The organism is Pseudoalteromonas sp. SG41-1, assembly GCF_014164575.1.
GTDB classification, from domain to species: domain Bacteria; phylum Pseudomonadota; class Gammaproteobacteria; order Enterobacterales; family Alteromonadaceae; genus Pseudoalteromonas; species Pseudoalteromonas rhizosphaerae.
Map to the genome: position 1 here is coordinate 1 of NZ_JACJFL010000036.1, position 47,261 is coordinate 47,261.

42 protein-coding genes are annotated in these 47,261 nt (G+C 40.5%); 18 read left to right on the forward strand and 24 right to left on the reverse strand.

The window, feature by feature from the left end; all coding sequences use genetic code 11:
* Positions 1 to 199: 199 nt before the first annotated feature.
* From H5203_RS16595 to H5203_RS16605, 3 genes are all read right to left on the reverse strand, one after another.
* Positions 200 to 1,411: a TonB family protein gene (locus H5203_RS16595; RefSeq protein WP_149982190.1), complete on the reverse strand. Its 1,212-nt coding sequence runs from the start codon at positions 1,409 to 1,411 to the stop codon at positions 200 to 202.
* Between the two features lie 9 nt (positions 1,412 to 1,420).
* A complete protein-coding gene (locus H5203_RS16600) occupies positions 1,421 to 1,795 on the reverse strand; it encodes a BlaI/MecI/CopY family transcriptional regulator (protein WP_145239968.1) in 375 nt (124 codons plus the stop codon).
* A gap of 79 nt (positions 1,796 to 1,874) precedes the next feature.
* Entirely contained in the window at positions 1,875 to 2,567 is a 693-nt protein-coding gene (locus H5203_RS16605) for a pseudouridine synthase (RefSeq protein WP_145239966.1), read from the reverse strand.
* Between the two features lie 85 nt (positions 2,568 to 2,652).
* Here H5203_RS16605 and H5203_RS16610 point away from each other — a divergent pair, with 85 nt between their 5' ends.
* Together H5203_RS16610 and H5203_RS16615 are read left to right on the forward strand one after the other, a co-directional pair.
* On the forward strand, positions 2,653 to 2,958 hold the full coding sequence (locus tag H5203_RS16610) for a DUF6482 family protein (RefSeq protein WP_182732290.1): 306 nt from the start codon (positions 2,653 to 2,655) through the stop codon (positions 2,956 to 2,958).
* Positions 2,959 to 3,004: 46 nt separating this feature from the next.
* Positions 3,005 to 3,415: an N-acetyltransferase gene (locus H5203_RS16615; protein WP_182820006.1), complete on the forward strand. Its 411-nt coding sequence runs from the start codon at positions 3,005 to 3,007 to the stop codon at positions 3,413 to 3,415.
* Here the strand turns inward: H5203_RS16615 and H5203_RS16620 are convergent.
* The 8 genes from H5203_RS16620 to H5203_RS16655 all read right to left on the reverse strand — a co-directional run bounded on the left by H5203_RS16620 (position 3,408) and on the right by H5203_RS16655 (position 9,560).
* Positions 3,408 to 3,764 carry a HopJ type III effector protein gene (locus tag H5203_RS16620; RefSeq protein ID WP_145239960.1) on the reverse strand — a complete coding sequence of 119 codons (357 nt, stop codon included), beginning with the start codon at positions 3,762 to 3,764 and terminating at the stop codon, positions 3,408 to 3,410. The genes H5203_RS16615 and H5203_RS16620 overlap by 8 nt on opposite strands.
* An 8-nt stretch (positions 3,765 to 3,772) precedes the next feature.
* A complete protein-coding gene (locus tag H5203_RS16625; RefSeq protein WP_182820007.1) occupies positions 3,773 to 4,885 on the reverse strand; it encodes a retroviral-like aspartic protease family protein in 1,113 nt (370 codons plus the stop codon).
* A 17-nt stretch (positions 4,886 to 4,902) separates the two neighbouring features.
* The gene (locus H5203_RS16630) at positions 4,903 to 5,616 is read right to left on the reverse strand and encodes an HAD-IA family hydrolase (protein ID WP_145239956.1); all 714 of its coding nucleotides are present in this window, start codon (positions 5,614 to 5,616) and stop codon (positions 4,903 to 4,905) included.
* A 12-nt stretch (positions 5,617 to 5,628) separates the two neighbouring features.
* The gene (locus H5203_RS16635) at positions 5,629 to 6,594 is read right to left on the reverse strand and encodes a tyrosine recombinase XerC (protein ID WP_182717476.1); all 966 of its coding nucleotides are present in this window, start codon (positions 6,592 to 6,594) and stop codon (positions 5,629 to 5,631) included.
* Positions 6,591 to 7,223 carry a DUF484 family protein gene (locus H5203_RS16640; RefSeq protein ID WP_182779224.1) on the reverse strand — a complete coding sequence of 211 codons (633 nt, stop codon included), beginning with the start codon at positions 7,221 to 7,223 and terminating at the stop codon, positions 6,591 to 6,593. Before H5203_RS16640 ends, H5203_RS16635 begins: the two co-directional genes overlap by 4 nt.
* Positions 7,220 to 8,050, reverse strand: coding sequence for a diaminopimelate epimerase (gene dapF, locus H5203_RS16645; protein ID WP_145239950.1), 831 nt, complete (start codon positions 8,048 to 8,050; stop codon positions 7,220 to 7,222). Before dapF ends, H5203_RS16640 begins: the two co-directional genes overlap by 4 nt.
* A gap of 62 nt (positions 8,051 to 8,112) precedes the next feature.
* Entirely contained in the window at positions 8,113 to 9,366 is a 1,254-nt protein-coding gene (lysA, locus tag H5203_RS16650) for a diaminopimelate decarboxylase (RefSeq protein WP_149982184.1), read from the reverse strand.
* Complete coding sequence (locus H5203_RS16655) at positions 9,366 to 9,560, reverse strand: LPS translocon maturation chaperone LptM (protein WP_145239946.1); 195 nt, start codon at positions 9,558 to 9,560, stop codon at positions 9,366 to 9,368. The genes lysA and H5203_RS16655 overlap by 1 nt, the downstream gene beginning before the upstream one ends.
* Positions 9,561 to 9,708: 148 nt before the next feature.
* Here H5203_RS16655 and cyaY point away from each other — a divergent pair, with 148 nt between their 5' ends.
* From cyaY to H5203_RS16700, 9 genes are all read left to right on the forward strand, one after another.
* Positions 9,709 to 10,032: an iron donor protein CyaY gene (cyaY, locus tag H5203_RS16660; protein ID WP_145239944.1), complete on the forward strand. Its 324-nt coding sequence runs from the start codon at positions 9,709 to 9,711 to the stop codon at positions 10,030 to 10,032.
* Positions 10,029 to 10,685 carry an alpha/beta hydrolase gene (locus H5203_RS16665; RefSeq protein ID WP_149982182.1) on the forward strand — a complete coding sequence of 219 codons (657 nt, stop codon included), beginning with the start codon at positions 10,029 to 10,031 and terminating at the stop codon, positions 10,683 to 10,685. Before cyaY ends, H5203_RS16665 begins: the two co-directional genes overlap by 4 nt.
* 25 nt (positions 10,686 to 10,710) lie before the next feature.
* Complete coding sequence (locus tag H5203_RS16670; RefSeq protein WP_145239940.1) at positions 10,711 to 11,613, forward strand: DUF2914 domain-containing protein; 903 nt, start codon at positions 10,711 to 10,713, stop codon at positions 11,611 to 11,613.
* Between the two features lie 62 nt (positions 11,614 to 11,675).
* On the forward strand, positions 11,676 to 12,614 hold the full coding sequence (hemC, locus tag H5203_RS16675) for a hydroxymethylbilane synthase (RefSeq protein ID WP_182820015.1): 939 nt from the start codon (positions 11,676 to 11,678) through the stop codon (positions 12,612 to 12,614).
* Positions 12,615 to 14,480, forward strand: a complete 1,866-nt coding sequence (locus tag H5203_RS16680; RefSeq protein ID WP_182732294.1) for a uroporphyrinogen-III C-methyltransferase — start codon at positions 12,615 to 12,617, stop codon at positions 14,478 to 14,480.
* Positions 14,477 to 15,586: a heme biosynthesis HemY N-terminal domain-containing protein gene (locus tag H5203_RS16685; protein WP_182820008.1), complete on the forward strand. Its 1,110-nt coding sequence runs from the start codon at positions 14,477 to 14,479 to the stop codon at positions 15,584 to 15,586. Before H5203_RS16680 ends, H5203_RS16685 begins: the two co-directional genes overlap by 4 nt.
* Positions 15,587 to 15,624: 38 nt before the next feature.
* Positions 15,625 to 18,318 carry a CHASE domain-containing protein gene (locus H5203_RS16690; RefSeq protein WP_182735755.1) on the forward strand — a complete coding sequence of 898 codons (2,694 nt, stop codon included), beginning with the start codon at positions 15,625 to 15,627 and terminating at the stop codon, positions 18,316 to 18,318.
* Between the two features lie 125 nt (positions 18,319 to 18,443).
* Positions 18,444 to 19,451: an adenosine deaminase gene (add, locus tag H5203_RS16695; RefSeq protein WP_145239932.1), complete on the forward strand. Its 1,008-nt coding sequence runs from the start codon at positions 18,444 to 18,446 to the stop codon at positions 19,449 to 19,451.
* 133 nt (positions 19,452 to 19,584) lie between these two features.
* Positions 19,585 to 20,595 carry an energy transducer TonB gene (locus H5203_RS16700; protein WP_182820009.1) on the forward strand — a complete coding sequence of 337 codons (1,011 nt, stop codon included), beginning with the start codon at positions 19,585 to 19,587 and terminating at the stop codon, positions 20,593 to 20,595.
* A 71-nt stretch (positions 20,596 to 20,666) separates the two neighbouring features.
* Here H5203_RS16700 and H5203_RS16705 read toward each other — a convergent pair whose 3' ends face one another.
* From H5203_RS16705 to ubiD, 5 genes are all read right to left on the reverse strand, one after another.
* A complete protein-coding gene (locus H5203_RS16705; RefSeq protein ID WP_145239928.1) occupies positions 20,667 to 21,074 on the reverse strand; it encodes a CBS domain-containing protein in 408 nt (135 codons plus the stop codon).
* A 108-nt stretch (positions 21,075 to 21,182) separates the two neighbouring features.
* A complete protein-coding gene (locus H5203_RS16710) occupies positions 21,183 to 21,896 on the reverse strand; it encodes a YafY family protein (RefSeq protein WP_182820010.1) in 714 nt (237 codons plus the stop codon).
* 29 nt (positions 21,897 to 21,925) lie between these two features.
* Positions 21,926 to 22,249, reverse strand: coding sequence for a hypothetical protein (locus H5203_RS16715; RefSeq protein ID WP_259401966.1), 324 nt, complete (start codon positions 22,247 to 22,249; stop codon positions 21,926 to 21,928).
* A gap of 102 nt (positions 22,250 to 22,351) precedes the next feature.
* A complete protein-coding gene (gene fre / locus H5203_RS16720; protein ID WP_149982174.1) occupies positions 22,352 to 23,065 on the reverse strand; it encodes an NAD(P)H-flavin reductase in 714 nt (237 codons plus the stop codon).
* Positions 23,066 to 23,151: 86 nt separating this feature from the next.
* Entirely contained in the window at positions 23,152 to 24,618 is a 1,467-nt protein-coding gene (gene ubiD, locus H5203_RS16725) for a 4-hydroxy-3-polyprenylbenzoate decarboxylase (protein WP_145239922.1), read from the reverse strand.
* A 166-nt stretch (positions 24,619 to 24,784) separates the two neighbouring features.
* On the opposite strand from ubiD, the gene H5203_RS16730 reads away from it, so the two are divergent.
* Positions 24,785 to 27,418 (forward strand): EAL domain-containing protein, encoded by a 2,634-nt coding sequence (locus H5203_RS16730; protein ID WP_149982172.1) that lies wholly within the window; start codon positions 24,785 to 24,787, stop codon positions 27,416 to 27,418.
* 84 nt (positions 27,419 to 27,502) lie between these two features.
* Here H5203_RS16730 and H5203_RS16735 read toward each other — a convergent pair whose 3' ends face one another.
* A complete protein-coding gene (locus H5203_RS16735; protein ID WP_182820011.1) occupies positions 27,503 to 29,524 on the reverse strand; it encodes a methyl-accepting chemotaxis protein in 2,022 nt (673 codons plus the stop codon).
* A 76-nt stretch (positions 29,525 to 29,600) separates the two neighbouring features.
* Positions 29,601 to 29,885: an MliC family protein gene (locus H5203_RS16740; RefSeq protein WP_182735747.1), complete on the reverse strand. Its 285-nt coding sequence runs from the start codon at positions 29,883 to 29,885 to the stop codon at positions 29,601 to 29,603.
* Positions 29,886 to 30,008: 123 nt separating this feature from the next.
* On the opposite strand from H5203_RS16740, the gene H5203_RS16745 reads away from it, so the two are divergent.
* Positions 30,009 to 30,929, forward strand: a complete 921-nt coding sequence (locus H5203_RS16745; protein WP_145239915.1) for a DUF808 domain-containing protein — start codon at positions 30,009 to 30,011, stop codon at positions 30,927 to 30,929.
* Positions 30,930 to 30,985: 56 nt separating this feature from the next.
* Here H5203_RS16745 and H5203_RS16750 read toward each other — a convergent pair whose 3' ends face one another.
* A complete protein-coding gene (locus H5203_RS16750; protein ID WP_182820012.1) occupies positions 30,986 to 32,275 on the reverse strand; it encodes a hypothetical protein in 1,290 nt (429 codons plus the stop codon).
* A 161-nt stretch (positions 32,276 to 32,436) separates the two neighbouring features.
* Here H5203_RS16750 and H5203_RS16755 point away from each other — a divergent pair, with 161 nt between their 5' ends.
* A complete protein-coding gene (locus tag H5203_RS16755; protein WP_259401967.1) occupies positions 32,437 to 34,398 on the forward strand; it encodes a S9 family peptidase in 1,962 nt (653 codons plus the stop codon).
* Positions 34,399 to 34,476: 78 nt separating this feature from the next.
* Here the strand turns inward: H5203_RS16755 and H5203_RS16760 are convergent, their stop codons facing one another.
* Positions 34,477 to 35,415, reverse strand: a complete 939-nt coding sequence (locus tag H5203_RS16760; RefSeq protein WP_145239911.1) for a tetratricopeptide repeat protein — start codon at positions 35,413 to 35,415, stop codon at positions 34,477 to 34,479.
* A 94-nt stretch (positions 35,416 to 35,509) separates the two neighbouring features.
* On the reverse strand, positions 35,510 to 36,913 hold the full coding sequence (locus H5203_RS16765; protein WP_145239909.1) for a M20/M25/M40 family metallo-hydrolase: 1,404 nt from the start codon (positions 36,911 to 36,913) through the stop codon (positions 35,510 to 35,512).
* A 224-nt stretch (positions 36,914 to 37,137) separates the two neighbouring features.
* On the opposite strand from H5203_RS16765, the gene dbpA reads away from it, so the two are divergent.
* Positions 37,138 to 38,526: an ATP-dependent RNA helicase DbpA gene (gene dbpA, locus H5203_RS16770; protein WP_145239907.1), complete on the forward strand. Its 1,389-nt coding sequence runs from the start codon at positions 37,138 to 37,140 to the stop codon at positions 38,524 to 38,526.
* Between the two features lie 7 nt (positions 38,527 to 38,533).
* Here dbpA and H5203_RS16775 read toward each other — a convergent pair whose 3' ends face one another.
* Complete coding sequence (locus H5203_RS16775) at positions 38,534 to 39,118, reverse strand: DNA-J related domain-containing protein (protein WP_145239905.1); 585 nt, start codon at positions 39,116 to 39,118, stop codon at positions 38,534 to 38,536.
* Between the two features lie 79 nt (positions 39,119 to 39,197).
* Here H5203_RS16775 and H5203_RS16780 point away from each other — a divergent pair, with 79 nt between their 5' ends.
* Positions 39,198 to 42,014 (forward strand): ATP-binding protein, encoded by a 2,817-nt coding sequence (locus tag H5203_RS16780; protein WP_182820013.1) that lies wholly within the window; start codon positions 39,198 to 39,200, stop codon positions 42,012 to 42,014.
* 278 nt (positions 42,015 to 42,292) lie between these two features.
* On the opposite strand, the gene rho is transcribed toward H5203_RS16780, so the two are convergent.
* Together rho and trxA are read right to left on the reverse strand one after the other, a co-directional pair.
* Positions 42,293 to 43,552: a transcription termination factor Rho gene (gene rho, locus H5203_RS16785; RefSeq protein WP_064666866.1), complete on the reverse strand. Its 1,260-nt coding sequence runs from the start codon at positions 43,550 to 43,552 to the stop codon at positions 42,293 to 42,295.
* A 182-nt stretch (positions 43,553 to 43,734) separates the two neighbouring features.
* Positions 43,735 to 44,061: a thioredoxin TrxA gene (gene trxA / locus H5203_RS16790; RefSeq protein WP_145239901.1), complete on the reverse strand. Its 327-nt coding sequence runs from the start codon at positions 44,059 to 44,061 to the stop codon at positions 43,735 to 43,737.
* Between the two features lie 90 nt (positions 44,062 to 44,151).
* Here trxA and rhlB point away from each other — a divergent pair, with 90 nt between their 5' ends.
* Both rhlB and gppA read left to right on the forward strand, forming a co-directional pair.
* Positions 44,152 to 45,429, forward strand: coding sequence for an ATP-dependent RNA helicase RhlB (gene rhlB / locus H5203_RS16795; protein WP_145239899.1), 1,278 nt, complete (start codon positions 44,152 to 44,154; stop codon positions 45,427 to 45,429).
* Between the two features lie 47 nt (positions 45,430 to 45,476).
* Positions 45,477 to 46,970 carry a guanosine-5'-triphosphate,3'-diphosphate diphosphatase gene (gppA, locus tag H5203_RS16800; protein ID WP_182820014.1) on the forward strand — a complete coding sequence of 498 codons (1,494 nt, stop codon included), beginning with the start codon at positions 45,477 to 45,479 and terminating at the stop codon, positions 46,968 to 46,970.
* Positions 46,971 to 47,261: the final 291 nt, after the last annotated feature.

The window sequence follows — 47,261 nt, forward strand, 5'->3', positions numbered from 1 at the left end:
CAGATAAATACAGTGATAACAAGGCGTAAATTTTGACATGTAGTTGTTCTACTTGAAAAAATTATAACGCAGTTAGCGCTTTATTTAGCTCGCTAGAATGGTTAAATATTTAAGTCGATTGGTATAAGCTTTGTTTTTTAAAACGCTAAAGCAAGCGGCTTCAATAAGGCGCTTGCTTTAGGGTCTTGGTTGTTAAAATTTACTTAGCCGCAACAGTCACCTTTTCAATCAGTTCTTCTGATTTGTAATTACTGTCAATTGCAAAGTCTAACTGTACCAATACATCTTTAAAGCCTGAATTTGAAGGCTTATATTGCCATTGCATTAGCGCTTTTTTTGCCTCTTTATCGAATACTCTTTCAGGTTTGGCATTCACAACCGACACATTTTGTGTCTTTCCGGCTGGGCTAATATCGTATTTTAATACTACTGAACCGCTGATACCTTGTTCAGCTGCCTGTATCGGGTAAAGAGGCTCAATACGCATGATGGGTGAAATAGCTTGCACCTTACTTATTGCTTCTGGTTGTTTTGCGATAGCAAAGCTGCTGATCATACCCGCTGCAAAAATAAGTAAAGCGCCTTTGGCAATCATTGAGCTATTGCCGGTGTGTTTGATTTGATTGAGTCGTTGTAACATCGTGTTTTTATCTCCATAGTGTGAGTAAGCTATTAACCCTGCACGGCTATTTGCTGCACAGTTGATCAGAGCTTTACTGTATAAAATGCGTTGTTGAGTAGTTTTATTGGTCAGTACTTTTTCGTCGCACGACAGCTCTTGCAAGCGTCTAAAGTTCATGTAGCCAAGCCAAGCCAGTGGATTAAACCAAATCAGCAATGTGGCCATTAATGCCAGCGCATTAAATAAATTATCGGCGCGTTTTATATGTACTTTTTCATGTTCAATGATCAGCGTTAACGCAGTGCTATCAATGTGTTGTGTATAGGCGGTTGGTAGGACTAGCTGATTACTGAATAGCCCTATAACCATTGGTGTACTAACGGCGCTACTTTGTAATAGTTGCATGTCGGGATGTGCGTCAATCAGCACTTTATCATCAAGATTGGTTAATCGTAATTGGTTGATAAACCGCAGGTGTACCACGATGGCAGTTAACGCCAGTATGCTAAATATAGCGCTATAAACTAGTACCCAACTAATACTAATCGTTGTTGAAAAACCTTGCTTGGGGCTGATCAGCATAGTGCTAATGACGTTGTTTGGCAGCGGCTTAAAATGCTCTGGCATATTTGCTAGCAGTAATGTGATTGGTAACATTAGCCATAACTTATAGACAAAGTTAGCATTGAGCCATTTTAGTGAATAGCGTTCTAAAACCAGCAAACTGAGTATCAGTAAGCTGATTAATAGTTGCTGCTCAAGAAGCCAGTTAAAGGTGTTTTCTAACATATTAAACCCTTACTTTTGCTGTTTTTCCCAGTCATCAATCACCTTTTTAAGTTCGTTGATGTCTTGTTGAGAAAGTTGCTCAGATTTAGCAAAACCGCTGACTAACGGCGCGATACGGCCACTAAAAAAACGCTCAATAAAATTTTGACTTTCTTTTAGCGTGTATTCAGCGCGTTCCATGCAAGGAGTGTAAATATACTGGCGGCCATCTTTTTCAAAGCTGAGTGCGCCTTTTTTTACTAACCGACCGAGTAAGGTTTTAATGGTTTTTTCGTGCCATTGTTTATCATCGCTTAAACGCTCGATAATTTGGCTTGCTGTAGCAGGGTAGTTCAGCCAAAGTGCATCGAGCACTTCAAATTCTGCTTTTGATAATTCAATCATATATATTGCCTACAGGTGTAATCTTTAACTTAAGATTACACCTGTAATCAAACTTTGCAACTATTTTATATAAAAATAATTAGTTTTTTAAAATGTCAGATTTATTTATTTTACGATAGGTATTTTCTGGCAGGCTTAGGGTGGCCAAATTAAGCTCGGCAATTTGTTCTCGGTAAAGATCAATCACTTTATAGCCACAGTAATGGGCCATTTTTCGGATTTGGCGATTCAGCCCTTGCTTTAAAATAATACTAAATTGGCAGTCGGCTACTTTCTCCACGGTGCATGGCAGTGTGATATGTTTATCAACAGGCACACCATTTGCCATTTTTTGGCTAAAGCCATCATTAAGCGGTTTATCAACAGTGACTAAATAACGTTTTGGCTGGTGGAAGTCAGGATGGATCAGCTGATTACAAAATTCACCATCATTAGTCAGTATTAACAGACCACGAGAATCTTTATCTAGCCTGCCAATGGGGTATACGCGGGTGTCTGTTGGTAGATGGTGAATTAAGCTGCTAGGGTCATGTTGATTGAGTTTACAATCAATTCCTACCGGTTTGTGATAGGCATAATAAACGCGCGTTGCTTTACCTTGTACGCGCGTGTTATTGACGCGTATATCGTCGTTATCATCAACGTGATCAATATGATTGGCTGGGCGGTTATTTACGCTCACCACACCTTCATCAATCAGCCGCGAGGCTTGTTTACGAGAACAAACGCCAGCATGGGCAAGGTATTTAGCTAGACGAGTTTTCTCGCTCATAAATTAAGTCGCTTCGGTTTAAATTGATCAAAGTATATCAAAGCAACGTACAGATAACTTAATCCACTGTAAAAAGGGTTTCACCATGGCGATAAAATTATCAGAACTTAAAAACCATCAGCCTTTGCAAAAAGTTATTGTTCACTCATTGGAAATGGCTTTATACCAAGTGTCGGTGATGATCAACAATGTTGAGTATTATGTAACGGATGAGCAGGGGGAGTTTATTCGTGGCTTAAGCCCATTGCATATTCAAAAACGACTCGACCACCTTAGTTATGCGCAAATGGTATTGCGTCATACCAGCGCATACGATGAAATGTGTGGCCAGCCTGAAAAAGTGGGCAGTAATATGCTCGAGGTGCCTTACGGTAAAAATCATTTATATTAACTTGTTAGTCATTTAAACTGACCTTTTAACTTGGTAAAAAGCGACCATGTATCAGTTTGAAAATGATGATTCACAGGTATTAGAACAGTTATTGCGTGAGCAAATAGTTGCTTATAATCAAGCTCACTTTGATGCACAAAGACTGCCATTGGGGTGTAAATTTGTTGATGAAAATCAGCAAGTGGTGGCGGCTGTAGCTGCTCAATTATTTGGTAACTGGTTACAAATAAATTGGCTTTGGTGTGATGAAAAAGCACGCGGTCAAGGCCTAGCTAGTAAGTTACTTAGCGCGATCGAATTAAAGGGTAAGCAGTTAGGTGCGCTGCAAGTTCAGCTTGATACTTTAGATTTTCAAGCTAAACCATTTTATGAACATCGTGGTTATGAAGTTAAATATCAAATCGATAATTATCCTCGCTCTGGCACCCGCTACTTTATGGAAAAATCACTTAGTTAGCTGTTAATGGTTCGCCATCAAAAGTAATGCCCAAGAAGGGGGTTACTTCTGGTGCTAACATAAATGTGCGAATGTTCATGTGATCGTGCTCATTAGGATTGCCAAGTACATCATCACGATAAAACGCGCCAAAGCAATCTAGAGTATTTTGTTTACTTAGTTGGTTTAGTTTAGCAAAAGCAAAAATTTTACATGAGCCATTATTTTCACCAACGGCACTTTTTAAGCCGTGGTTATTGAATGCGCAGGCTGTAAAAGTATAGTTTGCTTCAATCACTGCCATCGTATCGGCAAATGCAATGGTGTGTGGCTCATTAGCCAGACGGCTTAAAAAATCGTTGAGTGTCATAGTCATCCTTATTTAGCTAACTCTAGCTGATTAGTTTGTTGATTAATATTAAATTTAAACAACTGTAAAAAATTCATGCCGAGTAATCCATACCCACTATGGTTATCAATTACTAACACTTCAAAGTTTTCAATATATTGCTGGCCAATTAAAATTGAATCAAGTTGGTAACGTTTTGCGATTACTTGGCCGTTGGCGGTATTGATGCTTAAGCTATCAATATAGTCGGGTATTGGCCGTAATGCTTGAAATACGTTATTTGGTAATACGGTAAAGCTTGCCCCGGTATCTATCATTAGTTGGGTGTTGAGCGCATCGTTGATTTGCATATCTAATAAATAGTGTGCGCCGTATGGACGTAATGGCACCAGATCAATACCGCTTTGCGCTTGTGCTATGCGTGTTTGTAATTCAGCAACTTTCGCTTGTAATGGATGCTCCAAAGGAAAGCGATCTAATGTTGCTTGCGCGCTTAGCAGGTCACCGAGATGGTAATACGCATCAGCGAGTGCGAATAAGTAATTAGGATTTTCGTTATCATAATCAAGCCACACTAAGGTTTGATTAATGGTTTTTTGCCACGCGTGCTGCTCTGTAAGCGTTTTTATTTGTGCCATGGTCAATTGTATTAAACGCATATTAATGGCTGCTTGCTGGCTTTCATTGGCAAGTGATTGCAATGATAATAACGCAACAATAGCTTGGTGTAGCTGCTGGTTTTTCACTAAACGTTCGGCATCAAGCTGTAACATATTTATATCGTATGGATAGCTATTTAAAAATAATTGCAAAAAAGTCTCAGCAACTGTGAGCTCATTATTTTTTAACCAGTTATCGAGTTTATCTAACCATAAAAAGTAAAGTTGTTCAGCTTGTAATGGCTGGCTTGTAGTTAATGCTTGGTAGCTGGCTAAGGCAGCCGTAAACTGTCGCTGATTAAATTGCTGTAGAGCTTGCTGATAGAGTGATTGCTGATTGTTTTCAACGATAACTGATGGCGACAATTTAACGGCTGCTTGTGGGGCTGTTGCTTGCTGTTGTGGCCACAATAAATAGCCATTAAGTGCCACTGATAGCAGTAGCAGCAGCGTGATAAATTTAGTAACAGCAGTCCCTTTCATTGCTCGCTCCTAGAATATTATGGCTGGCTTAAAAAGTGTTTAAGCGCTTGAATATCAGTTATTTCAATATCGGCTAAGCCTTTGTAGGCATATTTAGCTGGTTGGTCATTTAACCAAAGTGACTGACAACCCGCATTATGCGCACCTTGTACATCGGTGTCTAAACTATCACCAACGTGCAAAATGTGCTGGGTTGGGACGCCAAGCGCGGCGGCGGCCTGTTCAAACATCGTGGTATGAGGTTTAGCTTTACCGTGAATACCTGCTTGTAAAACCAGTTCAAATACACCATTTAAGTTAAAACGTTCAATTTCTACATTACCATTGGTAATAGCAATTAAGCGATAGCGTTTACTCAGTTGTGAAAGTAAATCGAGCACTTTATCATCCACTACAATTTGGCTGCGGGCATCAGCAAATGCTTGATAAGCATTATTAGCATGGTGTTCGAGCTCTGCGTTTTGATAACCGAGCTTTGCCAGTGCTGTACGCAGAGTGCTTTTGCGCCACTGCGTAACATTGTCGACTAACTCGGGGTTATCAAGTAGCGCCTGCTCACGGCACTGTTGCCAATAGTCTTTACCTTGTGCTTGCCAGTTTGGCAATGCATTTAGATAATTTATCTGTGCTTGAACGGCTGCTGTAATTATCGGATGGTTATTGTATAAGGTGTCGTCTAAGTCAAAACTCAATACGGTAAAAGGTGAAATGGCACGATTAAAGCGGATCATATAAGCTCCTTGCTAGTCGGTATTTGAACGTTTTTTAGCGCGAGGGTGCGTGTTGTCATACACTTTAGCTAAATGCTGAAAATCTAAATGGGTATACACTTGGGTGGCCGATAAACTGCTGTGACCCAATAACTCTTGTACTGCTCGCAAGTCACCCGATGATTCTAAAATATGTGATGCAAATGAATGGCGTAATTTATGTGGGTGTACTTGGCTGCTAATACCTTGTTTTATTCCCCACTCTTGCATGCGAAGCCGAACGTGACGTGCTGAAATACGGCACTTTTTGCTACTGACAAATACTGCAATTTCTTCTGGATGAGCAAATTGAGGGCGTAGTTTAAGCCATTTATTTAATGATTCTAGCGCCTTGCCTCCCACTGGTAACAGGCGTTCTTTGTTGCCCTTACCGCGGACTAATATTTCCCCCGCACTGCGATTTATATCTTGTATATTGGCACCAACTAACTCACTAATGCGTAAGCCAGATGAATACATCAGCTCCATCATCGCCTGATCGCGAACTGCAAGAGGATCATCATCGTGAATATCAAGTAACCGTGCCATTTGGTCTACATCAAGGTTTTTAGGCAGGGGTTTGGCAAACTTGGGGCCTTTGATTGCTTCTGCCGGATTATGATAATGGTTTTGTTGACTGATATCTTTGGTTTTTAAAAACTTATACAAACTGCGAATGCAGCTGAGCTTTAAACTAATCGTACGGCCACTTAGTTGCTTGCTTCTAAGTTGCATGCTGTAACGGCGTATATGCTCACCCTGTACGCTTGACCAATCATTACACAGTTTGCTGAAATACAATGCAGCGAAGTTAAGTTGGCTGGTGTACTGGCTGATAGTGTGTGGTGAGTATTGTCTTTCGAAGCGCAGATAATCACTAAATAATAGGATTGGCGTGCGCCACTTATCGCTTAGTTTGTCACATAATTGCTCAACATTTGGCGGCTGCTGCTCGCTCATGCCTGCTCTAGTTCCAATTCCAACAGTCTAAGTTGCAGTGAGCGAACAAACTCAAGTACAAATAAACTATCTTTTGCCGGTTCGAAGTGGTTTGCATCATCACTGCCAAAGGCCAAAATAGCGATAGGGTGCTGACTGTTACCAATTAAATAGAGCGCAGTTGATTGTGTAGCAGGGCTGAACAGTAAATCTCGCTCTTGCTGATTTACGCGACCCAGATAAACGCCATTATGCTCTAAGCGGTGTTCAATTAGTTGCGCAAACTTTTTATCATACTTAAGCAAGTGGCATTCATTAATCGCCGGATTAGTACAAATAATATTGCGTAAGTTTATTGCTAAAGTTTTAAAGTCGTAGTTAGTCCAAAGCTGGCGATGACACTCGCTGAACAAGCTATAAATTAGCTCATTTTCTTTTGCGTGCTTAATTAAGCTGTCAATTTTGCTTTTCAACATGGTGTTGTGTTCACGCAATTGACGCTGTTGAATGTGCACTAATGAGGTTGCGCCTTGCGCTTGCTGCAGCTCAAGTTGGGCTAATAGTGCTGGATTTTGAGCTAAAAACAATGGGTTTTGTTGTAAAAACTCACTCACTTGCTCACTAGTTACTTTGTCGTTTGAGTTACTCATAAAGCGACCTGCCCATCAAATACATGCTCTGCAGGGCCGGTCATTCGCACTGGATGGCCTTCACCTTGCCAGCGAATTTGCAAACTACCGCCCGGTAAATCGACCTGTACTGTAGTGGATAATTTACTTTGAATTTGGCCAATTACCATTGCTGCACATGCGCCTGTACCGCAGGCGAGCGTTTCGTTAACGCCACGTTCCCAAACTCGCAATTTAATATGCTCAGAATTAATCACTTGCATAAAGCCCACGTTAACGCGCTGTGGAAAACGTTCATGATTTTCAAGTAGCGGGCCTAAAGTGCTGACGTCAGCTGTCTCTATATCATCAACTTCAAGTACACAATGTGGGTTACCCATTGATACTGCACCACTAAATACGGTGTGTTCTTCTGCTCGAATAATATAAGTCAGTTCACGCTTAGTCGCTTTGAGTGGAATTTTGCTCGGTTCGAAATTAGGGTGACCCATGTTGACGGTGACTTGGCCATCTTTTTCTATGTATAAGGTTAAATTACCTGATTTGGTAGATACGGTGACTTTATGTTTATTAGTAAGGCCTTTCATCCGTACAAAACGGGCAAAACACCGAGCACCATTGCCGCATTGTTCTACTTCGTTACCGTCAGCATTAAAAATACGATAATGGAAATCAAGATCGGGAGAATAAGGCGCTTCAACCATTAATAGTTGGTCAAAGCCGATGCCGAAATGGCGATCTGCCAGTTTTTTTATTTGGTCTCGTGACAAGAAAACGTTTTGTGTAATGTTATCAATTACAACAAAATCGTTGCCTAGGCCGTGCATTTTGGAAAAATTAACTAACATAGCGCTCTAATTCGGGTTGCTCTGCGCTAATCATGCCACAGAGCAGCCTCGTTACAAAAAGTTTATGGTAAAATTTTCTCGCCTTGCCATAGACTTTCCAGAGTTTCACGCGCGCGGATCAAATGACTCTGCTCGCCATCGACCATGATCTCTGCCACACGTGGCCGTGAGTTATAATTTGAGCTCATGGTAAAGCCGTAGGCACCAGCGCTGCGCTGGGCAAGTAAATCACCTTGTTGTAAGGCTAACAGGCGATCTTTACCTAAAAAGTCACCGGTTTCACACACCGGACCGACAATATCAAAGTTGTATGTGGGTGTGTCGTCATTACGAGGCGTTACCGGCACAATTTTTTGCCATGCTTGATATAAAGCAGGGCGCAACATATCGTTCATACCGGCATCAACGATTGCAAAAAACTTATCTTGGTTTTGTTTTATAAACTCAACTTTTGTAACCAAAATACCCGCATTGGCAGCAATCGCACGGCCCGGTTCAAAAATAAGCTCTAAGTGTTGATAATCAGTTAAACGATCGGTGATATGTGCCACATATTCACTTGGATGCGGTGGCGCTTCGCCATTGTATGGTACGCCTAAACCGCCGCCAATATCTAAATGGCTGAGTTCAATACCGTTGGCTTTTAAATCGTCAATTAGAGCCAGTACTTTGTCTAGTGCTTCGAGAAATGGTTTGATTTCAGTCAGCTGTGAGCCAATGTGACAATCAACCCCGGTGATTTTTAGGCCAGGCAATGACGCAGCATACTGATAAACACTTGTTGCAGTAAGAATATCTATACCGAATTTATTTTCTTTTAAACCCGTTGAAATATACGGATGGGTTTTCGCATCGATATCAGGGTTTACACGAATTGAAATTGGCGCGACTAAATTAAGTTCACTGGCAACGTGGGAAATACGATCTAGCTCTGAGACAGACTCAACATTAAAACATTTAATCCCGAGCTTGAGTGCGTAGGCAATCTCGTCTGCTGTTTTGGCAACCCCTGAAAAAACCACTTTACTAGCGTCGCCTCCGGCCGCAATGACGCGGGCAAGCTCACCTTTAGAAACAATATCAAAACCTGAGCCCAAGCGTGCCAGCACATTTAAAACAGCAATGTTTGAATTGGCTTTTACAGCATAGCAAACTAAGTTTTTATGATTGGTCGCGGCCTGTGCAAAGGCAAGGTAATGACGCTCAAAGGTTTTGCGAGAATATATATAACAAGGCGTACCGTATTGTGCGGCGAGCTCCTTGACAGCGATGTCTTCAGCATGCAGCTGATTATTTTTATAGTCAAAAAAGTCCATTATTGGTCCTGTTTCGATTCAATTGTTGATGACTGTGTTTGCGTAACTGGAGTTGTTACTTGTTGTGGTTTATTTGGCTCGGCTTTATCTTCTGGCAAATACAGTGGCCCGCTTTGTCCGCAGCCAGCTAAAGTGATGAGTAGTACACCAAGTGGGGAAAGTCGTTTTAATTGTTTAAGATGCATCTCTTTCATTAGATTAATCGTGTTGCTGGCTTTATAATCGCAGATTAACAGAATATCTAAAAAATGCAGCTATTCGCGGATGAATTTATTCCTGTTACACTAGCTGCATGCAATTCGTACCGAATATCTGGCTAAATGCCCGTAAAAGGAAACAATAATGACTGATCATGAATACCACCAATTAGCCGAAGCTCTTATGTTTACCATTGAAGAACAAGTGGATGACTGTGAAGCTGACTTAGACTATGAATCTGCACAAGGTATTTTGGAGATTATTTTTGCTGATCGCAGTAAAATTGTGATTAATAAGCAAGCTCCTTTGCATCAAGTATGGGTTGCGACTAAGTTTAATGGTCACCATTTTGAATTGCGTGGCGATAAGTGGATTGATAATCGCTCGGGCGCAGAATTTTGGCAGTTTATGAATGAAGCAACAACGCGTCAAGCTGGCCAAACGGTAGAATGGCAATCAGCACTATGAGTTTAGAGTTTGTAGAATACGCGGCAAAAGGCCAGCATCAAGCAACGATTATTTGGTTACATGGTTTAGGCGATTCAGGCGATGGATTTTTACCTGTCGCATCGCAACTTGCATTGCCTGATGAATTAGGTGTGCGGTTTGTGTTCCCGCATGCTCCGGTACAACCGGTCACCATAAATGGTGGTATGGCAATGCGTTCTTGGTATGATATTAAATCTATGGATCTAGACAAGCGCGCTGATGAAACTGGGGTACGCGAATCAGCGGCGAAGGTTGAGCAGTTGATTGAGCAAGAGCTTGGTAAAGGTATTCCTGCAGATAAAATAATATTGGCTGGTTTTTCTCAAGGTGGCGTTATTGCGCTACATTTAGCACCGCGTTTAACTCAGAAACTGGCAGGTGTAATGGCGCTTTCGACTTATATGTGCGTGCCAGATAAGTTAACGGCTGAAGCTAAACATACAGATTTGTCGGTATTTATGGCTCATGGTAGCCAAGATCAAGTAGTACCTTATGATGCAGGTCGTCATGCGTTTGACATACTTACAACGCATAACATGGATGTAAGTTGGCAAGATTACCCAATGGGCCATCAGCTCTGCGGGGAAGAACTAATGGCTATTCGCCACTGGTTGATCGCGCGCTTAAGTTAAATAGTGTTGAGTAGCCGAGGCTAAAATGAAACAAAAAATAGTGATCACTGCAAGTATGAGTCGAGAGGCTGCACCTATCGCGCCTGAGGTAACCTATCAATGGCATTGGCAGCGCATTGTTACCGTTACGCTACTGATGATATTTGCGTTAGTTATTTTTACTTATAGCCTGTTGAGCTCCGTAAATGCTGAGCAAAATGATCAACAACAACCCCTTGATAGCCCCGAGTCTGTTGCACAGACAAGCGAAGAAGACGCGCCTTTAGCATCTTCAACAACGGTAGCAGACAATACAGAGTTTGAGGTAGTCAGCGAAGCGTCGACACTCACTGATATTAATGCTGATGATGGTAATGATGCTAGTGTAGTGGATGATAAAAGTGAATCGCTAGAAATGGCGATGATAACTGATAGCCCAGAACAGCAAATTGTTGATAGTAATCAGCCCGAACAAAGCCAAGCACTTGCAGCTAATACTATTGTTGCTACAAATACCAATAATGAGCCAGTAGAAAGTGACGTTAGCGCGGAGCAACCAGATAGTTTTGCTACATCAGCACATATTGCCAGCGTTGCTCTTGGTGCAAAAATTGATACCGACAAAGTAAGCCGCGCAGTATTGACCCGTGAAGTGGTTGATCGTGAACCCGTTAATGTTTTTAAAGCGGATGTGCGTTTAAATGAATTTACTGAAACAATGGCATTTTTTAGTGAGCTTAAAAATATGCAAGGGCAGACGGTCAAGCATGTTTGGCGCTATGAAAATGAAGTGCTAGCTAGTATTGAGCTTGGTGTAACGTCTCCTCGGTATCGCACTTACTCTAATAAAACTATTTTACCTGAACAAGTTGGCAACTGGCGTGTTGATGTTGTTGACGAACAGGGCCATTTATTGGCACAAAAAGAATTTCGCATTTTAGCTGAGTAAGTGTTTATTCACCTTTAGGCTCAGCAAAGAAAATTAATTGGACTCCTTTTATGACTGAAAACGTGACAAAAAAACCTCAACTTATTCGTATCGCTACGCGTAAAAGTGCATTAGCACTGTGGCAGGCTGAATTTGTAAAGGCACAGCTAGAGCATTTCCATGCCGGCATTACTGTTGAGCTAGTACCAATGTCGACACAAGGAGATATTATTCTTGATACACCACTTGCAAAAATCGGTGGCAAAGGACTATTTGTTAAAGAGCTTGAGCAGGCCATGTTAGATGGCCGTGCAGATATCGCTGTGCATTCAATGAAAGATGTACCTGTTGATTTTCCTGAAGGGTTAGCACTGCATACAATTTGTGAACGTGAAGATCCACGCGATGCATTTGTGTCAAATACCTTTGCCAACATTGCACAGCTACCACAAGGTGCTATTGTTGGTACATCGAGTTTGCGTCGTCAGTGTCAAATTCGTGAACTGCGTCCTGATTTAGAAATTCGTGATTTACGCGGTAACGTCAATACTCGCCTAGCTAAGCTTGATGATGGCCAATATGATGCGATTATTTTAGCTGCTGCTGGATTAATTCGTTTACAGATGCATGACCGTATTAAAGCATTTATTGAACCAGAAGAATCGTTACCAGCGAATGGTCAGGGCGCTGTAGGTATTGAATGCCGTATTGATGACGAGGTTACCCAAGCGTTACTTGCACCACTTGAGCATAACGAGACACGTATTCGTGTTAATGCCGAACGTGCAATGAATCGCCGTTTAGAAGGTGGTTGCCAAGTGCCAATTGGCGCTTATGCTTTAGTTGATGGCGAGCAAGTACATTTACGTGGTTTAGTGGGCGCAATTGATGGCAGCGAAATTTTACGCGCTGAGATCAGTGGTAAAGCAATTGATGCTGAACAGCTTGGTGTGCAACTGGCTGAACAGTTACTTGTTTTAGGCGCAGATAAAATTTTAGCTGAAGTATATAGAGACGCATAAATGTCACAGATCCTGATAACTCGCCCACATGGAAAAGGCGCCGACCTTGCAGAGCAACTGTCGCAAGGGGGTTATCAGGCGACTTTATTTCCGGTTTTGAAAATTGATTACTTAACCCCAGATAATACTCAACTGACCCCTTTACTGAATGCAGATAAAATTATTTTTATCTCCCAAGATGCTGTCAAAGCATTGTTGGCACTTAAACCCGATATCAATACTAAAGCGCAATTTTATGCCGTAGGTGAACAAACGGCAGAAGCCATTTGGCAGGCATTTGGCGTACGAGCAGCCGTGCCTAAACTGCATGATTCTGAAGGATTACTGGCTTTAAAATCATTACAGCAAGTTGATGGTCTAAATATAGTGTTGGTCAAAGGTAAAGATGGCCGAGCAACGATTGCAAAAAACTTAAAGCAACGTGGGGCATTTTTAAATAATTTAGTGGTTTATCAACGAGGCCCTGTAGAAGGTAATGCAACTGACTGGCTAGACCACTGGCAAAGCCTTGATGTTAAAGGTATAGTCATAACAAGTAATGCGGCAGTTGATGCGATTTTTCGTGAACTGGGCGCAAAACAATTAGAGTGGATCAGACAGTGCCAGTTTTATGTTGCCAGTGCTCGCATTAGTGAATACCTTGCGGCGCAACAGATTGACTCGGCAAATATACACATTGCTGCAGGTGCAAGCGATAGCGCTATGTTTACTTGTATTAGCGAAGGTAACATTATGAGTGAAGATACAAAGCCAACATCACAGCTTGCTGACCCTAAAGCAACGCCAAGCAGTTCAACCAAGGCGAGTGCTAAGGTTGCAGACTCTGCTTCGGCAACAAAAAAAGACTTTGCTATGAAACAAGAAACGAACCAAAACAACAAACAAAAAATAAGTAAAACTGGCAGCTTAGCATTACTTATCTCGTTGATTGTGGCCTCTGGTGTTGGTTTTCAGTTTTACCAAAAACTTCATACACAACAGCAAGCAAATTTGTTAGTTAATCAGTTATCAGCTGACAACCAATTACTCAGTAAAGAGCTGCAAGCAGTGAAAGTTGCGCAGCAAACCTTGCAACAAGCGCTGTTTAATAGTGAGCAAAAAGTTGCTGCTAGCTTAGCTGAAAATGCAGATAACACGGCAAAACAATTAGCAGCCGCCTTGCAGCGTGCAGAGCAACAAACATATAGTCTTAATCCACAAGAGGTGACTAGTTTGCAGCGTATGGCTGAGTTTAAACTGTGGGCTGAGCATGATTATAATGGAGCGGCGGCAGTATTAACTCGATTAGATACGTTATTAGCAGAGCATCCAGGAACTGGCGCTATTCGCCAAGCAATATATCAAGATTTGCAAGCGCTTAGCACTGTTGAGCCGGTTGCAATAGAAGCAATTTATTTAAAGCTGCACGGTGTACTTGGGCAAGTAGATAAGCTCGTTTTCAATGCGGTGGCATTACCACAAGAAGTAGATCAAAAAGAGCAACATGTATTGAGCGAAAACGTTAGTGATTGGCAGCAAAATTTAGCTAATTCGTGGCAGCAATTTAAAGATAACTTTATTAAAATTCGCCAACGTGAAGATATCGCTATTGAACCTTTATTGACAGAGTACGAGCGTCATTTGATCCAACAGCGATTAAGTTTATATTTATCGCAAGCTCAAGATGCGCTTTTGACTAAACAAGCCAGTATTTATTTTACTGCTCTGAGTCAAGCCGAAGTATTAGTAAAAGATTATTTCCAACATGATGAAGCACTAACTAAAAGTACGCTTAAAGCGCTGCAGGAGTTGAGCAAAGAGCAGTTAAACTTTAGTCCAGCTATCACTTTGCAAAGTACTGAGCAGATCAAGGAGTGGGCAAAATGATCCGCTTAATATTGGTTATTATAGCAGTTGCTGTATTACTTGCTTTATCGCCTATGTTAATAGGTGAAGTGGGTTATGTATTAATTTCGTTTAATCAAACTACTATTGAAGGGTCTATCGTCGCTTTTTGCGCGACCATTTTGGTTATCGCGCTGGGTTTGTATTTAACTTATAAGCTTATTCGTTATATTTTGTCTTTATACAGCAATACTCGCCATCGTTTTTTTGCCCGCAGTGAAGAGCGTAAACAAGCGGCGATTGAGCAAGGTGTATGGAGCTTAATTAATGGTGATAGCGAGCAGCTAGAACTGGCATTGGGAAACAATAGCGTGGCTGATAATTGGCAAGATGTGCGCTATGCGTTACTAGCTAAAGCGGCTTTACAAAATAATGACACAAGCAAAGCGATTGGATTACTTGATAAAATATCGCCAGCAAACCAACTAAAAGCGGCTAAACTCTGGTTAGCCAGTGGTGATTGCAGCACAGTAAGCAGTGAATTAAAAGCGTTAGCGGAAGCTAAAAAAGCCACCGCGCTGGAGCTGAAATTGTATGCCGAAGTACTTGTGCAACAGCAAAAATGGACTGCGCTTGAGCAGTTTATGCCGCGTTTACTAAGTAAAAAAGCGTTAACAGATAGCCAATGGTCGATATTATTAACCACCTACTTTATGGCACAGCCAGAATCGCAATTAACCGATAAGTATCAGCAACTATCTAAAAACGTAAAAGTAAAAGCGCATAGCTGTTACTTAGCTGCGATGGCAAAAGCTGGGCGTTTAAATGAGATTGAATTAAGTTTACTTAAAATGCTGAAAAAACCAGAGCAGCATATTGAGCTTGCACATATATTAAAAGTGTCCGCCCCTGGAGACGCATTAAAGTTACAGGCGAGTTTACAAGATACTTTAAAAAAAGAGCCGGATAATCAAGCATTGTTACTGGCACTTGCATGCTTAGCTAATGCTCATGGTGAGTATGAGCTTGCTGCTCGGGTGTTCGATAAAGCGTTAAACACAGAGAACAGCAAAGAATATTTAGTACAAGCACAGCTTAGTTATAGTAAAAGCGCACAACCACAAAAAGCACTCGACCTTTATTTGTAATTACAGTTAGTTGAGGCCTGAATAGGAGCGCCAGAGCATTGCAAAATATATTTACTCTGACGTTTGGTTTAACTTTTGCTTATTTTATTACTGGGTTTTTCAGTAATTCGCTGCTCGCTATTGATGGTTATGCAGTGGCTTCGTGGCCACCATCAGGCATTGCCCTTGCAGGGTTTTTATTGTGCGGGCGACGCGCCTTAGTTGGGGTTTTGCTCGGTGCTTTACTCACCAATATGATTCATCTCGATCGTGTTGCTGATATTCTGCATTGGCAGGTTTTCTTACAAGCTTTAGCTGTCTCTTTTGCAGCCGTTTTGCAGGCCTGGGTAGGCTGCTATTGCATCGTTAAAATAATTAAAGCTCCGCTAGACTTATCCTCTTTAAAACACAGTGTACAAAGCTTGATCATTGCAGGGCCTGCTTGCTGTGTGATTGCTGCAGCGATAGGCACTAGCTTATTGGTGTCCAATAATATAATACCGGTACATACCGCTTTTGATAACTTTGTGGCGTGGTGGATTGGCGACAGTATTGGGGTGTTAATTTTTACACCGTTAATATTGGCGGCTTTTAATTACGAGCAGATGCGTCATCGCTTACAAGTAATTTTACCTTCAATCCTTATTTATGTCGTTATAAGTATTAGCTTTTATGCTGCGGCAAGTGTGAAAAAAGACAAAGATATTCAAAAGCAAGAAGCAAAAGTAGCTGAAGTGCGGTTGGAAATAAATCATAAATTAGATGAGGTATCGGCGCATTTAGCTCTGCTTTCTACTTTTTTTGCCAGTAGTGATGAAGTCAGTTACGCTGAATTTAAGCGTTTTACTACAACTCAACTTGATTATAGCAATGAAGTACTTGCCCTAGAATGGGTGCCAAATGTACCGTTATCAACGGTTGCTCAATACCAACAACAAATTCGTCTAGAAGGCTTTAATGAATTTTATATAAAAGAGCAATCACCCGAGCAACAATGGCAGAGTGTGACGAAACGGGACAGTTATTACCCTGTACAGTATGTACATCCGATGTTGGGTAATGAAGAGGTAGTAGGTTTTGATTTAGCCTCAAATGCGCAAATCCGTAATGTGATGATGATGTCAAAAGCATTGAATGAGTTGATTATTAGCGAACCGATGAAGCTTGTACAAAGCAACAATGATGATACTGGGGTATTGTTTTTCTTTCCGGTTTTTGGTGACTTAGATATTCAAGGTGATTTTAGGGGCTTTGTGGTTGGCGTTATTAACTTAGCGCGCTTGGCTGATACTTTGCAGTTTAATCATCGTAGTCAAGTAAGTATGCACTTCTACGATGTGACTGATGCGCAGCAGCGGCAACTAATCTACCGTGCATCTCGCACCGATAGCAAACTGCTGAGTGAATACCAGTTAGTTATTGGGCAGCGAGTTTGGCAAGTTCAGCTATTTGAGCCAACAACACAAACGTCATGGATAATGTACTGGTTTGCACAAATATTAGGGATGTTATTTGTTTGGTTACTGATCACTTTTTTAATCTCAGTGACCGGCACCAATATTCAGGTGCGCGAGCAAGTTGCTCAACAAACACGAGTGTTGCGTCAAGAAAAACAAAAAGCAGATGAAGCAAGTCAAATCAAAAGCCAGTTTTTAGCGAATATGAGTCACGAAGTACGTACTCCGATCAATGGCATTAAAGGTCTGCATTATTTAGCGTTGCAGCAGCAAGATTGGCAACAAGCCCGCCATTATATTGAACAAGCTGATGGTGCGCTGAGTGTGTTGCTGCGAGTATTAAATGATGTACTCGATTTCTCTAAAATGGAAGCTGGCAAACTCGATTTAATACAAGAGCCTATCGAGCTAAATCAGCTTATTGATGAATTAGTTAATTTGGTGCAATTCGACGTTGATATTAAGTCGCTGAAATTAATATTAGAACTAGATAACAGCGCAGATCTACAGCTAGATAGCGACCCAATACGTTTAAAGCAGGTCTTGCTAAATTTATTAAATAATGCGATTAAGTTTACCGCTACAGGCACAATCACACTCAAAGTATGGCAGCAGCAAGACGTCACTTACTTTAGTGTCAGTGATACTGGTATTGGTATTAGCCAAGTAGCTCAACAGCAACTTTTTCAACCATTTGCACAAGCCGATAGCTCTACCTCGCGACAGTTCGGCGGTACAGGTTTGGGGTTAAGTATTTGCAAAAAGTTGGTTGAATTGATGGGAGGAAATATTAGTTTAGTAAGTGAGGAAGGACAAGGTTCAACTTTCACTTTTACCTTACCACGTATCTCGCCTCTTACTAAAGCCGAGCAATTAGAGCCTCTCTTTGCTGAGATTGACACGAGTACTTTATCGCTTGCTGAATTTAAGATCCTATTGGTGGAAGATAATCCGCTAAACCAACATGTTGCTACCGCTATATTAAAAACCAAAGGGTGTATTGCTGATGTTGCCAGTGACGGTTTTGAAGCCATTGAGAAGGTCTCTGAAACCCGTTATGATTTAGTGCTTATGGATATTCAAATGCCTAATATGGATGGTTTGCAAGCCACTAAAGTGATTCGTGATGAGCTATTTATACATCAGCTTCCTATTATTGCTCTGTCAGCAAATGCTCATGATGATGATGTTAAAAAAGCTCTCGCAGCTGGTATGGATGGCTATTTAACAAAACCAATCGATGCCGAAAAGCTATTTAAAACCATATGGCATTACCTACAACAGAGTACTGATTAATTTTTAGTACTTTTATCGAGCGGGGCTGACAAATGACCTCAATAATACAAACAAAATCATCTAAACTTGAATTACCGATTTAAGTGCGTATGATCCGCGCAAATTAACTGAACTGAGTGCTAATTATGATCAATAAAAAACTCCCTTTGCTAGATATCCATCGCCATTTAGATGGCAATGTCCGCGCGCAAACTATTCTTGATTTAGGTCGTCAGTTCAATATTAAGCTGCCTGCTGATAATGTTGCAGACTTAATACCGCATGTGCAAGTTATCGATCCTGAGCCTAACTTAATGGCCTTTTTACAAAAGCTTGACTGGGGCGTCACGGTATTGGGTGATTACGATGCGTGTCGGCGTATTGCCATCGAAAATATTGAAGATGCGCAAGCACAAGGTCTTGATTATGTAGAGCTGCGTTTTAGCCCTTACTACATGGCACAAAGCCAAGGCTTACATCCACAAGGTGTGGTTGAAGCTGTAGTTGATGGTATTAAAAGTGCGACTCAAAGTAGCACGGTTAAAGCTAATCTGATTGGTATATTATCACGTACTTATGGCACTAAAGTTTGCCAGCAAGAGTTAGATGCCTTACTCGCGTTTAAAAATGATTTAGTTGCAGTGGACTTAGCTGGTGATGAAATTGGCTTTCCGGGTGAGTTATTTGTCGATCACTTTAAGCAAGTACGTGATGCTTACCTTAGCGCAACGATTCACGCCGGTGAAGCTCTGGGAGCTGCCAGTATTTGGCAAGCAATCAATGAGCTAGGTGCTGAGCGTATTGGCCATGGTGTCAAAGCTATTGAAGATGCCAAGCTAATGGACTACCTACGTGATAAACGCATAGGTATTGAATCGTGCCTAACTAGTAACGTGCAAACCAGCACAGTAGCCAGTTTAGATATGCATCCACTGAAGCGCTTTTTAGATCATGGTATTTTAGCGTGTATTAATACCGATGATCCCGCAGTGGAAGGCATCGAAATTGAACATGAATACATGGTTGCAGGACCTGCTGCAGGCCTTACTCAGGCTGATATGGAAAAAGCCCAAGCCAATGCACTTGATATTGCATACTTGAGTGATGCTGAAAAACAAGCCTTACGAGATCTAAAAGCCTCGTCTACTTATTAATTTAAGTTTTATGATTGAAATGCGCTATCTAGCGCATTTTTGCAATATCAACAGGAAAGAACAACATTTATTGCACTAGAAGAATGGCGCTTCTAAATAAAGTAAGGATGTAATTCCCTTAAAGGACCTGACTATGAAATTTTTCACGATATTTTTTACTCTTTCGATTTTAGCAAATAGTTATTTTGTAAAGGCTGAATCATTCATACCTGCGAAACTTATTAATAATCACAATACGCTAAATAAAACTCAAAGCGCCACTCGTTTAGAAGGCTGGGCTTACGTAAGTTATGTAATTGATATCGATGGTAAAGTGAGTGATATTGATATTATCGATATTTCTGATAAAGAATATTTTACTGCACGTACAAAAAAATACTTTGAAAAGCTCGAGTTTTCGCCAGCAACAGATGGGCAAGGCAGTATTGCGTCTGGGCAAACGCTGTTACTTCGCTTGACTAAGGAAGGGATTGGTATTGGTAGATACGCTGTTACGCCCGGTTTTTATACTCGTTACGAGCAAGCAAGTGAGCTGCTTTCTCAGCAGCGGTTCGCTGAAGTCGAAAAATTATTGACCGATATGTCATCAGATAATGCCAAAAACTTACAAGAGCAGGCTTTACTTTATTGGATTCAAGGTCGCTATTATTACGCGCAAAAAGAGTGGGATAACTACGGTCAAAGTATCGAAAGAGCAGGCTATCTTCATCCAGACTTACCACCATCACTTGCCTCTAAAACACTACAAAATTTATATCGTTGGCACTTATATAAAAATCAGTTTTTTAATGCTGGGCAAGCTATTAAGGCAATGACTCAATTAGAGAATGTTGAAATTAGCGAACAAAGCATGGGTTTTTTACAGCAGCCTATAAATGAGAGTCTATCAAGTGATAAAGAGTTTAAGTTACAACAAACAATGCTTAAAGGGCAAAGTTGGGTATATCAGCCTCTAAAACTCAATTTTACAATTTCAATGAATGCTGAGCAGATTGGTGAAATAGCGCTAAGATGCGCAAATAGAGTAAACGATTTGACGTTGAGTGACGTTGTTAAAGTGACGTTAGCACCATCAGATAAAAACTGCGCAGTATTAATAAAAGCCAAAGATGCGGCGGTTATAAATATTACGGAGCACCCCTAGCTTAATTAACGCACATTAAACAAATGGCAATGCCTTGTTCGCTTAGCGTCAGGCATTGCTTGAAAAACACATTATTGCTGGCAGCTCAGGTAGTTATCAAAAAGTGCTTTGAGTACATCACTGCGTCCAATCATGCCAATTACTTTGGTGCCTTCAACAACGGGGTAATTTTTAGGTTTACCGGTTTTCATTTGCTCGGCAAGTTCCATTATGTTGGTGTCGCCGTTGACGGTTACAACCTCGGTTTGCATCAGTTGTGAAACCTTAACCACACCGTCACAAAAATAACTATTTTGCATTAACGGTTTTAGCAGTTCTTGCTCAGAAATAAAGCCCACTAAACATTTATTATCATCAAACACTGGCGCTCCCAGTAGTTTGAATTTTTGTAGTTCTGCAATTGCTGTGGTCATCTCGGTTTCAGGGGTTATATGCGGTAACTTGCGCTGCATAAAATCTTTTACTTTGGTGTTTAACATTTGGGTCTCTCCCAATTAATGAGTTATTCAAAGTATGGTTAAGGATTGGCCGTTTGTGAAATTGTTTATGTTGATTGCGCTGATAGGTAACAACAATCACAGCTAAATTTAATTATGAACCAGACCATCAGAGTGAGTTTGGTATTTGGCTTTCACTAACTCCATATAATGCGCTAAGCTTTTTTGTGAATTAGTATCAAATGCCTTGGCGAGTGGAATAATGCTTTGAATACGATCTAAGCGAAACTCTCGGTAGTCACTGCGCAACTGACAATAAGCGATAAGAGTCCACTTTGCTCCCCAATATACCAGTCCTAAAGGGTCGACAATACGCTGAGTTGGTCGTTGGTTTACATCCAGATAATGAAATTCAATGCAGGTTTTATTAGTGATGGCTTTACGAAGTATCAAAGTGGTCGTTTGGTGGCTTTTATCGTGATGAAATGCAGAGACTAAATACGGCAGCTCTGCAACGCGTTGCTTTAACCTGCTAGGCAACACTGCATTAATTTTAGTCATTGCAGCTTGGGCATTCGCCGCTAACTGTGGATCAGTCCAAGCGCTCACCATTTTACTACCTAACAACAGTGCTTGTAGCTCCTCAAGAGTAAACATCATCGGTGGTAGATCGTAATCGGTAATTAAATAGCCAGTGCCTGCCTCACCTTCAACGGGCACGCCCGAGCTCTGTAAGTGCTGAATATCGCGATAAATTGTTCGCTGAGATACCTGTAATTTATTGGCAAGTTCGTTTGCAGTGATCGCAAAGCGGCGACTCTTAAGTATGTTTACTAATTGAAATAGCCGCTCTGATTTGTGCATTGGTTATCCTTGTTTTCAAAAATACAGTGTTAGCTTTGTTGGCAAGCTGTTTGGCTAAGCACTTCAAAACGATCCTGCTTTATCGATTCTTTTGCAATGAGAGAAGTGTACTGTTGGCAAATAGCATTATCAAAAAATGTATCACGCAGTTTTTGGACATCAGCAACCGTAGCAAAATAAATGATACTACTATATTGCTGGGTATCGGCTTGTTTAGCAAGGGAGCGGTAAAGTACGCCTGATTGGTTATCAATATAACGCTGAAAATCATTATTAGCGATATGGAACTGCGCTAAATTTGTATCAGTCTTTAGTTTGAAATTTACAACTTCGATTAAATTTGTGGTCATCATAGTTCTCCTTGTTTAAGAAGAGCTAAGTAAATCATAGCGGGCTGTCAGGGAGTGTCAGTAACCAGCTTACGGATAAAAATTAAGCTGGTTACTCTGGTTATACTATTTTATAAATGCAAATGCATCGGCGTACATGTTTTCGCGAATTGCACCATGTGCTAGGAAATCATCGCGCACAATACCTATCATGTCAAAACGCCCTGCCATGTAAATATCATATGGGGCAAGCGATACGATATCGTTCATCACCGCTTTATGTACGTAGCCTGTGTGGCCTGTCCAGCTAGCTGTTGGGTTTTCAACTACTGGTATAAAGGTAAAGTTTTCACGGCTATCGGCCCATGTTTGCATTTCAGTATGCGCATACAAGGCTGACTCTTCACGCACACCCCAATAGAACAATACCGGACGCTCACAACCGATTTCACTTAAATGATCAGCCATAGATTTTGCGTATGAAAACCCAGTGCCGCCAGCGAGTAAAATAATTGGGCGTTCGCATTGGAGACGCAACTGTGAAATGCCTAAGCCGGCTTCAATCAACACCTGAGTTTTCTCAGCATGGGCTTGGCGAAGATGCTCTAAAGTTTGCATTGCATATGAATCAACTGCAGATGCGCCAATATGGAGTTCTAGCTCATCAGACTGTGAAGGGCGGCTGGCAATTGAAAACGCGCGCTTGTCTTTTTCGCCAAGCACTACTTGCAAATATTGGCCAGCTTCAAAGGTGACGCTTTCAACAGGTTTTAAAATTACTTTGTGAACAAATTCAGTGAGTGGGCTGATAGCGACAACTTCAGCGTGTAATGTTTGCATGTTTTACCTTAAATTAGCGGATACGCACTTTATTTGAACAATAATAACATATCCGCATAGTGAGTTTATAGCCTCTAAAAGAGCTGTTAAAGAATATCTAAGCTTTGCCAGATTTCATCGACGCGATCTTTAGTCGCTTGATCCATCACAATGGGTTCGCCCCACTCACGAGTGGTTTCGCCGGGCCATTTATTAGTGGCATCCATACCCATTTTTGAACCAAGACCTGAAACCGGTGATGCAAAGTCTAAATAATCAATCGGTGTGTTTTCAATTAGAGTCGTGTCGCGGGCGGGATCCATACGTGTAGTAATCGCCCATATCACGTCATTCCAATCACGTGCGTTAACATCATCATCACAGACAATGACAAACTTTGTGTACATAAACTGACGCAAGAACGACCATACCCCCATCATCACGCGCTTGGCATGACCTGGGTATTGTTTTTTCATTGTCACTATCGCCATACGATATGAACAGCCTTCTGGCGGTAGATAAAAATCGACTATCTCAGGAAATTGCTTTTGTAAAATAGGTACGAAGACTTCATTGAGTGCGACCCCTAAAATTGCCGGCTCATCTGGTGGACGACCAGTAAAAGTGCTGTGATAAATAGGATCTTTACGATGTGTCATGTGGGTCACGGTCATAACAGGGAAGTTATCAACCTCATTGTAATAACCCGTGTGATCGCCATAAGGGCCTTCAGGTGCCATTTCGCCCGGCATTATATAGCCTTCAAGAACTATTTCAGCACTGGCAGGAACTTGTAAATCATTGGAGATCGACTTAACTACTTCTGTTTTGCTACCACGTAGCAAGCCGGCAAAGGCGTATTCACTCAAGGTATCTGGCACTGGCGTGACGGCACCTAGGATTGTCGCCGGATCAGCACCCAATGCTACCGATACCGGATAAGGTTGGCCTGGGTTTTCTTTACACCATTCTTGAAAATCGAGAGCACCGCCACGGTGTGATAACCAGCGCATAATGATTTTATTTTTACCGAGTAATTGTTGGCGGTAAATACCTAAGTTTTGGCGTTTTTTGAAAGGTCCTTTGGTGACGGTTAAACCCCAAGTGATTAATGGAGCCACATCACCAGGCCAGCAGTGTTGAATTGGCAGCTTAGTTAAATCAACATCATCGCCTTCTAGAATAACTTGCTGACAAGGCGCTTTTTTAACTTCTTTGGCAGGCATATTTAATACTTGCTTAAACACTGGAATTTGGCTAAATGCTTCTCTAATGCCTTTTGGTGGCTCTGGCTCTTTTAAAAATGCCAGCAACTTACCGACTTCCCGTAGTTCGCTAACGTGTTCTTTACCCATTCCCATGGCAACACGCTCTGGTGTACCAAATAAGTTAGCTAGTACGGGGATATCATAACCTTTAGGGTTTTCAAACAATAAAGCGGGTCCCTTAGCACGTAGTGTGCGGTCGGCAATTTCGGTCATTTCAAGATAAGGATCAACTTCTTGGTGAATACGCTTCAGTTCACCTTTTTTTTCTAATAAATCGATAAAATCACGTAGATCTTTGTATTTCATTGTGGGCCGCTTTAAAGCTTAAAAGACTGTTGGCATTATACTTAAATAAAGACGTTAAGCGAATTAATGAGGTGTTTTTAGAGCGCATTTAAGCGATCATTTTTGTTACATTATAAGGTGAGTAAGCTATAGTTTAGGACAAATGTTTGAAATGAGTTTTTGATTAATGGGTGGGCTTATCGTAAAAACATTTATCAAGGCTGTTCTTCTTTGCTGTGTAATTACCTTTGTAGATCAAGTAAGTGCTAAGCAATCATTAAATTCCGCGCTCAATGTGCCGCTTTTTAATGAGCACAGTGCCGTGATGTTAGTGGTAGAACCGCAAACGGGTGAAATTAAATTTGCTAATAAAGCAGCGGCAGCATTTTATGGTTACAGTATTGCGCAATTGCAAACAATGCGTATCCAGCAAATTAATATATTTACTGAGCAACAAGTTGCACAGGAACGCCAAGCTGCTCTGAGTAAAGGGCAAAACTATTTTGTTTTCAAACACCGATTAGCGAGCGGTGAAACACGTACCGTTAGCGTTTATTCAGCCCCATTTACAATTGAAAATAAAGATTTTTTATTTTCTGTCATACATGATATTTCATCTCAACGTAACCTTGAAAAAGCGCTTTGGCATTATCAAGAAAATCTTGAACAATTGGTTGCCATTCAAACTAATGAAATAGAACAAAAACGCACCGATCAATTGCTGTTAGCGCTAATATCTATTTCTGTACTACTAATACTGTTAGCGACTTTAACCATGTTAGCTTTGCGATTACGCCGAGCTAAAAAATCGGCGCAAAAAGACAGTGCGACGCTAAAAGCGATTTTCAATAGTATTGATGATCTGCTCGTTTACACGGATGTCGAACATAGGGTCATTACAGCTAATACTGCTGCTGTGCAAAAGTTGACGGCAGGCGAGCCACTGGAAGATAAAAATATTTACTCATTTACTGAGTGTTCGAAAGGAGTAGTTGGGGTTGATAGTGAGTGTCAATTTCACGGAGCTAAAGAGGTATTTTGGGGAGAGGCACGAGTAACCGCAGTTATCGACGAAAAAAATAGCAAAATTGGTGAAATACATTTAATTCGTGATATCACTTTAAAATTAAAAGCACTTCAACAACAACGACTCGCGAGCACGGTATTTTCAACAACTAATGAAGGTATTTTAGTTTCTAATCGTGATAATGAAATTCAAGCTGTAAATAAAGCCTTCACACAGATCACCGGTTATCAAGAACAAGATGTGCTTGGTAAATCACCTGCAATATTAAATTCGGGCCATCATAAACCATCGTTTTTTAAAGTGTTATATCGACGTTTAAATGAGGCAGGGCACTGGGAAGGTGAAATATGGAACCGCCGCAAAGATGGTAGTATTTACCCGAGCTGGGTCAATATTTCGGTAGTATTTGACGAGGAAAAAGACATTGAAGTTTATGTTGCCTTATTTAACGACATTTCTTTACGCAAAGAAAATGAACAGGAAATGTGGCTACAAACTAATTTTGATACCTTAACGGGTTTGGCAAATCGCTATCATTATAATAGCAAGCTAGATCAAGAAATGATCCGTGCGACAGCTGATAATAAGCGTTTGGCAATTTGTTTTATTGATTTAGATCGGTTTAAAAGCGTTAACGATACCTTAGGGCATAATAGTGGTGATTTACTATTACTTGAGGCTGCCAAAAGGCTTAAAGCATGTATGCGCAGCTCTGACGTAGTTGCCCGTTTAGGTGGCGATGAGTTTGCGCTATTACTGCCAGGGATCAATAAGTTAGCAGATATTGAGCGACTAGCTACAAAAGCTCTGCTGGCGCTTAGTTCTTCATTTAAAATTGGTGAGCAAGATGTATTTGTATCCGGCAGTATGGGGATCACTATTTTCCCCGACGATGGCAGCGATCGAAAAATATTACTACGTAATGCTGATAGCGCTATGTACAAAGCTAAAGCGCAAGGGCGAAACTGCTTTGAGTTCTTTACCAGTGGCTTGCATGAACAAGCGACTGCTCGCAGTAGGCTCGAAAATGCTCTTCATAAAGCGCTTAGTAATAACGAGTTTACCGTTTATTTTCAGCCAATTATTAGCCACGATAAAAAAACGGTCGGCTGTGAAGCATTATTGCGATGGCATAGTGCGGAGCTTGGCGATGTGTCTCCGGCACAATTCATTCCTGTATGTGAAGAGTTAGGATTAATCATTCCAATTGGTGAGTGGGTACTCAGAGAAGCATGCCGCGAAGCTGCTAAGTGGTGTGGTTGTTTCGGTGATCAGTTTTTTGTTACGGTAAATATGTCTAGCGTGCAATTTATTCGCCAAGATATTGAAGCGTTAGTTAAAAGTGTTCTACAGGAAACGCAGTTATCAGCTCAGTGTTTAACCCTTGAAATTACAGAAACGCTACTTGCTGATAATAGCTCAAATATTTTGCAGCAGTTGCAAGCATTACGGGCAACCGGCGTGGGTTTAGCAATTGATGACTTTGGCACCGGTTACTCATCGTTGAGTTATTTAAAGCGTTTTCCGCTGAGTAAGTTAAAAATAGATCGGGAGTTTATAAAAGACTTACCGGATGATCTTGAAGATTGTGCGATGGTTAGTGCAATAATTTCAATGGCTAGTAACCTACAGCTCAAAGTTGTTGCCGAAGGAGTTGAAACCTTTGCACAGCTGGCTTTTTTAAACGCTCTAAATTGTGATTATATTCAAGGTTTTTTATACAGCAAACCACTGCCTGCGGCACTATTTGATAAATACATTAGGGAGTTTATCGCGGAGCAAAATAATAAATAAGTTGCTACACGCCACTGCAACGTTATTTCTGTGGCGTGTATTTATCATTATCACAATAGCTGCAGATGGGTTTTATATTCAGAGTTAGAACTTAAATCTTTCTACTGCGCTGGTTAATGAGTGAGCGAGTTGGTTAACGTCTTCACTTTGATTGGCGAGTGACTTTGCATGTTCGGCATTCGTTTGTGCTTGCACCGTTACTTGCGCCATAATCTGTTTTATCTCATTGCTGTTATCAAGCTGGTGATGTGATGAACTAGCAATTTGCATACTCATTTGGTTAATTGTCACTAAAGTACTTTTTATTTTATCCACCGCTTGGTTTAATTCACTACTATTTGCTACACATTCTTTTGCTTGTTGTTGCCCATCGTTAATTTCATGATGAGCAGTATTGGCCTGATGTTGCAGTGTTTGGATCATTGTATGTATTTCGCTAGTCGAGTTTTGCGTTCGTGCAGCTAAAGAGCGAACTTCATCTGCCACAACAGCAAAGCCTCGGCCATTTTCTCCTGCACGGGCAGCTTCAATAGCAGCATTGAGCGCAAGTAAATTAGTTTGTTCAGCAATACTGCTAATTGTATCCACGATTGCGCCAATTAATTGTGTGTGTTGGGTTAGCTCATTAGTACTTTGTACAGCTTGATCAAGCCGAGTCAGTAACGCTGCAATACGCTGGCTGTTACGATCAGCAATCTGATTTACATCATTGGCAAACTGCGAAGCGTTAGCAACTTCATTAGAGGTGTTATCAGCTCGTTCACAGACCGCTTGGGAATTACTATGCATGCTATGCGCCACCGAGTCGGCCTCTGCAATACGATCTAATTGCTGCTGTGCTGCTTCGGTCATATGTTGGCCTTGTGCACTGGTTTGAATTGCTGATTGATCTAAGGTGTGGGCGTTATCACTTATCGCACTTAGTAATGTACTTAGATCATCGCTTAATTGATTGATATTGTTTAAAAGTACACCAAATTCATCATCATTATGGGGCTTTGTACGTTTAGATAAATCCCCGGAAGCGATACGTGATAGTGCTTTATTTACGGCATTGAGTGGTTTTAACATTGCTTTGGTGGTTAAAAAGCAGATCAAGGCTGCAAACGAAATAAGCACTAAACTTATAATAATCGCGAGTCGCGAACCTGTAGTGATCACCGACTGAGCATCCGCCTGCAAGGTATCAAAGCGTTTATCGGCTAAATGATTTAACTCAATAATGAGCTGCTCGGTAAGTTGAAACTGTTGCTGGAATACAGCAAAGGCTTGCTCGGTCGCAACTTTACTGGTCAAAAGAGTACTTTGTTGCTGGTACAGTGTTGCCAACTGTTGATTAATTAAGCTGAGAAGGTCTTTTAGGTTGCTGAAATTTGTTTGATTTTTTAACTCACTCGCTTGCTGTTGTAGGTATGTAAAATTAGATTGGATATTGTCTAATAAAAAAGCGGTATCTTGTTGGTGCTCTGTGAGTGTTTGTAGGGAGCTAATGTGGTTGATGCTCTTAACATTATTGCCTAAAGTGAATAGCAAGTCGTCAATGCGGGTCGCGGTACCAACAATAGCGGCTAATAACGACTGTTGCGCCGGTGTTACTTCGATTAGTTCTAAATCAAGTAAGCCATTACTTAAATCAGCGAGATTATTAGCGTAATCATTTGCTAATAAGGTAACCTGAGTTGCTGCTGTTAGGCCTTGTTGTTTGGTGTTAAACATTGTTGCGCTAGTGTCACTAAACTTTTGATAACGTTGTGTTATTTGTGATAGTAATTGCAGCATTTGTGGTTGGTCGTGCAGCTGAGAGCTTAATTCTTCTAGCTTGGTTTTAAATAAAGTTTGTTCTTCATGAGTGCTCTGTTGCTGCTGTTGCAAACTGGCTTTACTTGTTTGGCTGTATGCAACAGCATTAAATTTGGTGATTGATAACAGCGATAACCGCAAGGCATGACTTTGCTGTTGTACAGGTACAGCTAAAGTTTCTATATCCGAAGTGGCGTGATTAATTTGTCCTAATGACCAGTAAAAAAAACTACTGCTGGCGAGCATTAAAAAACCAATTGTGGCAAAGGCAAAAATTAGTTTCGTTTTAATAGCAATAGCGCGCATAGTGAACCCGTAAATACTTAATTATTTATGAGTGTAGCAGTATTTTTATAAATTATAAGTTTGGCGAGCGATTGTATTACTCTAAATTACAATGATATTTGTTGCCATCAATTATCAACATTGCTTCATTCCCTTTGGTCCAAAACAGCACATCTTCATTGGTATATTTTGCGCCCGAGGCGCTGATTTGTTTGGTCAGCGAATGATCTACTTGATTGTAATTTAGCGTGGCACTTTCTTCATCATTACTGGTAATAACGGCGCTTAGTTGGCTATCGCAGGAGAAAGACTGACTATTTAATTGTTCTGTGCATGCACTGAGGCTAATAACACCGAGTGCAATTAATAGGATTTTATACATAAACAAGTATCTTGGCTAAGTGTGTTTAGCAACTAGCATAGCAAACGAAAATTAACCTTTGGTGAAAATACTTGTTTAGGCTATGTTGATTATTATAAATTTTTTAACTGCAAAGGAAATGAGATGGCAGGTACTAACCTATTGACATTATTGGACGATATCACCACTTTATTAGATGATATTGCCACTATGAGTAAAGTCGCCACGAAGAAAACTGCGGGTGTGTTAGGGGATGATTTAGCCTTAAACGCGCAACAAGTGACAGGAGTCACTGCCGATCGTGAGCTACCAGTCGTGTGGGCGGTAGCGAAAGGCTCCTTTTTAAATAAAGCAATTTTAGTTCCTGCAGCGTTATTAATAAGTGTTTGGCTACCTTGGCTTATTACACCTTTATTAATGGTTGGTGGATTATTTTTGTGTTTTGAAGGTGCTGAAAAGTTAGTCGAAAAGTTATTACCAGCTACGAAAAATGATGATGTAGATGCTATCGAAAATTTAGATTTAGTTGAGTACGAAAAACAAAAAGTAAAAGGGGCTATTCGAACCGACTTTATTTTATCGGCAGAAATAATAGTTATCACACTAGGCACCGTGGCGGGTGCAAGTTTACTAAATCAAGCGCTAGTCTTAAGTGTTATTGCGGTGATCATGACCATAGGCGTTTATGGGTTAGTGGCAGGGATTGTAAAACTCGATGATGCTGGTTTGTATTTGCTTAACCAAGCACAGCAAACAGGAAACCGTTTTAAAGCATTATTAGGTAAAGGTTTATTAGCCGCAGCACCACGTTTAATGGCGTTTTTAGCATTTGCAGGTACGGTAGCGATGTTTTTAGTGGGTGGAGGAATTTTAGTGCATGGTATTAGTGTGTTGCATCATTGGCAAATCGCTGTTGCTGAGTTTGCACTAGCAAATTTAGGTACGCTGGGAGAGATTATTGCGCCTTTACTGTTCGATGGTTTATTCGGTGTATTAGCCGGTGCGGTTGCTGTGTTGGTTCATCATGGAATTGCCAGCATGAAAGCAAAAAAGCCAGCAAAGTAAATTTGCTGGCAATGAATTAGCAAGGGAATGCTATGAAAGTTATTTGCTTGAATTAATTAGTGTTCATGTTTTGATTCAGTAGCTATACCTAACCAGGTAATTTGATTAGGGATAAAATCAAGGTTAAGAATAGTTTTAGTCGTTTGCTCATGGGTGTCGATACTTAATACTGTTTGGTTGTTTGCATCACTGATATATAAAGTATCGTCGGCCGCTGAGGCCGCGAGTGCATAGTTACCAGCTGGGTTTTCGAGTACTTTAAAGCGTGCGCTGACTTGCCAATCATCTTCAGCATGTAGCACTGACAAGAAACCATCACTTTCAAGTACATAAAACTCGCCGGTAATCCTATCCAGTGCACTTGCTAATACGGTATTTTCAGTATTTTGTTGCCATGCAAGCTGTGTCATTTCAGCTGATGCTGGGTCGATGGTGTAAAAAAGCTTACTTTGTGCAATACCTAAAAATAGTTCGCTGTGTTCACTCGCTTTAATTGTGCCAATACGCGTACCTTCAGCAAAGCTGTTGAGATTAGCTACTTTGGCTGCGTTAAACACACCACCTTTTTCAGTTATAACTAATACACCATCGCTACAGCCAAAAGCGATATGCTGGTGATTTTGCGCACTGCCATGTAGTGCAGGGCAATCCACTGCAAACCGCTGTTCTTGATGAAAGTGATCACCATGAATATGCAGTTGTTCAACATAATTTGGCAGCACGCTAGTTATATCTTCGCTGCGATAAGTTGTTATTACCGATTCACCGCGAATTTGCGCTGTACCATGCATGGCATTGTTAAAGCTATGTGCTGCAAGTATTTCGCCATCTTCAATTGATGTATCAGTTAAAATAGCAAAGCTTGCTGGGATCCCCGCATCTATATTGCCATCAAAAAACAGTGCCGCTTGCTGTTCGCTTATATCAAAATGAGTTGGCTTATCATTTGTTAATGTAAAACCTGAAAAGGAAGGTAGTTGTTCGTAATCATGCAGGTGATCATCATGATCTTCTTGGTATAAACCACCATCAATAAATTCTACATAGTTATCCGCGCGTTGTATAAGTACCGCAAAACGATTGTTAGGACTTGCATATAAGCCGCTAACAATATTTGCAGTATTAAACATTTCAAGTAGCGTGTCATTATCAGTATCGAAAATTGATACGTTTGCAGTATCAGCATGACTAATGGCTAAACGCCCTGTTGAGGTGATTCCGATATGATCATGGTTATCTGCCAGCCCAGCATTTTTATCTGCAAGATCATCAATTTCACTGTTACAAGCACACAGTACGGTGACCATAGATGCGATCAGGCTAGTTTTAAAGTTAGGTAAAATCATTAACATTCCGGTGTTTTGTTATAATGTATCGGCAATGTTATAATGTAACTTAATCAAAGTAAATAAGTACTCTTCGTTCTTTACTTAAGTATTTGGATGGATATCTATTTAAAATCTTACTGGGTACAATTGCAAAAAATATAAATATAAAAGGATGTTGTATGGGTAAAATAATGCAGTTTATTGTTGTTATTGCTTTGTGTGTTGTCAGCTTCATGAGTGATGCAAATCAATCAGCTCCAGCAGTCGATGACTTCAGCCGCAGCAGTGAATATAGCCAAGTTAAAATCTCTCCTAATGGGAGCTACCTTGCAGTAATTATGCAACCTGAAGGTAAAAAGGTGCTAGTTATTTTAGATGCTAAAAAATTTACAATTCACCACGCTATTAATTTTGAGAGCAATGCCCAAGTTGGTGCTTATCATTGGGTAAGAGATGATCGGGTTGTAGTTGCAAAAGAATACTTACGCGGCTGGCAAGATCACCCTGAATATTATGGGGAATTATATGGCGTGAATGCTGATGGCTCAAAAGCTAAGTACTTAGTTGGCTATCTTGGCGAAATGCAAACTGGCTCTCGTATCAAAAAGGCCACACCACTTTATGGCACCTCTTATTTGCTGGATCCTTTAATCCACGATGAAGATAAAATGCTTATAGTGACTTACCCGTGGACATCAAGTAGTGAACCGCACACGGTTGTTTATGAGGTTGATATCTTTTCAGGGAAGCGTCGTAAAGTTACGCGCTCCCCGTCACGTATGGCCAACTTTTTGACTGACCATGAAGGAAATGTCAGAGTGGCTGTTTCCAGTGATGATTACATTAAGCCTACAATACATATCCGTGAAAAGTCAGGTGGAGATTGGCAAGCGCTTAATTTAGCTGGTTTGACTTACAGTGATGTTGAGTTGCACGCTTTTGATAGTAGTGGTGATGCTGTCTATATCACAGCATCAATAAGTGGTGAAGCTCAAGGCTTATATAAATTGAATCTAAAAACCAGAGCAATTGATTTAATTCATAAGGAAGAGAAAGTCTCACCAAAGCAAATATGGGTCGATGAAGCATCAAAAGAGCTATTTGCGATTGAAACCGAACTAGGTTATCCAACTTATGCTTTTGTCGATGGGCAATCAGATAAAAGCATGCGTTTAAAATCATTAATCTCCGCTTTACCTGGTGAACAAGTGCAACTCGTTAGTAGTACTGAAGATGGCGACACTAATATTATTTATGCCTCTAATGATCGTAACCCTGGACAATATTATTTATTCGATGCCAAAAGTAATAACTTACGATTTTTGTTTGCATCCCGCAGTTGGATTGATGCAGAACAAATGGCGCAGACCAAGCCTGTAAGTTATACCAGTCGAGATGGTTTAACTATTTATGGCTACTTAACAGTACCGAATAACACCATAGAAAAAAACTTACCTTTAGTGGTTATGCCACATGGTGGTCCACATGGCCCGCGCGATTGGTGGGGATTCGACCCTGATGCACAGTTGCTTGCAAGCCGTGGTTTGGCCGTACTAAAAGTTAATTTTAGAGGTTCAGGTGGTTTTGGCCGTAACTTTGAGCATGCTGGGCATCGAAAATGGGGAGCTGAAATTCAATTTGATATTATAGATGGTGTGAAGTATTTAGTTGAGCAGGGTACAGTTAATAAAAACAATATCTGCATTATGGGCGCGAGCTTTGGTGGATACTCAGCGTTACAAAGTGCGATTTTAGAACCTGATATGTTTAAATGTGCGATTGGCGTTGTTGGCGTTTATGATTTGCCCTTAATGTTTAAAGAAGGGGATGTTGCGGAGCGCGATAGTGGCCAACGTTATTTACAGAATGTATTGGGTACAGATGAAGCGCAACTAAAGGCTTTTTCACCTAGCTATAATATTGATAAGTTAAAGGCTCCAGTGCTGATAGTGCATGGTGGTGAAGATCAGCGTGCACCGATTGAGCAAGCCGAATCACTGATTGCGGCACTTAAAAAAGCTAAACATCCTTATATATATGAACTGCTTGAAGATGAAGGGCATGGTTTTTATAAGCAAGAACATCGCACTCGTTATTATCAAAAAGTGCTGACCTTTTTAGACCAACACTTAACAATGTAACAGTCGTATTTACGTGTTAAATGGCAAGCTAAAAGCTTGCCATATTTATATCCACTTGTTGTGGGTAGTTTGGCTATATTAACAGGAATACTCAAGGCACAGCTCTTTGAGTTGTACTTTGGCTTTGTGGTTATTTTGCCTGGCAGCTTGTTGATACCAATAAATAGCTTGGCTGATATCTTTTTCTACCCCCTCACCATCACGATACATTTGCGCAGTATTAAGCTGACCCCATTGTGAGCCTTCTTTGCTGGCGAGTAAAAAGCTTTCGAACGCTTCAGGAAATAACCCATCTTTGTAATAGATGATGCCTTGCTGATTATTTTTATTAAGCTTCAACCCTTCATATAGCGGTTTAGGGCGTGGTGGGAACATCACAAAACCACCATATAAGCTATATGCATAAGGGCGTAGTACATCATAAATAGCACCATCATCATATAAACGCTGTACTTCGCTGCGCGGTAAAGTTATTGTTCTTGATGAGAAATAATCTTTTTGTATCAATAAGCTGGTACGCATAGCCATAGTAATGCCGCTGTCGCGTTTATAGCGATAATTGCTGATTTGAAAGGTGATATTTTGGTCATCAAACTCGAGTACTTGGGCTACTTTTAGGTTTTCAGGGCGCAATGGTTCGTTAGAAAACTTATCAGCATGTACCAAGTAAGTATCGAATGCTTGTGGCTGGCTGAGTATTGCTTGCTTGGCTTTTAGCTCATCAAGATGTTGTGTATAGAAGTAAATTGATAACCAGATAAGTAATATCGAGCCTATAAAATATTTGATCAAAGAAAGCTTTTCTAACCATGGCAGTTGCATAATTGAAAGCTGCACATTGTGCTGACAATGGCTACACTGGTATTGGTAATGCCATGCTAATGGCAGCATAGGGACAATTGAAAAACGCAAAAAGCGGCTGTGGTTTTGTAGTCGATAGTCATCGTGATGACAGTATGGGCAGGTTTTTGTTTGGCTGAAAAACGACAATGAATCGCTGGTATTGAATAGTAGCATATGGCCTTTTTTCCCCTTCCTTGTTTTACGTTAAATTAAAACAAGGAGGGTTAGATGCAAAGTAAAAAATTGTAATAAAGTATGTTTGGTTAGCTTATTTACTCGCTACAGGCTTTGCTTTAATTGTAGTTTTAGCATCAGCTGCCATAAACGCAAATACAGCATATGCTGCGGTATTTTGCTTAAGTTTAGCCGGATCGATCTTATCAAGCGTATCATCAGCAGTGTGATGGTAGTCAAAGTAATCAGTACCGTCTTGGTGCAGCTCAAAAATTGGCGCGCTGGTGGCATTTTTAAATGGAATTAAATCAGGCCCACCATTAGCGCTATTTTTACCTATGTATTCAACATTTAGCGGCGCAAGTTGCTTGGCTATTGCACGCACTACTGGCAACGAGGCTGCAGAGACATTCGATTCAAAGCCATACACTACATCAGCACCAAAGTCAGATTCAGCGGCGGCAACAATTTTATCAAGTTCATTTGCATGCTTTTTAAAATAAGCTTTAGCGCCCCATAATCCTAGCTCTTCAGCGGCAAATAACACTACACGAATACTGCGTTTAGGACGTTTTATTTCACTAATATGTTTGGCTGCAGCCATGGTTAACGCAACGCCTGCACCATCATCAAGTGCGCCAGTGCCTAAATCCCAAGAATCTAAATGACCGCCAATCAGTACGTACTGTTCAGGGTTTTGTGTGCCATTGAACTGACCAATCACGTTATAGCCATTACCTTGGCCGCGATCTTCAGTTTGCACATTGATATTTACGGTAACATTTTTACCTAGTGCAACTAAGCGAGCTAGCTGATCTGCATCAGGATTAGCAATGGTCACATTAGGGATTTTCGTAACACCTTCTTGATAGTGACTGCCACCGGTATGAGCAAAGCGGTGGTGTGCGGTGCTAACAGAACGCATCATATAACCAATCGCGCCTTTTTTTGCAGCCTCAACTGAACCTGTTGAACGAGCACGAACAGCAGGACCATAACCATTGCCATCAATATGACGGTTCATATGGTAATTTATATAAGCTATTTTACCTTTTAAGCTGTTTGCTGGTGCTGCGATAAGTTCATCAAGCGTTTCAAATAATACGACTTCAGCGGTAATGCCATCTTTCGGTGTGCTAACGCTGTGGCCTAATGCTGTTAGGTGCAAAGGTTGCTCGCTTGGCGTTAAAATTTTGCCACTTTCACTAAAACGGCGCCATTCAGGAAAGGTTGCTTCTTCTAGCCATACTTTATCAAAACCAAGCTCTTTAAATTTAGCTTGGGCCCACGCAACGGCTTTTTTATCGTTTTCTGTGCCAGGTAAGCGAGGTCCTATTTCAGTAGTAAGCGATTCAAGCAATTGATAGCTTAACTCGCTGTTACTGGCATTAGTTCTTAGTTCGGTGACTTGCTGAAGTTGCTTTGCGGTAAATTCAGGCTCGGCGGCATTGGCTAAAAAGCTGCCGGCGAGCAGTAATCCGGTGATGATTTTTTTCATTATTGACCTGGTTATATTTTCAAGTGAGAGTTATTAAAGCATTTAATACTGAGCAACAAAAGTAGATGAGATAAATGCCTATCGGTGGCGATGTTATGGTGAATGTTTATTGAGAATATGGTCAGCTTAATGGTAGCAATTTGTATATTCTGCTATTATGCAGCATAACTAAGTCGGGCATCTGCAGCGGCTTTTCATGTTTACTTATTGCACTGGAAATTACTTTGACCGCTACAGCTTTTTCATCACTCGCTTTACCATCAGGTTTGGTCGATAACTTATCGACTTTAGGTTACACCCAAATGACCGCTGTACAGGCGCAAAGCCTGCCGCCAGTGCTTGAAGGTAAAGACATCATTGCACAAGCTAAAACTGGCTCAGGTAAAACTGCCGCATTTAGTTTAGGTGTGTTGGCCAAGCTTAATGTTAAGCGTTTTCGTATACAGTCTTTAGTGCTTTGTCCAACCCGTGAGTTGGCTGAGCAAGTAGCTGTGGAAATGCGTAAATTAGCGCGTGGTATTCACAATATAAAAATATTAACTCTATGTGGTGGCGTGTCGATTGGTCCACAAATTGGTTCACTAGAGCATGGTGCACATATTATTGTTGGCACACCTGGGCGTGTAGATGATCATATTCGCAAAGGTACGCTACGTTTAGATGATGTAGACACGCTAGTACTTGATGAAGCCGATCAAATGCTTGATATGGGCTTTCAAGACACTTTGGATGCAATTATTGAGCGTATTCCAAAACAGCGTCAAACTTTATTATTTAGCGCCACTTTTCCGCGCGCAATAGAAGCGATTGCCAAGCGTGTATTAAGCAATCCTGTTATGGTGAAGGTTGAAGAAGAGCAAGAAAAAAGTACTATTAAACAGTACTTTTATAAAATGGATAATAACAAACAACGTTTTAATACATTAAAATTGTTGCTGCTGAAGTTTCAACCAGAAAGTTGTGTGGTGTTTTGTAATACCAAGGTCGAAACTCAACAGGTGTGTGATGATTTAGCTGATGAAGGCTTCAGTGCCGTGTCATTGCATGGTGATTTAGAGCAGCGAGATCGTGAGCGCACCTTGATCCACTTTGCTAATAAAAGCGCCTCGATTTTAGTGGCCACTGATGTAGCCGCTCGCGGTTTAGACATCGATGATATGGATATGGTGATTAACTACCACCTTGCCCATGACCCACAAACCCACGTACACCGTATTGGTCGAACTGGTCGTGCTGGTAAAAAAGGCATTGCATGCTCTATTTATGGCGATGCAGAACAATTCAAAGTGGCACAAATTGGTGACCATTATGAATGTGATTTTTTACCAGAACAATTACCGCCGTTTAGCCTACTTGAAAAGCCACCATACAAACCACAAATGGTGACACTAATGATCGATTCAGGTAAAAAGCAAAAGGTACGCGCAGGTGATATTTTAGGTGCATTAACCGGTAAAGATGGTGTTGCCGGACGTCAAGTCGGTAAAATTAATGTGCTTGATAATGTGGCTTTTGTGGCTGTCGAACGTAATAGCTCAAAGCCCGCGCTACGAAAATTAACGGAAGGTAATATTAAAGGGCGTAAAATTCGTGCCCGTCGTTTAACTCGTTAATTATTGCTTATGATGTTTTTGAGCAGCTTGCTCTAAGCTGCTCATATTCATTTTTTAACTGTTTAAACTGCTCTGCATTACCATGTTGTTTATCTGGATGATATTGTGTTGCCAACTGCCGCCAGCGCTTTTGCAATGCCTGCATAGAAAAATCGTCAGGTAATTCCCAGCGCTTTAATAATGTCTGGCGTTGTTGTTGATCAAGCGTATTTATTGTTGGTGATGCACGAAAAGTACGCCAAAAGTCATCTAACAGTGATTTAACTTCTGTTATCGAAGCATCGTAATTTTGCCAATCTAGATAGTACGTTTGTAATGAGTCATGCGCTGCAATAGTTATCTTATCTGGATTATCGGTGAGCTCTATATGTAAACTGGCTACCAATAAATATTGATTTGGCAACAGTTGTTGTTGCAGTTGATAAAGTGCATTCATAATTAAAAAGTTACGCTTAAACAGATCACGGTATGGATCTGTATCTAAGTTATTAACTACACCTCGCTTAGATAATTCCAACGCTAAAGTGTGAACCTTCCAAATGTGCTTCGTTAAAATTAACTCGAAAATCTCATCAATCAGTGGGTTAAGCATTGTTTACAGTCTAGTTATTGGTGTATCTTGACTAAACTATCATAGCTTCTACTGCTAACAAAATTCCAAGGAAAAAATTATGCTGGGTCAGTTTAAGCGCCTATTATTTATTTGCTCTATTAGTATGCTTGGCGTTTTTTCTCAATCAGGTAATGCTCAACAACAAGTAGCACTTTTTGAACAATTTAAAGTTACTGATGAATGGTCTGAAAAGCAGCTGTTAGCAACCCAGTTACTGTCTACACAATTATCAAATCAGCAACAAGTTGCTATTTATTCTGGTTTAGCTGAGCGTGCGTTTGAGTTGAGTAATTATCCCCAAGCATTGCATTATTATCAGTTGCTTGAGCAGCATAGTACATTTGAAAATCTGCCTGAGTTACATTTTCGAGCAATAAAAATGCAGGGCGTGGTGCAATATTTTCAAGGTTTATTACAACAAGCCATTATTGATTACAGCCGTGCGTTAAACTTAGCGGTACGTTTAAAGAGTCCATTAAAACAAGCCAACTTGCTAAGTAATATTGGCCTTGCATATTTTAATATGCACAACATGGAGCTTGCTTTAGATCATTACCAGCAGGCAAAAGCACTTTATGAAATAGATGGTAGCGCGCAAGACAAAGCTGATATTCTTCATAATATTGCGGGCATCTATATTCGTTTATCTAGCTATGATTCGGCACTCGAAATTTATCGCGAAGTGCTCGATGTATTTCAGCAATTGGGTGATGAAGAGGGGATTGCTCGTTCCTATGGCAATATGGGTGTTGCTTATACTGAGTCGGGTCAAAATCAATTAGCGTTGCACTATTACCAGCTCGCTTTACGCTATTATCAAAGTGTAAATGATGCCTATCAGTTATCTGTACAGCATACCAACTTAGCTAACATAAATTTAAAAATCGATGAGTTGGATGCTGCTTTGTATCACGCACAAGCAGCTCAAAAATACGCTCAGCAGATAGATAATCAATCCTTACGGTTAGCTTCTTTACATGTTTTAGCTAAAGTGCAATTAGTGATGGGGGATATTGATATTGCGGAGCAAAATTTACAACAATCAATATCACTAGCCAAAGAATATAAAGATGAATTGCGTATTAAAGACGGCTTAGGTATCGAGGCGTTATTAAGCGCTGGTGCCGGTGACTATAAGCGGGCTATTCATCTGCACCAACAGTTTGTTGATTATCAACGTAGCATAACCAGTGAAGAGGTCATGAAAGCGTTAAATGTATTTCAGTCTCAGTTTCAGTCGAACCAGTTAAACCAAGAAATTAAACAGCTTAAACAAGAGCGTAGCCTACAAGAATTAAAGATTGAAAAACGTTCACAGTTAACTATTTTACTGTCTATTGTGCTGATGTTGGTATTGATCTGTGCAGTTGTATTATATCGCCGTGCAATCGAAAAAAAGGCTAAAGCCCAATTAGAGCAAAAAGTTGAGCAACGTACTCAAGAATTACAATATGTGGCACAAGAGCTACGTGCCGCGAATCAAGTTAAGAGCCAGTTTTTGGCTAATATCAGCCATGAAATACGCACACCACTTACCGCTATTTTAGGGCAAACAGACGACTTATTGCATGGTTTATATCAGCCCCAGCAATTACAAACAGAATTGTTAGTTATTAAAAAACATAGCGATCATTTAAAAGATTTGATTAATGATGTGCTCGATATTAGTAAGATAGAAGCAAACCGTTTAGATTTACATGTTAGCGAGTTTGACCTCGTGGAGCTTGTTAATGATGTTTATGCTATGTCAAGTATGCAGGCTAAAAGTAAAGGTTTAACGCTGCTATTAGAAAATCACTTAGGCTCGAGTTATTGGACTAAGTTAGATATGATCCGCGTTAAGCAAATACTAATAAACCTACTGACTAATGCGATCAAATTTACCGAGCACGGCAGTGTTACTCTGGATATTAATCACACCGAACAAGGCGTATGCTTTAAAGTGATTGATACGGGGATTGGTATGAATACAGAGCAAATAAAAAACATTTTTGAATGTTTTCAACAAGGCGATAATACCATCACCCGCAGGTTCGGTGGTTCAGGACTTGGTTTGAGTCTTTCCCAGCAATTAGCAATTATGATGGGGGGTTATATTAGTGTTGAAAGTGAGCATGGTAAAGGCAGTGAGTTTATTTTTAATGTGCCATGTAAAGAGTATGCGCCAACCCTTATTGCTACCGACAACTCAAAACCAGCTGCAACTAAAGGTCTAGTTGGGCGAGTATTATTAGCAGAAGATCATCCCGACAATCGTAGACTAATAACGCGCTTTTTAAAGTCGATTGGCCTTGAAGTGATCTCAGTAAGTAATGGTGAGCAAGCAGTTGAACAGTGCCTCAGTGAATTTCCAGATGTTGTTTTATTAGATATACAGATGCCAGTAATGGATGGCCTTAGTGCATTTGAACTGTTACATAAGTGTGGTTTTAATAAACCTATTTTTGCGTTAACAGCTAATGCAATGAGTCATGAAATAGATAATTACTTAGCGATGGGATTTACTGGCTATTTAAGTAAGCCAATAGAAAAAGAAGCGTTTTATCAGGCACTCGCAGCGCATTTAAGTAGTACCAGCACGCTACCTTTAGCTAATCCTGATATTAGCGATTTAGTGACGAGTTTTATTGCCAGCTTTGATGATGAAATAGCGTCACTTACACAGCACCTTGCAGCAAAGGACTATATTGCATTACAGCAAGATAGCCATCGTATCCTTGGTGCCGCACAGATATTTTCATTAACTGATGTAGCTAATGCAGCGATGTGCTTAGATAAATCACTCTTATCACAAAAACATAACCCCAGTAGTGATGCAGACGTAAAAGAATTAGTAGATGATTTGATTAAGCAGCTATCACAACAGCTGACTTAAAAGAGCGATATATAAGCTTAATGGGTCGTTACATTAAGGCTATAAGTTACTACTAACCAATAAGGCGAGTTGAGCGTTTTATTGAGTGGCATTACTGCGTGCTAGATTTAAATAATCGCAGTTTTAATATTTACTCAATACTGCGCAGTCTGATGATTTTCGTCTATAGGAAACAGAGCAAAGAGATTAATAAAACAAATTTATAATAGGAGTGAGATTTAGGGATAGGCAAAAAAAATGCCTGTATTAACAGGCATTTTAGAATCTAGTAAAGAGAATTATTGACGCTTCATCGAATCAAAAAATTCATCATTCGTTTTGCTCATAGAGAGTTTATCAATTAAAAACTCCATGGCATCAATTTCAGACATTTCATGAACTATTTTGCGTAAAATCCACATTTTTTGTAGTTCATCAGGTTTAGTCAGTAGCTCTTCGCGACGGGTACCTGAGCGGTTAAAGTCGATTGCAGGGAATACACGTTTTTCAGCAATCTTACGATTTAAGTGTAATTCCATATTACCAGTACCTTTAAACTCTTCGTAGATAACTTCATCCATCTTAGAGCCGGTATCGATAAGCGCAGTTGCGATAATAGTTAAACTACCGCCTTCTTCAACGTTACGCGCAGCACCAAAGAAACGCTTTGGTTTATGCAGGGCGTTAGCATCAACACCACCAGTAAGTACTTTACCTGATGAAGGAATTACCGTGTTATAAGCACGTGCTAAACGTGTGATTGAATCCAGTAAGATGATTACATCTTTTTTGTGCTCAACTAAACGTTTTGCTTTTTCAATTACCATTTCAGCAACTTGTACGTGACGGCTTGCTGGTTCATCAAACGTTGATGCAATAACTTCACCTTTTACTAGGCGTTGCATCTCAGTAACTTCTTCTGGACGCTCATCGATAAGTAGTACCATCAATGTCGCATCTGGGTGGTTATGGGTAATCGATTGCGCAATATTTTGTAGTAGCATTGTTTTACCCGCTTTAGGCGGTGCTACTAATAAACCACGTTGACCACGGCCAATTGGTGAGGCTAAATCAAGTACTCGAGCAGTAATATCTTCGGTGCTACCATTACCGCGTTCCATACGTAAACGTTCGTTTGCATGTAGCGGGGTAAGGTTTTCAAAAAGAATTTTCGTGCGAGAGTTTTCAGGTTTATCAAAATTTACTTCGTTTACTTTTAGTAATGCAAAGTAACGTTCACCGTCTTTAGGTGGACGTATGAGACCCATTATAGAATCACCAGTACGCATACTAAAACGACGAATTTGGCTAGGTGATATATAAATGTCATCAGGACCAGCAAGGTAAGAGGCTTCTGATGATCTTAAGAAACCAAAACCATCCTGTAAGATTTCTAATACACCACCGCCAAAAATGTTCTCTCCACTTTTGGCGTGGGCTTTAAGGATAGCAAAGATAATATCTTGCTTTCTTAAGCGGGCTACGTTTTCGAGCCCCATGGACTCAGCTAAGTCTACAAGTTCTTTGATCGACTTGTCTTTTAATTCGCGTAAATGCATATTGGTGGGTTCTTTATTACAGTTATCATGCTCATATAATCGATATTGATTAGTGAGAGAGGTTTGTTGGTAAACTAAGGATTAGTTGGCTTTATAAACTAGCAGGTCATTCGCTAGGCGTCCAGTCTTTATACAAAAAAAAATTAAAAAAAAGGGCAGTTGCCCTTTTTTTAGGCATATTTTTAGATGTTGTTTTCTAAAAACTCAACAAGTTGAGTTTTAGAAAGTGCACCCACTTTAGTTGCCGCAACTTGGCCTTCTTTGAAAAGAAGTAACGTAGGGATACCACGAATACCAAATTTAGGTGGTGTGCCCGCATTTTGGTCAATGTTTAATTTACCAATTACAACACGGCCATCAAACTCTTCTGCCACTTCATTAAGAATTGGCGCGATCATTTTACACGGTCCACACCATTCTGCCCAAAAATCAACTAATACAGGCTTGTCTGATTGTAAAACGTCAGCTTCAAAGCCATCGTCAGTTAATTGAATAATTTTCTCGCTCATTGCGCTCTCCGATAAGTTAGGCGAATTATTTAATGCGTATTTAAACACTCTTGTTTCTTATTGCAAGTTTAAACGTTATGCTTAAACGCTATGACTAAGACACATTTGACCGATAAAAAGTTTTCAGACTTTGCTATTGCACCGGAAGTGGTTGCCGGGTTAACCGAAAGTGGGTTTGAATATTGCACACCCATACAAGCTAAATGCCTACCTTTTATTTGTGATGGCCGCGACATTGCGGGTCAAGCACAAACAGGTACAGGCAAAACGTTGGCGTTTTTAACTGCCACGTGCCATCGGTTATTACAATCTAGCAAAGCACCTAGTAAACATCCAAGAGCCCTGATCATGGCCCCTACTCGGGAGCTTGCGATTCAGATCCACAAAGATGCAAAAATTTTAGCGCCACACTGTAATCTTAACTTAGGTTTAGTATATGGTGGCGAAGATTACGAAAAACAACGTGCACAATTAGAAAAAGGCGTTGATATTTTAATTGGCACCACAGGGCGCTTAATCGATTTATATAAACAAGGGTGTTACACCCTCAATGAAATCGAAGTAGTGGTACTTGATGAAGCCGATCGTATGTTTGATTTGGGTTTCATAAAAGACATTCGCTATATGTTCCGCCGTATGCCGGATACATCACAACGCCTTAATTTATTATTTTCAGCAACGTTATCGTATCGCGTTCAAGAACTGGCGTTTGAGCACATGACAAACCCAGAGCATGTACAAATTGAACCTGATGTGAAAACTGGCAAGCGCATTGTTGAAGAGTTATTTCATCCTTCTCAAGAAGATAAAGTTAAGCTGTTATTAACTTTGATTGAAGAAGAATGGCCTGAGAAAGCCATTGTGTTTGCAAATACTAAACATAGCTGTGAAACGGTTTATGCATGGTTAAAGTCTGATGGACACCGGGTGGGAATGCTCACTGGTGACGTAAATCAGAAAAAACGCCAATCAATTTTAGCGCAATTCTCTAAAGGTGATTTAGACTTCCTTGTGGCAACAGATGTTGCTGCTCGTGGCTTACATATCCCTGAAGTGAGTCATGTATTTAACTTCGACTTACCAGATGATTGTGAAGATTATGTTCATCGTATTGGCCGTACAGCACGCGCTGGGGCATCAGGTAAGGCAATTAGTTTTGCATGTGAGCAGTACGCATATAATCTTCATGAAATTGAAGAATACATAGAGCACAGCATTCCTTTATCACATTATGATAAAAGTGCATTGCTTGATGATTTAACTAAGCCTACTATTCAAAGAAAGCGTAATTATTCAACAGGCCCACGTAGTCGTAGTAACAACAGCGGACGTAGACCAAACAATAGTTACCAAAAAGCACGGTCGTAATTGCGACCGTCGTTATAGTCGTAGTAGTAACTAGAGGTTTTTGAACGGTGGGGCAACTTAAACCGCAAAAAAATGTTTATGCAGTAATTGATTTAGGATCTAACAGTTTTCACATGTTGATCGCTAAGTCAATTGCTGGCGGCTTACAAACAATAGGCCGAGTTAAACGCAAAGTCAGATTAGCCGCAGGGCTAAATGATGATAATTTACTGAGCACAGAAGCAATGCAACGAGGCTGGGAATGTCTCGCACTATTTGCAGAGCGTCTTCAAGATATCCCTAAAAACAACATTACTATTGTTGCCACCGCTACTTTGCGCTTAGCAACGAATGCTGATGAATTTAAAATCAAAGCCGAGCAAATCCTTGCGCATAAAATTAATGTCATTAGTGGTGAGCTAGAAGCGCGCACTATTTATAAAGGCGTTGCGCATACATCTTCATGTAGTGGTCGCCAACTAGTAATAGATATTGGCGGTGCCAGTACTGAGGTAGTTATAGGTAAGGGATTCGACGCACTACATTATAAAAGCCTAAACATGGGCTGTGTTACCTACCTAGAACGTTACTTTAAAGACTGTAAACTCAATGACGCTAATTTCAATGCTGCTATTAAAGCCGCACGAGTAGTTATTGATGATATAGCGCCAAGTTATAAAGTGGCGGGTTGGGAGATTGCATCAGGTGCATCGGGTACTGTACAAGCTATCCAAGAAATTATGGTGGCACAATCACTCGATGAAACACTGAGTTTAGATAAACTCAATAAAATTAAAAAGCAATCGATCGCCTATGAGACCATCGCTGAGCTAGATTTACCTGGGCTTAGTGAAGAAAGACGTTTAGTTTTTGTGTCAGGGCTCGCTATTTTAATTGCTTTATTCGAAGCGCTTGAAATTGATAAAATGGGATTAGCAGGAGGCGCACTTCGTGAAGGTGTGCTTTATAGCATGATCCCTGAGTTTCATAATCATGATATTCGAAAGCGCACTGTTGATGGCCTGATGAGCCGTTATCATGTCGATCAAAAACAAGCGAACCGAGTTGCAGAACTCGCCAGTCACCTCGCAGCTCAAGTCAGCGAGCAGTGGCCACTATTCAACAATAGTGGCCTGCCTTTACTAAAAGCGATTGCGCAATTGCATGAGATTGGTTTGTTAATTGAGTATAAGCAATATCAAAAGCACACCGCTTATATTTTAGAAAACACCGATATGCCAGGCTTTTCACAATCGGAGCATAAAATTATTGTGGCTGTAGCGAATGCACATCGTTCAGATCTGCAAAAGAATGTTTTTGAGTATTTAGGCTGCCATGCTCAGCTTACTCAGTATGTAACACGGTTGCTTAGGATCGCAGTGATCTTATCAATGCGTCGCCAAGATGATGTATTACCAAAATTAGTATTAACTGTTAATAATGACGCTCTAACACTAATATTTGAAAATGATTGGCTAAAAGCGCACCCGCTAATGGCAAGTGAGCTCCAACAAGAGTCTAAACAGCAAGCAAAAGCTGGTTGGAAGTTTATTGTTAAGTAACAAAAGGGCTGTAAAAGCCCTTTTATTGTATTAAAAACCACCTTTATGCACTAAATTTGTTCGAACAGTCAATTAAATCAAAAAAGATCAAAAAAAGTGTTGATCTGTTTTTGGATCTCCCTATAATGCGACCCCACTGAGACGGGAAACGCCAACGCATAGCGAGGCACGAACAACTCAGAGAGTTAAATAAAACTTCGGTTTTAAATATTCGCAAGAAAGTTTAAAACTAAGTGTTGACTCGAAAAATAAAGGATGTATTATACGCATCCCTAGCGACAATGTCGCAAC

Excerpts from the sequence above, each read along its gene's own strand:
- rhlB (WP_145239899.1), top strand. The coding sequence starts at position 44,152 with ATGACTAAGACACATTTGACCGATAAAAAGTTTTCAGACTTTGCTATT.
- H5203_RS16710 (WP_182820010.1), bottom strand. The coding sequence starts at position 21,896 with ATGCACAAATCAGAGCGGCTATTTCAATTAGTAAACATACTTAAGAGT.
- lysA (WP_149982184.1), bottom strand. The coding sequence starts at position 9,366 with ATGGACTTTTTTGACTATAAAAATAATCAGCTGCATGCTGAAGACATC.
- H5203_RS16765 (WP_145239909.1), bottom strand. The coding sequence starts at position 36,913 with ATGAAAAAAATCATCACCGGATTACTGCTCGCCGGCAGCTTTTTAGCC.
- H5203_RS16610 (WP_182732290.1), top strand. The coding sequence starts at position 2,653 with ATGGCGATAAAATTATCAGAACTTAAAAACCATCAGCCTTTGCAAAAA.
- H5203_RS16595 (WP_149982190.1), bottom strand. The coding sequence starts at position 1,411 with ATGTTAGAAAACACCTTTAACTGGCTTCTTGAGCAGCAACTATTAATC.
- H5203_RS16705 (WP_145239928.1), bottom strand. The coding sequence starts at position 21,074 with ATGTTAAACACCAAAGTAAAAGATTTTATGCAGCGCAAGTTACCGCAT.
- H5203_RS16775 (WP_145239905.1), bottom strand. The coding sequence starts at position 39,118 with ATGCTTAACCCACTGATTGATGAGATTTTCGAGTTAATTTTAACGAAG.
- H5203_RS16735 (WP_182820011.1), bottom strand. The coding sequence starts at position 29,524 with ATGCGCGCTATTGCTATTAAAACGAAACTAATTTTTGCCTTTGCCACA.
- H5203_RS16630 (WP_145239956.1), bottom strand. The coding sequence starts at position 5,616 with ATGATCCGCTTTAATCGTGCCATTTCACCTTTTACCGTATTGAGTTTT.
- H5203_RS16760 (WP_145239911.1), bottom strand. The coding sequence starts at position 35,415 with ATGCTACTATTCAATACCAGCGATTCATTGTCGTTTTTCAGCCAAACA.
- trxA (WP_145239901.1), bottom strand. The coding sequence starts at position 44,061 with ATGAGCGAGAAAATTATTCAATTAACTGACGATGGCTTTGAAGCTGAC.
- H5203_RS16715 (WP_259401966.1), bottom strand. The coding sequence starts at position 22,249 with ATGATGACCACAAATTTAATCGAAGTTGTAAATTTCAAACTAAAGACT.
- ubiD (WP_145239922.1), bottom strand. The coding sequence starts at position 24,618 with ATGAAATACAAAGATCTACGTGATTTTATCGATTTATTAGAAAAAAAA.
- H5203_RS16750 (WP_182820012.1), bottom strand. The coding sequence starts at position 32,275 with ATGATTTTACCTAACTTTAAAACTAGCCTGATCGCATCTATGGTCACC.
- H5203_RS16620 (WP_145239960.1), bottom strand. The coding sequence starts at position 3,764 with ATGACACTCAACGATTTTTTAAGCCGTCTGGCTAATGAGCCACACACC.
- H5203_RS16680 (WP_182732294.1), top strand. The coding sequence starts at position 12,615 with ATGTCACAGATCCTGATAACTCGCCCACATGGAAAAGGCGCCGACCTT.
- H5203_RS16605 (WP_145239966.1), bottom strand. The coding sequence starts at position 2,567 with ATGAGCGAGAAAACTCGTCTAGCTAAATACCTTGCCCATGCTGGCGTT.
- H5203_RS16745 (WP_145239915.1), top strand. The coding sequence starts at position 30,009 with ATGGCAGGTACTAACCTATTGACATTATTGGACGATATCACCACTTTA.
- H5203_RS16740 (WP_182735747.1), bottom strand. The coding sequence starts at position 29,885 with ATGTATAAAATCCTATTAATTGCACTCGGTGTTATTAGCCTCAGTGCA.
- H5203_RS16640 (WP_182779224.1), bottom strand. The coding sequence starts at position 7,223 with ATGAGTAACTCAAACGACAAAGTAACTAGTGAGCAAGTGAGTGAGTTT.
- H5203_RS16700 (WP_182820009.1), top strand. The coding sequence starts at position 19,585 with ATGAAATTTTTCACGATATTTTTTACTCTTTCGATTTTAGCAAATAGT.
- H5203_RS16780 (WP_182820013.1), top strand. The coding sequence starts at position 39,198 with ATGCTGGGTCAGTTTAAGCGCCTATTATTTATTTGCTCTATTAGTATG.
- H5203_RS16755 (WP_259401967.1), top strand. The coding sequence starts at position 32,437 with ATGGGTAAAATAATGCAGTTTATTGTTGTTATTGCTTTGTGTGTTGTC.
- add (WP_145239932.1), top strand. The coding sequence starts at position 18,444 with ATGATCAATAAAAAACTCCCTTTGCTAGATATCCATCGCCATTTAGAT.
- H5203_RS16685 (WP_182820008.1), top strand. The coding sequence starts at position 14,477 with ATGATCCGCTTAATATTGGTTATTATAGCAGTTGCTGTATTACTTGCT.
- H5203_RS16655 (WP_145239946.1), bottom strand. The coding sequence starts at position 9,560 with ATGAAAGAGATGCATCTTAAACAATTAAAACGACTTTCCCCACTTGGT.
- H5203_RS16730 (WP_149982172.1), top strand. The coding sequence starts at position 24,785 with ATGGGTGGGCTTATCGTAAAAACATTTATCAAGGCTGTTCTTCTTTGC.
- cyaY (WP_145239944.1), top strand. The coding sequence starts at position 9,709 with ATGACTGATCATGAATACCACCAATTAGCCGAAGCTCTTATGTTTACC.
- H5203_RS16665 (WP_149982182.1), top strand. The coding sequence starts at position 10,029 with ATGAGTTTAGAGTTTGTAGAATACGCGGCAAAAGGCCAGCATCAAGCA.
- H5203_RS16615 (WP_182820006.1), top strand. The coding sequence starts at position 3,005 with ATGTATCAGTTTGAAAATGATGATTCACAGGTATTAGAACAGTTATTG.
- H5203_RS16635 (WP_182717476.1), bottom strand. The coding sequence starts at position 6,594 with ATGAGCGAGCAGCAGCCGCCAAATGTTGAGCAATTATGTGACAAACTA.
- fre (WP_149982174.1), bottom strand. The coding sequence starts at position 23,065 with ATGCAAACATTACACGCTGAAGTTGTCGCTATCAGCCCACTCACTGAA.
- rho (WP_064666866.1), bottom strand. The coding sequence starts at position 43,552 with ATGCATTTACGCGAATTAAAAGACAAGTCGATCAAAGAACTTGTAGAC.
- H5203_RS16670 (WP_145239940.1), top strand. The coding sequence starts at position 10,711 with ATGAAACAAAAAATAGTGATCACTGCAAGTATGAGTCGAGAGGCTGCA.
- H5203_RS16600 (WP_145239968.1), bottom strand. The coding sequence starts at position 1,795 with ATGATTGAATTATCAAAAGCAGAATTTGAAGTGCTCGATGCACTTTGG.
- dapF (WP_145239950.1), bottom strand. The coding sequence starts at position 8,050 with ATGTTAGTTAATTTTTCCAAAATGCACGGCCTAGGCAACGATTTTGTT.
- H5203_RS16625 (WP_182820007.1), bottom strand. The coding sequence starts at position 4,885 with ATGAAAGGGACTGCTGTTACTAAATTTATCACGCTGCTGCTACTGCTA.